This is a genomic window from Paraburkholderia ribeironis (genome assembly GCF_900019265.1).
In the GTDB taxonomy this organism is placed as follows: Bacteria; Pseudomonadota; Gammaproteobacteria; order Burkholderiales; family Burkholderiaceae; genus Paraburkholderia; species Paraburkholderia ribeironis.
Map to the genome: position 1 here is coordinate 1 of NZ_CYGX02000072.1, position 57,671 is coordinate 57,671.

The 57,671-nt window shown below is 64.6% G+C and carries 47 protein-coding genes and 6 pseudogenes (1 of these 53 running past the window's edge); 32 read left to right on the top strand and 21 right to left on the bottom strand.

Annotated elements, in window-relative coordinates; translation table 11 throughout:
• From BN2475_RS35105 to BN2475_RS27845, 3 genes are all read left to right on the top strand, one after another.
• Positions 1-216, top strand: a 216-nt coding sequence (locus BN2475_RS35105) for a hypothetical protein (protein WP_218023730.1), incomplete at its 5' end; no start/stop codon positions are given.
• 19 nt (positions 217-235) lie between these two features.
• The gene (locus BN2475_RS27840; protein WP_094782669.1) at positions 236-964 is read left to right on the top strand and encodes a hypothetical protein; all 729 of its coding nucleotides are present in this window, start codon (positions 236-238) and stop codon (positions 962-964) included.
• 391 nt (positions 965-1,355) lie between these two features.
• Positions 1,356-2,813, top strand: a complete 1,458-nt coding sequence (locus BN2475_RS27845; protein WP_094782670.1) for an amino acid permease — start codon at positions 1,356-1,358, stop codon at positions 2,811-2,813.
• A gap of 176 nt (positions 2,814-2,989) precedes the next feature.
• Here BN2475_RS27845 and BN2475_RS27850 read toward each other — a convergent pair whose 3' ends face one another.
• Positions 2,990-3,970 carry a LysR family transcriptional regulator gene (locus tag BN2475_RS27850; RefSeq protein ID WP_245841639.1) on the bottom strand — a complete coding sequence of 327 codons (981 nt, stop codon included), beginning with the start codon at positions 3,968-3,970 and terminating at the stop codon, positions 2,990-2,992.
• A gap of 101 nt (positions 3,971-4,071) precedes the next feature.
• On the opposite strand from BN2475_RS27850, the gene BN2475_RS27855 reads away from it, so the two are divergent.
• The 8 genes from BN2475_RS27855 (at position 4,072) to BN2475_RS27895 (ending at position 14,740) form a co-directional block, all read left to right on the top strand.
• Positions 4,072-5,091: an asparaginase gene (locus tag BN2475_RS27855; RefSeq protein ID WP_094782671.1), complete on the top strand. Its 1,020-nt coding sequence runs from the start codon at positions 4,072-4,074 to the stop codon at positions 5,089-5,091.
• Positions 5,082-5,852 carry an amino acid ABC transporter ATP-binding protein gene (locus tag BN2475_RS27860; RefSeq protein ID WP_281254283.1) on the top strand — a complete coding sequence of 257 codons (771 nt, stop codon included), beginning with the start codon at positions 5,082-5,084 and terminating at the stop codon, positions 5,850-5,852. The genes BN2475_RS27855 and BN2475_RS27860 overlap by 10 nt, the downstream gene beginning before the upstream one ends.
• Positions 5,853-5,910: 58 nt before the next feature.
• On the top strand, positions 5,911-6,690 hold the full coding sequence (locus BN2475_RS27865) for a glutamate ABC transporter substrate-binding protein (RefSeq protein ID WP_094782672.1): 780 nt from the start codon (positions 5,911-5,913) through the stop codon (positions 6,688-6,690).
• A gap of 72 nt (positions 6,691-6,762) precedes the next feature.
• The gene (locus tag BN2475_RS27870; protein ID WP_094782673.1) at positions 6,763-7,407 is read left to right on the top strand and encodes an amino acid ABC transporter permease; all 645 of its coding nucleotides are present in this window, start codon (positions 6,763-6,765) and stop codon (positions 7,405-7,407) included.
• Complete coding sequence (locus BN2475_RS27875; protein ID WP_094782674.1) at positions 7,404-8,300, top strand: amino acid ABC transporter permease; 897 nt, start codon at positions 7,404-7,406, stop codon at positions 8,298-8,300. The genes BN2475_RS27870 and BN2475_RS27875 overlap by 4 nt, the downstream gene beginning before the upstream one ends.
• A gap of 596 nt (positions 8,301-8,896) precedes the next feature.
• On the top strand, positions 8,897-10,090 hold the full coding sequence (locus BN2475_RS27885; protein ID WP_094782728.1) for an efflux RND transporter periplasmic adaptor subunit: 1,194 nt from the start codon (positions 8,897-8,899) through the stop codon (positions 10,088-10,090).
• An 11-nt stretch (positions 10,091-10,101) separates the two neighbouring features.
• On the top strand, positions 10,102-13,299 hold the full coding sequence (locus BN2475_RS27890) for a multidrug efflux RND transporter permease subunit (protein WP_094782676.1): 3,198 nt from the start codon (positions 10,102-10,104) through the stop codon (positions 13,297-13,299).
• Positions 13,292-14,740 carry an efflux transporter outer membrane subunit gene (locus BN2475_RS27895; RefSeq protein WP_094782677.1) on the top strand — a complete coding sequence of 483 codons (1,449 nt, stop codon included), beginning with the start codon at positions 13,292-13,294 and terminating at the stop codon, positions 14,738-14,740. Before BN2475_RS27890 ends, BN2475_RS27895 begins: the two co-directional genes overlap by 8 nt.
• Before the next feature lie 54 nt (positions 14,741-14,794).
• On the opposite strand, the gene BN2475_RS27900 is transcribed toward BN2475_RS27895, so the two are convergent.
• Entirely contained in the window at positions 14,795-16,195 is a 1,401-nt protein-coding gene (locus BN2475_RS27900; RefSeq protein ID WP_094782678.1) for a trypsin-like peptidase domain-containing protein, read from the bottom strand.
• A 334-nt stretch (positions 16,196-16,529) separates the two neighbouring features.
• On the opposite strand from BN2475_RS27900, the gene BN2475_RS27905 reads away from it, so the two are divergent.
• The 9 genes from BN2475_RS27905 to BN2475_RS27945 all read left to right on the top strand — a co-directional run bounded on the left by BN2475_RS27905 (position 16,530) and on the right by BN2475_RS27945 (position 26,171).
• Entirely contained in the window at positions 16,530-17,501 is a 972-nt protein-coding gene (locus tag BN2475_RS27905) for a LysR family transcriptional regulator (protein WP_094782679.1), read from the top strand.
• Between the two features lie 188 nt (positions 17,502-17,689).
• A complete protein-coding gene (locus BN2475_RS27910) occupies positions 17,690-18,208 on the top strand; it encodes an SRPBCC family protein (protein ID WP_162844501.1) in 519 nt (172 codons plus the stop codon).
• Between the two features lie 118 nt (positions 18,209-18,326).
• Positions 18,327-18,839 (top strand): sigma-70 family RNA polymerase sigma factor, encoded by a 513-nt coding sequence (locus BN2475_RS27915; protein WP_094782680.1) that lies wholly within the window; start codon positions 18,327-18,329, stop codon positions 18,837-18,839.
• 12 nt (positions 18,840-18,851) lie between these two features.
• Positions 18,852-19,850, top strand: coding sequence for a FecR domain-containing protein (locus tag BN2475_RS27920; RefSeq protein ID WP_094782730.1), 999 nt, complete (start codon positions 18,852-18,854; stop codon positions 19,848-19,850).
• A gap of 129 nt (positions 19,851-19,979) precedes the next feature.
• Positions 19,980-22,493 (top strand): TonB-dependent siderophore receptor, encoded by a 2,514-nt coding sequence (locus BN2475_RS27925; RefSeq protein WP_094782681.1) that lies wholly within the window; start codon positions 19,980-19,982, stop codon positions 22,491-22,493.
• A gap of 123 nt (positions 22,494-22,616) precedes the next feature.
• On the top strand, positions 22,617-22,967 hold the full coding sequence (locus tag BN2475_RS27930; protein WP_094782682.1) for a hypothetical protein: 351 nt from the start codon (positions 22,617-22,619) through the stop codon (positions 22,965-22,967).
• Between the two features lie 170 nt (positions 22,968-23,137).
• Positions 23,138-24,181: a rod shape-determining protein gene (locus tag BN2475_RS27935; RefSeq protein ID WP_094782683.1), complete on the top strand. Its 1,044-nt coding sequence runs from the start codon at positions 23,138-23,140 to the stop codon at positions 24,179-24,181.
• A 136-nt stretch (positions 24,182-24,317) separates the two neighbouring features.
• Positions 24,318-25,574 (top strand): acyl-CoA dehydrogenase family protein, encoded by a 1,257-nt coding sequence (locus BN2475_RS27940; protein WP_094782684.1) that lies wholly within the window; start codon positions 24,318-24,320, stop codon positions 25,572-25,574.
• Between the two features lie 78 nt (positions 25,575-25,652).
• Positions 25,653-26,171: an SLATT domain-containing protein gene (locus BN2475_RS27945; RefSeq protein WP_094782685.1), complete on the top strand. Its 519-nt coding sequence runs from the start codon at positions 25,653-25,655 to the stop codon at positions 26,169-26,171.
• Between the two features lie 61 nt (positions 26,172-26,232).
• Here BN2475_RS27945 and BN2475_RS27950 read toward each other — a convergent pair whose 3' ends face one another.
• Positions 26,233-26,928 (bottom strand): YceH family protein, encoded by a 696-nt coding sequence (locus BN2475_RS27950; protein ID WP_094782686.1) that lies wholly within the window; start codon positions 26,926-26,928, stop codon positions 26,233-26,235.
• 272 nt (positions 26,929-27,200) lie between these two features.
• On the opposite strand from BN2475_RS27950, the gene BN2475_RS35860 reads away from it, so the two are divergent.
• The gene (locus BN2475_RS35860; protein ID WP_425435575.1) at positions 27,201-27,506 is read left to right on the top strand and encodes a BON domain-containing protein; all 306 of its coding nucleotides are present in this window, start codon (positions 27,201-27,203) and stop codon (positions 27,504-27,506) included.
• A gap of 59 nt (positions 27,507-27,565) precedes the next feature.
• Here BN2475_RS35860 and BN2475_RS27960 read toward each other — a convergent pair whose 3' ends face one another.
• Positions 27,566-29,959: a phosphoketolase family protein gene (locus BN2475_RS27960; protein WP_094782688.1), complete on the bottom strand. Its 2,394-nt coding sequence runs from the start codon at positions 29,957-29,959 to the stop codon at positions 27,566-27,568.
• A 420-nt stretch (positions 29,960-30,379) separates the two neighbouring features.
• On the opposite strand from BN2475_RS27960, the gene BN2475_RS36280 reads away from it, so the two are divergent.
• Positions 30,380-30,505 (top strand): hypothetical protein, encoded by a 126-nt coding sequence (locus tag BN2475_RS36280; protein WP_281254284.1) that lies wholly within the window; start codon positions 30,380-30,382, stop codon positions 30,503-30,505.
• A 129-nt stretch (positions 30,506-30,634) separates the two neighbouring features.
• On the top strand, positions 30,635-31,162 hold the full coding sequence (locus tag BN2475_RS27965) for an ankyrin repeat domain-containing protein (protein ID WP_245841641.1): 528 nt from the start codon (positions 30,635-30,637) through the stop codon (positions 31,160-31,162).
• Positions 31,163-31,189: 27 nt separating this feature from the next.
• Here the strand turns inward: BN2475_RS27965 and BN2475_RS27970 are convergent, their stop codons facing one another.
• The 4 genes from BN2475_RS27970 to BN2475_RS27985 form a co-directional block, all read right to left on the bottom strand.
• Complete coding sequence (locus tag BN2475_RS27970; protein ID WP_094782690.1) at positions 31,190-31,882, bottom strand: HAD family hydrolase; 693 nt, start codon at positions 31,880-31,882, stop codon at positions 31,190-31,192.
• A 56-nt stretch (positions 31,883-31,938) separates the two neighbouring features.
• Positions 31,939-32,988 (bottom strand): phosphogluconate dehydrogenase (NAD(+)-dependent, decarboxylating), encoded by a 1,050-nt coding sequence (gnd, locus tag BN2475_RS27975; protein ID WP_094782691.1) that lies wholly within the window; start codon positions 32,986-32,988, stop codon positions 31,939-31,941.
• Positions 32,989-33,344: 356 nt separating this feature from the next.
• Complete coding sequence (locus BN2475_RS27980) at positions 33,345-34,691, bottom strand: sugar efflux transporter (protein ID WP_094782692.1); 1,347 nt, start codon at positions 34,689-34,691, stop codon at positions 33,345-33,347.
• Positions 34,692-34,852: 161 nt separating this feature from the next.
• On the bottom strand, positions 34,853-35,149 hold the full coding sequence (locus BN2475_RS27985) for a DUF2628 domain-containing protein (RefSeq protein WP_094782731.1): 297 nt from the start codon (positions 35,147-35,149) through the stop codon (positions 34,853-34,855).
• Positions 35,150-35,446: 297 nt separating this feature from the next.
• On the opposite strand from BN2475_RS27985, the gene BN2475_RS27990 reads away from it, so the two are divergent.
• The 3 genes from BN2475_RS27990 to BN2475_RS28000 all read left to right on the top strand — a co-directional run bounded on the left by BN2475_RS27990 (position 35,447) and on the right by BN2475_RS28000 (position 37,483).
• On the top strand, positions 35,447-35,767 hold the full coding sequence (locus BN2475_RS27990; protein WP_094782693.1) for a thioredoxin family protein: 321 nt from the start codon (positions 35,447-35,449) through the stop codon (positions 35,765-35,767).
• Between the two features lie 155 nt (positions 35,768-35,922).
• Complete coding sequence (locus tag BN2475_RS27995) at positions 35,923-36,342, top strand: secondary thiamine-phosphate synthase enzyme YjbQ (RefSeq protein ID WP_094782694.1); 420 nt, start codon at positions 35,923-35,925, stop codon at positions 36,340-36,342.
• Positions 36,343-36,463: 121 nt separating this feature from the next.
• Positions 36,464-37,483, top strand: coding sequence for a class I fructose-bisphosphate aldolase (locus BN2475_RS28000; protein ID WP_094782695.1), 1,020 nt, complete (start codon positions 36,464-36,466; stop codon positions 37,481-37,483).
• Positions 37,484-37,543: 60 nt separating this feature from the next.
• Here BN2475_RS28000 and BN2475_RS28005 read toward each other — a convergent pair.
• A pseudogene (locus tag BN2475_RS28005) lies at positions 37,544-39,681 on the bottom strand (hybrid sensor histidine kinase/response regulator).
• A gap of 320 nt (positions 39,682-40,001) precedes the next feature.
• Here BN2475_RS28005 and BN2475_RS28010 point away from each other — a divergent pair.
• Positions 40,002-41,579 carry an FAD-dependent oxidoreductase gene (locus BN2475_RS28010; RefSeq protein WP_094782696.1) on the top strand — a complete coding sequence of 526 codons (1,578 nt, stop codon included), beginning with the start codon at positions 40,002-40,004 and terminating at the stop codon, positions 41,577-41,579.
• A 107-nt stretch (positions 41,580-41,686) separates the two neighbouring features.
• Here the strand turns inward: BN2475_RS28010 and BN2475_RS28015 are convergent, their stop codons facing one another.
• The 5 genes and pseudogenes from BN2475_RS28015 to BN2475_RS28035 all read right to left on the bottom strand — a co-directional run.
• Positions 41,687-43,705, bottom strand: a complete 2,019-nt coding sequence (locus tag BN2475_RS28015) for an AI-2E family transporter (protein WP_094782697.1) — start codon at positions 43,703-43,705, stop codon at positions 41,687-41,689.
• Positions 43,706-43,759: 54 nt separating this feature from the next.
• Positions 43,760-43,963: a DUF2934 domain-containing protein gene (locus BN2475_RS28020; RefSeq protein WP_094782698.1), complete on the bottom strand. Its 204-nt coding sequence runs from the start codon at positions 43,961-43,963 to the stop codon at positions 43,760-43,762.
• A 155-nt stretch (positions 43,964-44,118) separates the two neighbouring features.
• Positions 44,119-46,335 (bottom strand): glycogen debranching protein GlgX, encoded by a 2,217-nt coding sequence (gene glgX, locus BN2475_RS28025; RefSeq protein ID WP_094782699.1) that lies wholly within the window; start codon positions 46,333-46,335, stop codon positions 44,119-44,121.
• A 193-nt stretch (positions 46,336-46,528) separates the two neighbouring features.
• On the bottom strand, positions 46,529-47,002 hold the full coding sequence (locus BN2475_RS28030) for a response regulator (RefSeq protein ID WP_094782700.1): 474 nt from the start codon (positions 47,000-47,002) through the stop codon (positions 46,529-46,531).
• A 345-nt stretch (positions 47,003-47,347) separates the two neighbouring features.
• Positions 47,348-47,827, bottom strand: a pseudogene (locus tag BN2475_RS28035) (ATP dependent DNA ligase); the annotation flags it as partial.
• A gap of 213 nt (positions 47,828-48,040) precedes the next feature.
• On the opposite strand from BN2475_RS28035, the gene BN2475_RS28040 reads away from it, so the two are divergent.
• Complete coding sequence (locus tag BN2475_RS28040) at positions 48,041-48,943, top strand: YihY/virulence factor BrkB family protein (protein ID WP_094782701.1); 903 nt, start codon at positions 48,041-48,043, stop codon at positions 48,941-48,943.
• 192 nt (positions 48,944-49,135) lie between these two features.
• Positions 49,136-50,227, top strand: a complete 1,092-nt coding sequence (gene zapE / locus BN2475_RS28045) for a cell division protein ZapE (RefSeq protein WP_094782702.1) — start codon at positions 49,136-49,138, stop codon at positions 50,225-50,227.
• Between the two features lie 181 nt (positions 50,228-50,408).
• Here the strand turns inward: zapE and tkt are convergent, their stop codons facing one another.
• The 3 genes from tkt to BN2475_RS28060 form a co-directional block, all read right to left on the bottom strand.
• Positions 50,409-52,493 carry a transketolase gene (tkt, locus tag BN2475_RS28050; protein WP_094782703.1) on the bottom strand — a complete coding sequence of 695 codons (2,085 nt, stop codon included), beginning with the start codon at positions 52,491-52,493 and terminating at the stop codon, positions 50,409-50,411.
• Positions 52,494-52,831: 338 nt separating this feature from the next.
• Entirely contained in the window at positions 52,832-53,377 is a 546-nt protein-coding gene (locus BN2475_RS28055) for a cupin domain-containing protein (RefSeq protein WP_094782732.1), read from the bottom strand.
• Positions 53,378-53,534: 157 nt separating this feature from the next.
• Positions 53,535-53,798 (bottom strand): hypothetical protein, encoded by a 264-nt coding sequence (locus BN2475_RS28060; protein ID WP_245841645.1) that lies wholly within the window; start codon positions 53,796-53,798, stop codon positions 53,535-53,537.
• 167 nt (positions 53,799-53,965) lie between these two features.
• Here BN2475_RS28060 and BN2475_RS36395 point away from each other — a divergent pair.
• Positions 53,966-54,208 (top strand): annotated as a pseudogene (locus BN2475_RS36395) (hypothetical protein); the annotation flags it as partial.
• 82 nt (positions 54,209-54,290) lie between these two features.
• On the opposite strand, the gene BN2475_RS28070 reads toward BN2475_RS36395, so the two are convergent.
• A complete protein-coding gene (locus BN2475_RS28070; protein ID WP_094782734.1) occupies positions 54,291-54,536 on the bottom strand; it encodes a DUF6723 family protein in 246 nt (81 codons plus the stop codon).
• Between the two features lie 224 nt (positions 54,537-54,760).
• Here BN2475_RS28070 and BN2475_RS28075 point away from each other — a divergent pair, with 224 nt between their 5' ends.
• A complete protein-coding gene (locus BN2475_RS28075; protein ID WP_094782704.1) occupies positions 54,761-55,003 on the top strand; it encodes a hypothetical protein in 243 nt (80 codons plus the stop codon).
• A 118-nt stretch (positions 55,004-55,121) separates the two neighbouring features.
• Here BN2475_RS28075 and BN2475_RS28080 read toward each other — a convergent pair.
• Positions 55,122-55,727 (bottom strand): annotated as a pseudogene (locus BN2475_RS28080) (porin); the annotation flags it as partial.
• 29 nt (positions 55,728-55,756) lie between these two features.
• Here BN2475_RS28080 and BN2475_RS28085 point away from each other — a divergent pair.
• Positions 55,757-56,059, top strand: a pseudogene (locus BN2475_RS28085) (cobaltochelatase CobT-related protein); the annotation flags it as partial.
• Positions 56,060-56,181: 122 nt separating this feature from the next.
• On the opposite strand, the pseudogene BN2475_RS28090 reads toward BN2475_RS28085, so the two are convergent.
• Positions 56,182-57,028, bottom strand: a pseudogene (locus BN2475_RS28090) (class II glutamine amidotransferase).
• Between the two features lie 60 nt (positions 57,029-57,088).
• A protein-coding gene (locus BN2475_RS28095; RefSeq protein ID WP_094782705.1) for a MarC family protein crosses the window boundary here: on the bottom strand, positions 57,089-57,671 show its 3' portion. Its footprint extends 95 nt past the window's final position; the window shows 583 of its 678 coding nt (coding positions 96-678); the start codon falls outside the window, past its right edge — the gene reads right to left on this strand; the stop codon is at positions 57,089-57,091.

Here is a 57,671-nt window from a genome sequence, read left to right on the forward strand (position 1 = left end):
TTTCAGAATGGCTTTGACAGTGGTTGTAGCGAATATCCGGGACGTATCAGCGAACCCGTACCCATCCGCAAAGCCGCGCCCGGCGAACCTTTGACCGATTTCACCGACAAGTCGAAGTTGCGCAAATCGATGTCGCATCCACGTCATACGTTTGTGTTCGCTGGCGCACATTGGAGGCTCCACGGAAAGAATATTTTGTTATCGTCCTATCTATAACTATCGAGAGATTCCGTTCATGCAATCGCTGTCAAATGCGTCAGGACATATCGGGGCGAAGCGGATTCGAATCGAAAAAGGCGTCGCGCTGAAGGCCTTTCATGATGTGATTCCGATCCAGACGATTGTCGAGATCAACAAGGTCATCGATCGTGTGTTTGGCGACGCGCCGCAGCGCTCCCAGTCATGTGCCGCCGCCGCAGAACTGTTACGTCGCGATCCGGTATTCCGGGAGCTCGAACGGACCATCTGCGCGAATGCGCGTGCGATGGCGGCGATAGCCGGTCTGACGGATTTGCCCCGCGAACCGTTTCACGTGTTGCGCTATTCGAGCAACGCAACGCTCGCGGAGAGCCATTGCCGTCATTACGATTCGCACTTGCTGACGCTGCTGATTCCGCTGCAACTGGCGTCGGACGGTGTCTGCAACGGTGACCTCGTCATGTATCGACGGCCGCGTCTGTCGGTATCCACGCCAGGCAATGTGGTATGCAAGTTGCGCCACGGCATACAGCGCAAACTGCCGTTCAGCTGGCGCAAATGGCTGACGCTGCACGATCTGCGTCGCGGCAACTGCGCACGCATACCCGTGCAGGTTGGCAGCGTCTATGTGTTCAACGGCTTCGCCCTCCAGCACGCCAACCTCGATGTGCAGGGCGGCCAGCGTCGCACGCTGTTGATTCATTACTACGATCCCGGCTACTCGCTCGGTTTGAGCGAGATACTGCGGCGCGTGCGCATCCCGTGACGTGTTGCCGTTGCACGGCGGCGAACCATTGCTATCCGATTGACATGGCCACGAACCGCCGCTATCTGCGAGCGCCGGTCACGGCCGGCGCACGGCCAATCATTGAGTGACGCCGATGCGCAGCGCGCTCGCCCGGATCGGCACTGAGACTGCCGCGCAGCGCAAGCTTGCGACGCCTGTTCGCGAGACCGTCGGCACTCCCTCGTCCGCCCTCGCGGCCAAAGCAGACGTTTCACTTTAGGCTTGATCCGGAATACACTGATTTCAGGATTTCCTTCGCGCTCAGCTGCTGCCAGTTTTCAATACCAACAGATGCTTTTGTCGTGCTCCAGCGAGCCGAAGCAGGCTGGGTCGGTTCGTGCTCAAACACCATTGAACGGGACGACTCATCATGGCCGATACCAGCTACATGGCAAGGAAATCCATCGCAGACATCGTCGGCAGCGCGGACGTCGAAGGCCATGCGCTGTCGAAGACGCTCGGCGCCGCCAGCATCACGGCGATGGGCATCGGCGCGATCATCGGCGCCGGCATCTTCGTGCTGACGGGCACCGCCGCGGCACAGTTCGCCGGCCCTGGCATCATGTTGTCGTTCGTGCTCGGCGGTATCGCGTGCGCGTTCGTCGGCCTGTGCTATTCGGAACTCGCCGCCATGCTGCCCGTTTGCGGCAGCAGCTACACCTACACCTATGCGACGTTGGGCGAAATCTTCGCGTGGATCATCGGCTGGGACCTGATCCTCGAATACGCGATGGGCGCGGCGACCGTCGCGGTCGGGTGGTCCGGCTATATCGTGAGCCTGCTGCGTGACGTGGGCATCAATATCCCGCCGGTACTGGCCACCGCGCCGGGCACCGTCATCAAGCTCGCCGACGGCACCACCGCGACCGGCGTCGTCAATCTGCCGGCGGTGGTGATCATCGCGATTCTCACCACCATGCTGGTGCTCGGCACCAAGGAGTCCGCGCGGCTGAACAACGTGATGGTGGCGGTCAAGCTGGTCGTGGTGGTCGCCTTCATCGCGATCGGCATGTTCTTTATCAATCCGGCGAACTGGCATCCGTTCATTCCGGCGAACACCGGCAAGTTCGGCAGCTATGGCATGAGCGGCATTCTGCGTGGCTCGGCCGTGGTGTTCTTCGCGTTCATCGGTTTCGATGCGGTATCCACTGCCGCGCAGGAAGCGAAACGACCGCAGCGCGACATGCCGATCGGCATCCTTGGATCGCTGATCATCTGCACCCTGCTCTACATCCTGGTCGCGGGCGTGCTCACCGGGCTCGTACCTTACGGAGACCTGAATGTTCCCGATCCGATCGCCAAGGGCGTCGACGCTATCGGCTTTACGTGGTTCTCGATCCTGATCAAGATCGGCGCGCTGACTGGACTGACCACGGTGATTCTGGTGTTGCTGTACGGACAGAGCCGCATCTTCTTCACGATGTCGCAGGACGGCTTGTTGCCGCCGCTCTTCGCGCGGGTTCATCCGCGCCTGCATACGCCGCATCTGAGTCAGATGCTGATCGGCACGGTCGTTGCGATCGTCGCGGCGCTGACGCCGATCGGCGTGCTCGGGGAGATGGTCAGCATCGGCACACTGTTTGCGTTCATCCTCGTGTGCGGCGCGGTGATGTATCTGCGGCGCAGCGACGCCTCCGCGATGCGGCCGTTCCGGGTGCCGGGCGTGCCGGTCGTGCCGGTGCTGGGAATCCTGTTCTGTCTGCTGCTGATGGTGGGTCTGCCGCTCGTCACGTGGATGCGGCTTGTCGTGTGGCTGGTGATCGGGATGACCATCTACCTGTCGTACGGCCGCAATCATTCGATGCTGCGCTTTCCCGAGCGGCGTTGAGCGGATTGAGCCGCCTATGGCGCGGCACTGAGCGCGAGGACATGGATCGAGACACGCAGTCGACTACCCTGCCCTTCGCCCAGCCAGTCGCGCGAGCGCGGATTGCCATGCGCTCCCGGGCTCCCCCCGCTGCCCCGACGCCCATGCGCCTCCCGCGAGGCCACCGTCCCGCGCGCTCAGGCTCTTTCCGCGGGAGACGGCACCAGCTCGCGATCCGGCAATTCGCCAATGCCCTTTAACCGCTCGGCCATGAACTCGCGCAGCACGCGCACCTTGGTCGAGAAGCGCCGGTTCGGCAGATAGGCCATGTAAATCTGCCGGCCGGTCAGCGCGTTCTCCAACCGGTAGCCCGGCAACGCGACCTCCAGCTCGCCGCTCACGAGCAGATCGCGAATCAGCCAGATCTCGAACTCGGCAATCCCGAGTCCCGCCCGCGTCGCCTCCAGCAGCAGCTCCGAGTGGTCCGACTGCAGGTTGCCCGACGGCAGCACCGACTGCACCGTCGCGCCATCCGTCAGATGCCAACGGGGATCGCCCTCCGGATGCAGATAGCGCAGACAGTTGTGCTGCGCCAGATCGGCGGGCGCTTGCGGCCGTCCGCGTCGCGCGAAGTACGCGGGGGCGGCGCACAGGATGCTGTCGTTGCGCGAGATCGGCTGCACGATCAGGTTGTCGAGATAGTTCTCGCCTTCGTGGATGTCCAGATCGAAGCCGCCCATCACCATATCGTTGTGGTTGTCGGTTAGGCGAAGATCGAGCTGAACGCCCGGATACCGCTCGAGGAAAGGCGCGACGAGCGGCGCCAGATAGCGGCGTCCGAACGCGACCGGCGCGGTCAGCTTCAACGGGCCGCTCGGTGCGCTATCGAGTTCAGCGACCACGCGCAGTGTGTCGTCGAGATCCGCAATCATCGACACCGCCCGCGCGTGGTACAGATTGCCCGCTTCGGTCAACGCGACATGATGGGTCGAGCGATGCAGCAGCGACACACCCAGCATGTCTTCGAGCGCACTGATCTTGCGCGCGATCGTGGATGTCGCGACCTTCAGCTCGCGCGCCGCTGCAGAGAAACTGCCCAGTTCGACGATCCGCAGCAGCGCGCGCATCGCGCCCAGGTGATCGAGACCAACTTCGTTTGCTTTTTTTGAAGGCATCATTGCGTTGCGTCCAGTGCAAAACCATTTTCCAAATTACGTCTAATTGCTTTTTATTGCAATAATTAAACTCCCTTCTACCTGATCGACCCCGAAAGCATGCAATGACCCTCCCCTCGCACGTCCCGCTCGTCGTCGCCACCCGTAACGCGCATGTGGAGTGCATCCACTGGGGATCGGTGGCGGTGGTTGACGCCAGCGGTGCGCTCCTCGCCCACGCGGGCGATCCGCACGCGTGGGTGTTTTCCCGCTCGACGCTCAAACCCTTCCAGGCACTGCCGTTCGTACGCGACGGCGGCCCCGGTCATTTCGGCTTTACCGACGCCGAGCTCGCGCTGACCTGCGCGAGCCACGGTGGCGAGGACATCCACGTCGACGCTGTCACGGCCATGCTCGCCAAGATCGGCATGACGGAATCCGACCTGCGCTGCGGCGTGCACATGCCCGACTACTACAGCGAGCACAATCTGCCGCCGCGCGGCAGCGTGTTCGACCAGCGTCATCACAACTGTTCGGGCAAGCACACCGGCTTTCTCGGCTATTGCTGCATGCACGGCTATGCCCGGGCGAGCTACCTGGAGCGCGAGCACGAACTGCAGCGCGCAATCGGCCGGGAGGTCGCGCGCCTGGCCGGCCTGCCCGAAGAGGAGCTGTGGTATGGCATCGACGGTTGCAGCGCGCCGAACCTCGGCATGCCCTTGTCGCGCCTCGCGATGATGTGGGCCCGGCTGGCCGCCGGCACATCCGGCGCGGGCGCCAGCACCGACGCGGCGCTCGCCCGCATCTTCGCAGCGATGGCCGCGCATCCGCGCATGGTGTCGGGCACGGGCCGTTGCGATCTCGCGCTGGCCGAAGCATCGGGCGGCGACTGGGTGGCGAAGGTCGGCGCCGACGGCGTGCACACCATCGGCGTGCGCAGCACCGGCATCGGCGTGGCGGTGAAAATGGCCGACGGCGACTTCAGCGCGGTGTACGCAACGACCATCGCTGTGCTGCAGCAACTCGGCTTGCCGCTCGCGGTCGAGGGCACGGCGCTCGCCCGCTGGGCCGATCCGGTGCTGCGCAATGTGCGCGGCATCGCGGTCGGGCAACTCAAGGCCACGGTGCAGCTGACATGGGTATGAACGACTGCGCGCAGGTCGGCGCGGCCGCGCCGCTGGTCTCGCTGCGCGGCGTGAACAAGTCGTTCGGCGCGCAGCAGGTGCTGTTCGATGTCGATCTCGACGTCGCGCCGGGCGAGGTCGTCGTCGTGATCGGGCCATCGGGCTCGGGCAAGTCGACGTTGTGCCGCTGCATCAACCGGCTGGAGAGCATCGATTCCGGCGAGATCCGCGTCGCCGGCGAGCGTCTGCCGGAAGAAGGCCGCGCGCTCGCGGCGATGCGCGCGCAGATCGGCATGGTGTTCCAGTCGTTCAACCTTTTTTCGCACCGCACGGTGCTGCAGAACGTCGCGATGGGTCCGCGCAAGGTACTGCGCCAGTCGCGCGCCGAAGCCGAAGCGCACGCGCGCCGGCTGCTCGAGCGCGTCGGTCTCGCGCACAAGGCCGACACGGTCCCCGCCGAACTGTCGGGTGGCCAGCAGCAGCGGGTCGCGCTGGCCCGCGCGCTGGCGATGCAACCGCAGGTGATGCTGTTCGACGAACCGACCTCCGCGCTCGATCCCGAGATGGTCAGCGAAGTGCTGGCCGTGATGCTCGAACTCGCCCGCAGCGGCATGACGATGATCGTCGTCACGCACGAAATGGGGTTTGCGCGCCAGGCGGCGGACCGGATCGTGTTCATGGACGGCGGGCGCATCGTCGAAATCGCCGAGCCGGCATCGTTCTTTCGCGCGCCCCGCTCCGAACGAGCGCGTGATTTTCTCTCCAGGATGCTGGAGCACTGATTTCCATCGACTGATTCGACAGGGCCAAGCTGGCTCGTATAACAGAGGAGATACCACCATGCGTTTCAAATCGATTGCAGTCCTGACGTCATGTGTCGCCGCTGCGCTTATCGCGGTTACTGCGCCGGCCCACGCGGACAGCTTTCCCGCCGATTCAACGATGGCGAAGATCCAGAAAAAGGGCAAGCTGGTGGTGGGCACATCGCTCAACACGCTGATGTTCTCGGTGCGCAATCCGATGACGGGCCAGACCGAGGGCTTCGAAGGCGACCTCGCGCGCCTGCTGGCGAAGAAGCTGACCGGCTCGGCGGACAACGTCGAATGGGTCAAGACGACCACCGAAAACCGCTTGCCATTCGTGCAGAACGGCCGCGTCGACGTCGTGATCGCCACGCTGACCATCAATGACGCGCGCAAGAAAGTGATCGGCTTCGCCGGTCCTTACTACGTCGCCGGCCAGGACATCCTGACCCGCCGCGACGACACGTCGATCCACGGCGTGACGGATCTTGCCGGCAAGACGGCCTGCGTGCTGAACGGCACGACCGTCGAAGACAACGTGAAAAAGCTCGCGCCGCAAGCGAAGTTCGTGACGTTCAACGACACGGCCGCGTGCGTCGAGGGCGTCGCCGACGGCCGGGTCGATGCCTACGTCGACGACGGCGCGACGCTGGCGGGCGAATCGCTGCGCCAGCCGAACAAATTCCGCATCGTCGGCAAGCCGTTCACGCAGGAGCCGTACGGGATGGGTGTCGCGAAGGACGACGCGGTGTTTCGTGACTGGATCAACACGCAGCTCGCGGAGTCGATCAAGGACGGCACCTGGAACAGGCTCTAAGCGAAGAACCTGGAAGGCACGCTCGGCAAGCCGCAGGTGCCGACGATCGAACGCTGAAACCTGATTCGCTGGATGACTTCCCTGCTGCCGTTTGCGTGGCGCTTCATCGAAGCGATGGGCGTCACGATCGAGCTGACCGCGCTGTCGTTCGCGATGGCGTTCGCGCTCGGCGTCGCCCTGATGGTGATGGCCGTGGGGCCGCTCGCGCCGCTGCGCTGGTGTGCGGCGACGTACATCGAAATCATGCGCATGACGCCGTTGCTCGCGCTGCTGCTGCTCTTCGTGTTCGGCTTGCCGAAGCTCGGGTTCATGTATTCGCTGACGGCGTCGTCGGTGCTCGTGCTCGGCTTCTACACCGCGGCGTGGGTGGCCGAGGTGCTCAAGGCCGGCGTCAATGCGGTGCCCGCCGGGCAGGTCGAGGCCGCGCGCAGCATCGGCATGAGCTTCGTGCAGGTGTTGTCGAACGTGGTGATCCCGCAGGCGATGCGCACGGTGATTCCGCCCCTCGGCAACCTGTTCGTCAACCAGATCAAGGCTTCGTCGATCGCGGCGGCGATCGGCGTATTCGACATCACCTATACGGCGCAACGCATCAACTTCGAGACCGCCCAGGCCGTGCCGACGTTCGCGAGCGCGATGCTCGCCTACATGGTCCTGACGATTCCGCTCGGCCTTCTGATGCGGCGGCTCGAACAGAAAATGGCGGTGGCGCGATGAGCCGCCCCAACGCGCTCTACGAAGCGCCGGGCCCGGTTGGGCGGCGGCGGCAGCGCGCTGTCTCGGTGCTGAGCGCGCTTGCCGTCTGCGGCCTGCTCGTGGCGATCGGCATCCGTCTCGAAGCAAGCGGCCAGTTCGAAGCGGACAAGTGGGCGATCTTCCTGCATTGGGGCACCGCGAAGTTTTTGTTCGACGGTCTGGTGTCGACGATCGCGGCGGCTGCCTGTTCAGCGCTGGTTGCGTTTGCGATGGCGTTGCCGCTAGCGCTCTGGCGGCTTTCGAAGCGGCCGTGGGTCAGCAGGCTGGCCGGCGCCTATATCGAGTTTTTCCGCGCGATCCCGTTGCTGCTGCTGATCCTGTTCATGGTGATCGAGCTGCCCTCGCTCGGCTTCGACTGGCCGGCGCTGGGCTTTCTCGTGTTCGCGATGGCGCTGCACCACTCGGCGCTGACCGCCGAAGTCGTGCGCGCTGGCATCCTGTCGCTGCCACGCGGACAGTGTGAGGCCGCGCTCGCGCTCGGCCTGCGCCCTGCGCAGGCCATGCTGTATGTCGTGCTGCCGCAGGCGCTGCGCAGCATGTTGCCGGCGCTGATCAGTTCGGTCCTTGCGATCGTGCAGGACACGTCGCTCGGCTACGTAATTCCGTATGACGAGCTGCTGCATCGCTCGCAGGACGTGTCGAGCTATGCGCCGCAATCGCTGCTGCAGGCGGCATTCATCGTCACGCTGATGTATGGCGTGGTGAGCGCCGCGCTGCTGTATCTGAAGCGCTGGGTGATGCGCCGTCAAGGGCGGGCGCCTGCGAAAAGCACGGCGCGCTCCGGCATGACCATGTCCTCCGACGTTGCGGCCGAGATCGGCGCTTCGATCGTCAGCGCCAGTCCACGGGAGTAGAGACCGGGTCCCGGCCTCGGGCGGCGCGCCCGAGGTTGCTGCGCCATCGCGCACAACGCGAGCGGCGCGTCCATTCCCGGCTGGCGGGCTTTAACATACGCAATCCTTATTATGTCGCCCGCCTTCGGCTCAAATCGCAATCGCTATAAAGCCGCTATAAAGCCACTATAAAAAACTTAATCCTCGCGTGTGCGAACCGGCCGATGTATTGCACTTGCGCCGGCTGAGTCAGGATGAATAGTCGCCGATAAAAGGCATCAATAGCCGGTAATCTTCGTGGGCCGCCATCGGGCCCAAAACAATACGGCGAGAACCGCCGCTAGAGATGCACCACACCGCGGCCACATGTATTAGACTGACTTCGCGTGCGGGCCGCATCATGTCAGCGCCAATTGCAGTGACCCATCGGCGTTTGACAAGCAAATCGAACATTGTAAGATCAACCAGCGTTTTTCGCGGACTCCGAAATGGCGCGTCAGCTTTCCGGATGAAAGCGAATTCCAGATTACTGAAAACCTGTCAAACATAAAAGACTGCCGACCGTAAGACCGTAGCGATCTGAAGCAATAAAGAGTGCCTTGAACAAGGAGTTTCTCTTGCCCAGCTCCGCATCCTGCCTGCGTAGTCGAGTCTTGGCGTGCGTCGCCGCCGGTTTGCCGCTCGTGCTCGGCGCATGCGGCGAGCACAACGACGCGCCAGTGGCAGCCATGCCGCCCGTGCCCGTGCTCGTGGAAACGATTTCCGCGTCGAGCGTTGCCGATGTCGTCGAATTGCCTGGCCGGATCGAGGCAGTCCGCTCGGCGGAGATTCGTGCGCGCGTCGACGGTATCGTCGAACGCACGCTGTATCAGGAAGGCACCGATCTGCCGGCAAACGCCCCGCTCTTCCAGATCGATCCGCGCGACTATCGCGCGCAGCTGCAACAGGCCAAGGCTGCGTTGGCGCGCGCAGTCTCGACCCGCGACAACTCGGCGTCGGTCGTCGCGCGCTTCAAACCGTTGGTCGGCCGCCAGGCGGTCAGCGCGCAGGAATACGACGCCGCGCTCGCGACGCTGCAGCAGGCGCAGGCGAGCGTCGCCGATGCGCAGGCCGCGGTGACCCTCGCGCAGTTGCGGCTCGATCGCTGCATCGTCCGCACGCCGATTGCCGGACGCGTGGGCCGCGCGCTAGTCACCGAAGGCGCGCTCGTGAGCGCCAGCGGGGCCACGCTGCTCGCGCAGGTCAATCAGCTCACGCCGATCAATGCGGTGTTCACGCAGTCGAATACCGCGATGCTCGACGTCGAGCAGCAGATTCAATCTGGCGCGCGTGAGGCGATCGATATGAAACATGTCGAGGTCAAGCTGCTGCTCGCCAACGGCCAGGTCTATGACGAGCGCGGCTTTCTCGACTTCGCCGATCTGGTCGTCGATCCGTCGACGGGCACGCAAACGGTGCGTGCCCGGTTCGACAATCCGTCGCGCACGCTCCTGCCCGGCCAGTTCGTGCGTGGACGCATTATCAAAAGCGGCAACCGGCAGGGCATCCGGATTCCCGAACGGGCGGTGCAACTGGAGAACGGTGTCGCCAGCGTCGCGCTCGTCGCGGACGACGGCACCGTGTTTCGCCGCAACATCGATCTCGGCGAACAAGGCGCAGGACGGTGGACCGTGCGCGATGGGCTGAAGCCCGGCGAGCGCATCATCGTCGACGGATGGCAGAAGGTCCAGCCCGGCCAGCATGTCGATGCCCGGCCCGCGCCAGGCTCTGCACCGGCACCGGCGCCTGCTCCGGCTCCGGCCTCGCGCTGACGGGCGCGCCGATGAACCGTTTCTTCGTTTCCCGTCCCGTCTTCGCCTGGGTCATCGCCCTTTTCACGCTGCTGTTCGGCGCACTCGCGATCGCGCTTTTGCCGATCGAACAGTATCCCGACGTCGCGCCGCCTTCGCTCACCATTCAGGCCAGCTTCAACGGCGCCGACGCGCGCACGCTCGAGCGCACCGTGACCTCGATCATCGAAGACGAGATGAACGGCATCGAGAATTTTCTCTACATGTCGTCGGTCAGCCGCTCCAACGGCACCGCGCAGATCACGGTGGTGCTCAAACCCGGCACCAATCTCGACATCGCGCGCACTCAGGTGCAGGACCGTCTGAGCCGCGTCGAGCCGCGCCTGCCGCTGGAGGTCCGGCAACTCGGCGTGCGCGTGACCAAGGCGTCGACGGGCTTCCTGATGCTGCTCGCGTTGCAGACCAGCGACGGCACCATCAACGCGGTGGCGATGGGCAACTTTGCATCGAACAACATCGTCAACGAGTTGCGCCGCATCGACGGCGTGGGCGACGTGCAATTGTTCGGGTCGTCGTACGCGATGCGGATCTGGCTGGATCAGCGCAAGCTGGCGGGCTTCGGCCTGTCCGCGAGCGAGGTGCTGACAGCGGTGCAGGAACAGAACAGCCAGACCGCTGGCGGCGGACTCGGCGACCAGCCCAATGCGGGCGGTTCCGAGTTCACCGCGCAGATCGTCACGCAAAGCCGCTTCTCGACCCCCGAGCAGTTTCGCGAGATCATCGTGCGCGCCAATCCGGACGGCTCGACGGTGCGGCTTGGCGACGTCGCCCGGGTCGAACTCGGCAACGACAGCTATGGCAACCGGCTCACCGTCAACGGCAAGGAATCGGCCGGCATTGCGATCCAGCTCGCGAGCGGCGCGAACGCGCTCGCGGTGGCCAACAACGTGCGCAAGCGCATGACCGAATTGCAGTCCACGTTCCCGCGCGGCGTCACGTGGACCGTGCCGTTCGATACCACGCCGTTCATCACCACGTCGGTCCAGGGCGTGGTGCGCACGATGATCGAGGCGCTGCTACTCGTCACCGTCGTGGTGTTCCTGTTCCTGCAGGACTGGCGCGCTACGCTGATACCGACGCTGGTGGTGCCGGTTGCGTTGATCGGCACCTGTGCGGGGCTGTATCTGTTCGGGCTGTCGATCAATATTCTGTCGCTGTTCGGCATGGTGGTGGCGATCGGTATCCTCAACGACGATGCGATCGTGGTGGTCGAGAACGTTGCGCGCATCATGCGCGAAGAAGGAATCAGCGCACCGCGCGCCACCGTCAAGGCGATCGGCCAGATCTCCGGCGCGGTGATCGCGAGCACGCTGGTGCTGGTCGCGGTGTTCATCCCGATGGCGTTCTTCCCCGGCTCCACCGGCGGCATTTATCGGCAATTCTCGGTCACGCTGGCTGTGTCGATTCTGCTGTCCACGCTGCTCGCGCTCACGCTCGGCGCAGCACTGTGCGCTGCCCTGCTGAGAAACGAGACGACCGACGGCCCGAAGTCGAAGGGTCCAGCCGCGAAGCTGTTGCAGCGGGTCTTCGACGGCTTCAACCGCATGCTCGGCGCGGGCACCGATCGCTACATCCGCGGCGTCGATGCGATGCTGCGCGCACCGCTGCGCTGGCTGCTGGTTTTCGCCGTGGCCTGCGTGATCACCGCCTATCTTTTCGTGCGCCTGCCGGGCGGCTTCCTGCCGACCGAGGACCAGGGGCATCTGTTCATTACGTATACCGGCGCGCCGGGTTCCACGGAACAACGCACGGAACAGGCGATCCACCAGGTCGAAGCCTTTCTGCGGCAACAACCGCAGGTTCGCAATATTGCGTCCGTCACAGGCTTCAGCTTTTTCGGCCAGGGACAATCGGCTGCGCTGTCCTTCGTCGATCTGACGCCGTGGGGCGAGCGCCGCGGCGAGGAGAACTCCGCGAGCGCGCTGGTGCGCCGCGCCAATGCCGCGTTCCGGCAGATTCCAGAGGCGACGATTTTCGCGCTCGACCCGCCAGCCATTCCATCGCTGGGCAATGCGACGGGCTTCACGATGAAGGTCCAGGATCGTAGCGGGGTCGGCGGCGAAGCGCTGCAACAGGCCGCGCAGCGCATCATGATCGAGGCGTCGCAAAGCCCTGTCATTGCGGGCGTGCGTCCGGAGGGCTTGCCCGAGGCGCCGCAACTGTACTTGGAAATCGACCGCGTCAAGGCGCGTGCGCTAGGCCTGCAGATCGGCCAGGTGAATCAGGCGCTGGCGCTCTCGTTCGGCTCGAACTATGTGAACGACTTCGTGTTCGAGGGCAACGTGCTGCGGGTGTTTCTGCAGGCGGATGCCGCGCAGCGCATGAGAGCGGAAGACGTGAGCGCGCTGCGGCTTCGCAACAGCCAGGGCGAGATGGTGCCGTTCTCGGCGTTCAGCCGCGTTCGCTGGATTTCCGGTCCGCAGCAGCTCGAACGCTATAACGGCTTCCCGTCGGCGACCTTGTCCGGTCAGGCTGCCCCCGGTCGTTCGAGCGGCGCGGCGCTCGCCGAGATGGAACGCATCGCGTCGCGCGTGCTGACCGGCAACCTCACGTACGAATGGACCGGCACCGCCTTCGAAGAGAAACAGGCCGGCGGTCAGATCGGCATGCTGCTTGGGCTGTCGCTGGTGGTCGTGTTCCTGCTGCTCGCCGCGCTGTACGAAAGCTGGGCCATTCCTGTGGCCGTGCTGCTGATCATCCCGTTCGGGGTGATCGGCGCCGTATTGCTGACGATGCTGCGCGGCCTCTCGGCGGACGTCTACTTCAACATCGGGCTTGTGACGATCATCGGACTCGCCGCGAAAAACGCGATCCTGATCGTCGAGTTCGCGATCAAGGAGGAGTCCGAAGGAAGTGACGCCGTCAGCGCCGCAAAAGACGGAGCGCAGCAGCGCCTGCGTCCGATCCTGATGACCAGTGTGACCTTCGTGCTCGGCATGATGCCGCTCGTGCTCGCCGCCGGCGCCGGCGCCGCGAGCCGGCGGGCCGTTGGTACGGGGGTGATGGGCAGCATGCTCACGGCGACCCTGTTCGGGGTGTTTTTCACGCCGCTGTTCTATGTGGCCGCGCGCCGATGGCTGAGCCGCAAGAAGCGCCGCAGCGAGCTCGACGATCCACCGAAGTCCGCGCCAGAAAACGACGCGCGAGGCGGAGGACCGCAAGATGCGTAAGCACCTGCTGATTCCGCTCGTCTGCGCGTGCGCCCTCGCCGCATGCAATTTCGCGCCGACGTACCGACAGCCCGAGCTGCCGGTCGCCGATCACTTCGACATGTCGGCAACCGCTGGTGCGGCCGGCGCGCGTCTGGCCGCCGAGATCGACTGGGAAACGTTTTTCGCCGATCCGCAATTGAAGCTGCTGATCGCCACGGCGTTGCAACGCAACCGCGATCTCGCGGCGTCGGTCGCGCGCATCGAACAGGCGCGCGCTTTCTATCGCATCCAGAACGCGGCACGCCTGCCGCAAGTCAACGCGAACGCGAGCGCCACGCGCACCAAGACCCCGCTCGGCTCGATCGAACCGCAGTTCAACGAGACGGACGTGTCGGTCCAATTCAACCAGTTCAACGTGCAGGCCGTGGTGAGCTCGTTCGAACTGGACTTCTGGGGACGTGTTCGCAACGTGAGCGAAGCCGCGCGCCTGCGCTATCTGGCGAGCGTCGAGGCCCAGCGCGCGTTCCGTTTGTCGCTGATCGGCAACGTCGCGGCGAACTACTATGCGATCCGGTCGGGAGAAGAAGGCATCGCGCTCGCCGAGCGGACGCTGGCGAGTCGCCGGTATGCGCTGGAGGTCGCGAAACTGCGGCTGGACGCCGGCGTGACGTCGAAGGTCGATTACGAGCAGGCCGCCATTCTCGTGACTCAGGCTCAGACCCAGTTGGCGGATCTGCAAAGATCGACCGCGCAGCAGCGCAATCAGCTAGAGGTGCTGGTCGGCGGTCCGCTCCAGGATACGTTGCCGCCTGGGCCGCCGATCGTGGACGCCGCCCAGTTCGGCGTACTCGACCCGGGGCTGCCGTCAGCGTTGCTGGTCAATCGCCCCGACATTCTGCAGGCCGAGCAGGAGCTTCGCGCGGCGGATGCGGATATCGGCGCCGCGCGCGCGGACTTCTTCCCTCGCATCGCGCTGACGGGCAACTTCGGTTATGTGTCGGCGGAACTAGGCAACCTTTTCGTGCCTGGCCAACAGGTGTGGTCGGTGGGCGCGCTGGTCAACATGCCGATTTTCGACGCCGGTCAGCGTCAGGCTCAACTCGCGCAGACGCGTGCGCGGCGCGACGAATTGGTCGCCAATTATCAGCACGCCGTGCAGACGGCATTTCGTGAGGTGTCCGATGCATTGGTCGGACGGCAACGCTACAAGGAACAGATCGCGGCGCAGGAACAGGCCGTCGAAGCGCAGCGGCAGCTCGCGGAAACGGCCGAGCTGCGCTACCTGAACGGCATTTCGATCTATCTGGAGGTGGTGGATGCGCGGCGCAATCTCTTCGCCGCAGAACAGCAGCTGATTCAGCTTCGCGCCACCGCGCTGCAAAACGGTGTCTCGCTTTACGTCGCGTTGGGTGGCGGACCCGACGCGCCGCAAACGGACGGGAACCACCAGCCCAACTAGCGCACCGCGCCAGGACTACGCACGCGGTGCCTGGCGCGATGTCGCGCCAGCAGATCAGCCAAGCGTCACGGAAACCGACGCTTCTTCACCGTCGCGCACCACCGTGACGGAGACGGTGTCGCCGGCCTGCGCAATCAGTTGCCTGAGCTGTTCGACGCCGCGAATCACCTTGCCGTCCACCGCAACGATGATGTCGCCCGCCTGGATGCCTGCCGCCGCGGCCGGACCGCCGGCCTGCTGCACGACCACGCCGCCGGGCAACGAGGTTTCCTGCTGCTCGTCCGCCGTGAGCGGGCGCACCGCAACGCCAAGACGCGGACGCGCTTGTTCCTGCTGCTGCGTGCGCGGCGAAGCGGACGCCACTTCGCCCGATTGCGCACCGACCGTCACCGACAGCTTGCGCTCACCACCGTTACGCACGATGTCGATGCTCGCCGTGGTGCCCGGCGCGAGTTGCGAAACCTGCGCCATCAACTCCGTCGTGTTCGCAATGCGCGTGCCGTTCACGCCGACGATCACATCGCCCTCGCGCAAGCCGGCCGCCCGCGCGGGGCCGTTCGGATCGACCGAGCCGACCAGCGCGCCACGCGGCGCGTCGAGACCGAGCGACTTCGCCTGTTCGGCGCTGAGCGGCTGCACACCCACGCCGATGCGACCACGGCTGACGTGCCCGGTGCGCACCAGCTGGTCCTTCACGTGCATTGCCGCATCGATCGGAATCGCGAACGACAGACCCTGGAAACCGCCCGTGCGCGAATAGATCATCGAGTTGATACCGATCACTTCGCCGTTCAGATTGAACAGCGGACCGCCCGAGTTGCCCGGATTGACCGGCACGTCGGTCTGGATGAACGGGATCGGGCTGTCGTCGGAGAACTGGCGCGCTTTCGCGCTGATGATGCCGGACGTGACCGTGCTGTCGAAGCCATACGGCGAGCCGATCGCGACCACCCATTCGCCGACCTTGCTGTTGGCGGGGTCGCCGATCTTCACGGTCGGCAGGTTCGATGCGTTGATCTTCAGCACCGCGACGTCGGAGGTCTTGTCCTTGCCGATCACCTGCGCGCGGAACTCACGGCCGTCCGTCAGCTTCACGGTCACCCGCTCGGCGCCGTCGACGACGTGATTATTGGTCAACACGTACCCATCCTGGCTGATGATGAAGCCCGATCCGAGCGCTTCCCCACCGCGACTCTGTTCGCCGTTTTCGTCGACGGATGCGGCCTGTTTCGCACCGATGTGCACGACCGCGGGACCGTAGCGCGAAACGATGCTGGAAAAGTCCGGCGCGGACGAGCGCGTGCCGACGATGCCGGAGGATGCGCTCGCGGCAGCGTCGCCTTGAACATTGCTGACCGATGCGTCGGCGTTGCGGTGGCTGATCGCATAAGTGCCGGCGATCGCGAGCACAGCACAAGCGGCAACGCTACCGCGCCAATATTTCTTCGTGGTCATAGTCTGGAACTGTTGCGATGGGTTACGTGGAGGATGCGTAATGTAGTGGCCTCCACTTAAAGGAGGCTTAAAGATGGTGAGCGATCAGAGCGGCCACGCAGACGCGCTCTCGCAAGAAAGCGCAGCACGTACATGAACTCATCGTACCCCGTGAGTGTTGCTGAAAGTGCCCGCTTGCACATCCAGATTGCTCGAGCGAAGCCGCGCCCCTCCCCTCTGCCGTGCCTATTCAGCAATAACTCGAGGATTGACCCCGGTCTATGGCCTTCCGATAATAACCATGGCACTTTCGACGTTATAAATTTAGCCTTCCCTTTCAATATTGGTCATCCAAATGGGCGATATCAGAACGCTGGATCTCAACCTGCTGAAAACGCTGGACGCGTTGCTCGACGAACGCAACGTGACGCGCACGGCCGAGCGGCTATCGCTGACGCAGCCGGCCGTCAGCGGGATGCTGACGCGCTTGCGCGAAAATTTCGATGATCCGCTGTTCGTGCGCACCCAGCGCGGTATCGTGCCGACGTTGCGCGCGCTCGAACTGGCAGCGCCGGTAAAACGCGTGCTCGCCGAAATCGGTGCGCTGCTTCAGCCGCAAGAATTCGAACCGGCGTCGGCGGATTTCACGCTGTCGATCGCCGGAACCGACTACGCGCTGCGCTCGATCATCGTGCCGTTTTTGACGGCGCTCAGGCAGCGCGCACCGGGCATCAGACTCGCAGTGCGGCCGATCGAAGGCACCCAGGTGCAAACGCAGCTCGAGCGCGGCGAACTCGATCTCGCGCTGATGACACCCGAATCCACGCCGCAACAGTTGCATACGCAGCGGCTGTTCGACGAGCATTACATCTGCGCGCTGCGCGACGATCATCCGGATGCGGCACGCGGACGTATGACGCTCGAGCGCTTCTGCTCGCTCGATCACGCGCTGGTCTCGTGGTCGGGCGACCTCTTCACCGGCGTGACCGACGCGGCGCTCGCGCGGCTCGGGCGGCAGCGGCGCGTCGCGTTGTCGGTCGCGAGCTTTCTCGTGCTGCCGGAAATCCTGCGGACGAGCGACCTGCTCGCGGTCGTCCCGCGCCGCCTGATTCGGGAGAGCGAAGGCCTGGCGCTGCTCGCGCCGCCACTCGAGATTCCCGGCTTCACCAAGATGGCGGTGTGGCACGAGCGCACCGATAGGGATCCGGCGCATCGGTGGGTGCGTGAGCTACTGTTCGAGACCTGCGCGGAGCGCGCGGCGGATCACCGCAAGCCGGCGAAACCGGCGCGCAGTCGCAAACACGCAACTGTTAGCGCGAAGGCGTAAGTTGCCCTCCTGCAGCACGGCACCGGCCTGCCGATCCTGATATTTTTTCATGTGATGACAGATATCACAAATAACGATTGGATTTATATGTGATATGCGCCGATGATTCGCTTGTCGACAGCACCGACCGCCCGCGCCGCAGCGGTCATCCCTGTCAACTTCGCTGAATCTGGATGAGGATCTCACTCATGAACGCCATCGTATGGCCCGAGCAATTCACGCCGGGTATCACCGACAACTACGTGTCCAATGAAGTCATCGTCGCCGGTCTGAGCGCAGCCGACGTGTGGCCCTGCCTGAACGACACCACCCTGTGGCCGACCTACTACAGCAACGCCAGGGACATCGAGTTCCGCGACGGCTCCGGCCCGTTGCTGCGCGCCGGCGCGCGCTTTCGCTTCACCACGTTCGGTTTCCCGGTCGAAGCGGAAGTCACCGAGTATGAACCGCCCGCCCACGGCAAGCCTGCGCGCGTCGCATGGCATGGCTGGGTCGAAGGCACGCAAGCAACGCGGCTCGACGTCCATCATGCGTGGTTGTTCGAAGACCTGCCGGGCGAGCGCGTGCGCATTCTCACGCAGGAAACGCAAAACGGCCGGCCCGCGAAGGAGCTCGCGCAGACCAAACCCAACCCGATGCTGAACGCGCATCAGGAATGGATCGACGGGCTGCGCGACACGGCGCTTGCGCGCAGCAAACGCGCTTAGCGCTTAGCCCCTCCCGCTACCCACCCTACCTATCCACCCCCTTTTCGACGTGCTATTATGAGAATAATTCTCATTTACAAAAACACCGGATCGATCCATCCGGTGTCCTCGGCAGGTCATGGCGGCAAACAATCCGACGCTGCATCACGAAATGCGCACGCTCTACAGCGATCATCACGGCTGGCTTCACGCGTGGCTGCGCAAGAAGCTCGGCTGCGCGCATCGCGCCGCTGACCTCGCGCACGACACGTTCGTGCGCCTGCTCGCCCGCGATGAACCGCTCAGCGTCGACGAACCGCGCGCTTTCCTGACGACAGTCGCGCAACGCGTGATGGCCAATCACTGGCGCCGCGAGCAGATCGAGCGCGCCTACCTCGACGCACTGGCGCTCGTGCCCGAGCAGTTTGCGCCGTCGCCGGAAGAACGTGCGTTGCTTCTGGAAGCGCTGTACGAGATCGACAGTCTGCTGGAGAGTCTGCCGATCGCCGTCAAGCGCGCATTTCTGCTCGCGCAACTCGATGGTTTGAGCCACGCCGAAATCGCCGCGCGACTGAAGATCTCGATCTCCACCGTGAAGCGCCATCTGGTGCGCGCTGGCGCGCAGTGTTTCTTCGCGTTGAATGCCGCGTGACGGATGCCGCATATGAACAACGCTGACCCGAGACCCGACGTTGCGCAGCATGTCGCGCTGCGCGCGGTTCAATGGTGGATGGAACTGCAATCCGGCAAGGACACACGCGCACAGCAGTTTGCACTGGCGCGCTGGCGCGCCGAGCATCCCGATCATGAACTCGCGTGGCGGCATATCTGCAACGTCAGCGGGCGCTTTCGCCGCCTCGCCGACGCCACCGGCGACGCGCAGGGCGCGGCCGCCGCACGCTCCGCTCTGACGCGCGCCGGTTCGGCGCGACGGCGCGCTAGCGTCAAAGCGCTGGCGACCCTGCTGTTCGCCGGCGGTGCAAGCTGGATGGCGAGCGAACACGTGCCGTGGCGCACGTGGAATGCCGACCTGCGCACCGCGCTCGGCGAACGCCGCAGCGTCACGCTCGCGGATGGCTCGCGCGTGACGCTGAACACCGGCAGCGCAATCGATATCCGCTTTAGCGACGGTGAACGCCGCGTGCGTCTGATCGAAGGCGAAATCATGATTGCGACCGCGCATCGCGACGGCGAGCGCCGGCCCTTCATCGTGCAAACCGCGCAAGGCAGCTTGCGGCCGTTGGGTACGCGCTTCACAGTCAGACAGCAAAGCGGGCTATGCCGTCTCGACGTCTTCGAAGGCGCCGTGCAGATCAGGCCGCTCGACTCGCCCGCGCTCGAATCGGTCGTGCGTGCCGGACAACGCGCCCGTTTCACGCGCGACCAAATCAGCGAGCTGGAGACGATCAGCGAGCACGACGCGGCATGGACAGACGGTCTGATCGTCGCCAGCGGCATGCCGCTCGGCGATTTCATCGACGAACTCGCGCGCTATCGCGCGGGGCATCTGAGTTGCGATCCCGCGGTGGCCGGGTTGCGTCTGTCGGGCACTTACCCACTCGCCGATACGGACCGCGTACTCGATACGGTGGCGAGAACCTTGCCGGTCGAGATCGTGTTCATCACCCGCTATTGGGCCACCGTGCGCGCGGCGCGCTCGTAAAAAACCGGTCTGCGTTTCTGAACTGCACCCCACGTCGAAAAAAAATCACCCGTTGTGAGCTGTTTTCGAATCTCGCGTGACAAGGGAGATGAAAGCAACACGTCATCTATCTTCCTGCGAGCTTTGAACATGGGACAGTATCGAAAGACCGGCGCCGGCCGCGGCGTTTTGCGCGGCCGGCCGGCGGGACACTTCGCGCGGCATATCGCAACGGCCGCGCTGATCTCGACGGGGCTGCCGTTCAACACGGCGCTCGCCGCTGAACCCTCGGCCGCTACCCGCACCGCCGCCGAAGCCCCGGCGCGCAAGCGTTACGACATTGCGGCCGGTCCGCTCGAAGGCGTGCTCAACAGCTTCGGCCGCGAAGCCGGGCTGCTGCTGTCGTTCCCGCCGGCGCTGACGGCCGGGCGCAGCAGCGCGGGCCTGCACGGCGAGTACGACGTGCAACAGGCGCTCGACCATCTTCTGCTGGGAAGCGGACTCGCCGCGCAGCAGCAGTCCAACGGCGGCTACACGCTCGTTGAACAGACGACGCCCATTGCCGACAACAAGACCGACGACAACACCAGCGGCACCACGCTGCCCGTCGTCGCCGTGACCTCGCGCATCGTCAAAGCCGGCAGCTATCGCCCGCCCGCAGAAGCAGTCGTGATGCGCTCGGACACGCCGATACTCGACATCGCGCAAGCCGTCAACATAGTGCCGGCGCAGGTGCTGCGCGACCAGCGTCCGCGCAATCTGGACGATGCGCTCGCGAACGTGAGCGGCATCGTCCAGGGCAATACGCTGGCCGGCACGCAAGACACGCTGCTCAAGCGCGGTTTCGGCGGCAATCGCGACGGCTCGATCATGCACAACGGCATGCCGCTCGTGCAGGGCCGCGGCCTGAACGCGGCCGCCGACAGCGTCGAGGTGCTCAAGGGCCCCACCTCGCTGCTGTACGGGATCATGGACCCGGGCGGCGTCGTCAACGTGGTGAGCAAGCAGCCTTTGCTCACGCCTTATCACGCGATCTCCGTGCTCGGCTCGACGTATGGGCACGGCCGCAACGGCGCGGGCGCGACGCTCGACACGACCGGCCCGATCGGCCCGATCGGCGATTCGGGCCTCGCGTACCGGCTGGTGGTCGATCGGACCGACGAGCAGTACTGGCGCAATTTCGGCGAGCATCGTGAGACGCTGGTCGCGCCGTCGCTCGCCTGGTATGGGCGCGACACGCAGGTGGTCGCGTCGTACGAGTACCGCAATTTCCTCTATCCGTTCGACCGTGGCACCGCGCTCGATCCGAAGACCAATGAGCCGCTCGCGATTCCGAGCCGCCGGCGTCTGGACGAACCCTTCAACGAGATGGACGGCGAATCGCATCTCGCGCAGTTGAGCGTCGATCATCAGATCAACCCCGACTGGAAGGCTCACTTCGGCTACAGCTACAACCGCGAAACCTACGACGCGAACCAGTTGCGCGTGCAGGGCATCAACAGCACGACGGGCGCCGTGTCGCGCAGCAACGACGCGACCCACGGCGCGCTGGGCACGGACAGCTACGCGATCGCGTATGTGGACGGCCATTTCGACGTGGCCGGTTTGCGCAACGATCTGCAAGTCGGCGTCGACAGTGAATACCGCCGCATCTATCGCCGGGACCTGCTGCGCCAGGCCACCAGGTATCCGTTCAACTTTTTCAATCCGGTCTATGGCCTGGAGAGTCCGTCGAGCACGGTGTCCGCGAGCGACAGCGATCAGACCGACACGCTGCACGAGCGCTCGCTGTTCTTCCAGGACAGCCTGCATCTGACTGACAAGTGGATACTGATCGGCGGCGCGCGCTTTCTGAGCTACAACCAGATCGCGGGCAAAGGCCGCCCGTTTGTTGCCAATACCGACATCAACGGCAGCAAATGGCTGCCGCGCGCAGGTGTCGTGTACAAGTGGACCGAAACGGTGTCGCTGTACGGCAGCTACACGCAGTCGCTCAAGCCGACCTCGACCATCGCGCCGCTATCGAGCGGCGTGGTGATCGATTCGTCGGTGCAGCCTGAGCAGGCCACTTCGTGGGAACTCGGCGCGAAGATGGCGATGCCGGGCGGCCTGAGCGCCACGCTCGCGCTCTTCAACATCGACAAGAAGAACGTGCTGGTGCAGCAGTACAACGACACCACCAGGCAGACCGACTGGCGCACCGCCGGCCGGGCGCGTTCGCGCGGCGTGGAGCTCGACGTGGCGGGCCAGATCGGCCAGCGCTGGAGCGTGATCGCGAGCTATGCATATATCGACGCAAAGACCACCGAAGACCCGCTCTACGCCGGCAACCGGCTGTGGAATGCGCCGCAGAACACGGCGTCGTTCGCGGCAGTGTATGACTTCGGCGCGATTCTCGGCGGCGACCAGTTGCGCGTCGGCGCCGGCGTGCATCACGTCGGCGCGCGGCCGGGTGATTCGGCGAACAGCTTCACGCTGCCGTCGTACACGGTCGCCGATGCGTTCGCCACCTATGACACGAAACTCGGCAACCGTCATCTGTCTTTCCAGCTCAACGTGAAGAACCTGTTCAACAAGACTTACTACCCGTCGAGCGTGAACAAGTATTTCGTCTCGGTGGGCGATGCGCGTCAGGTGTCGCTGCTATCCACGCTCGAGTTCTGAGCGCCGCGCAGTTCGCACGAGACACGCGCATTCGACCGAATCGATCAATCTGCCAGCGCGCAGTTCGCACGAGCCACGCGCATTCGACTGAATCCACCAATCCGCAAGAAAACAGGAATCGCCATGAAGCCAACGCATCGCCGCACTGGCAATGACCTCGCCCCCACGCCCACGCGCCGGACCTTTCTCGCCCCGGCGGCAAGCGCCGGCGCGTGGCTGGCGCTCGCGCCGGCCGCCGCACGAGCGGCGTTGAACGCACCGCATGGCGACGCGAAAAAAGGCAGCAAAGAAGTCGTGCTGGTCGTGCAGACGAACGGCCCGCACCTCGCGATCGATCAGATGATCGCCGCGCATCTCGGCGCACGTGGCTATCGCGTGCGGATGCTGGGCGAGGCGTCGCCGCCGGATGCGGCAAGCGACGCCGAGCGGATCGACAAACGCGGTTCGACAAACGCGAACTGCTTGACCGCTTAGTCGTCGCGCACGAGTGCGCATGCGCCGGGAACGCAACGACCGGTATCGCCACCGGACCCGAAACTGTTATTCTTCCCTCTCTTCCGATCATCATCCGGTCGCCTGCCGCCATCGCGGCGGCACTCCCAGGCGGCGCTCGCGCGCCCCATCTACGAGAGGCAGGAATTTGCATGTTCGGCTTTCTGCGTGGCTATTTTTCAAACGACCTGGCTATCGACCTCGGCACGTCGAACACGCTGATTTACATGCGTGGCAAGGGCATCGTGCTCGACGAACCATCGGTGGTCTCGATTCGCCAGGAAGGCGGTCCGAACGGCAAGAAAATCATTCTGGCCGTCGGTAAGGAAGCAAAACAGATGCTCGGCAAAGTGCCGGGCAACATCGAAGCGATTCGCCCGATGAAAGACGGCGTGATCGCCGACTTCAACATCACCCAGCAGATGATCAAGCGCTTCATCCAGATGGCGCACGAGTCGCGTATGTTCGCGCCGTCGCCGCGCATCGTCATCTGCGTGCCGTGCGGTTCGACCCAGGTGGAGCGGCGCGCGATCAAGGAGGCCGCGCATAGCGCGGGCGCCTCGCAGGTCTATCTGATCGAGGAGCCGATGGCTGCCGCGACCGGCGCGGGACTGCCGGTGTCGGAGGCAACCGGTTCGATGGTGGTCGACATCGGCGGCGGCACCACGGAAGTCGGCGTGATCTCGCTTGGCGGCATCGTCTACAAGGGTTCGGTGCGCGTGGGCGGCGACAAGTTCGACGACGCCATCGTCAACTACATCCGCCGCAACTACGGGATGCTGATCGGTGAACAGACCGCTGAAGCGATCAAGAAGGAAATCGGCTCCGCGTTTCCAGGCTCCGAAGTCAAGGAGATGGAAGTCAAAGGCCGCAACATGTCGGAAGGTATTCCGCGCAGCTTCACGGTGTCCAGCAACGAAATCCTCGAAGCGCTGACCGATCCGCTCAATCAGATCGTCTCGTCGGTGAAGATCGCGCTCGAACAGACGCCGCCGGAACTGGGCGCCGACATCGCCGAGCGCGGCATCACGCTGGCGGGCGGCGGTGCGCTGCTGCGCGATCTCGACCGGTTGCTGGCCGAAGAAACCGGCCTGCCGGTGTTGGTCGCCGAAGCGCCGTTGACCTGCGTGGTGCGTGGCTCGGGCATGGCGCTCGAGCGCATCGAAAAGTTCGGCGGGGCGTTTTCGTACGATTGAGCGAACCGCGTCGCGTGCAACCAGGCCCATTGCACTTGCGGTGCTAAGAATCGGCGAAATACTTGGTTGTTCACCGTCGCGCTCGTCCCGTACCGTTCTCCGATTGCGCCTTCGCGCGCCTCACTTCGGAGAACCCATGTCAGCACCCGAATCGCAGCACAACCCGGCGGGTCCGATCGCCGACGCCGCCCAACTGTTCGGCGACGACCCGCTGACCCGCCGCTTCGCGCCAATCTTCGCGCGTATCGCCGAAGGCGCGGTGCAACGCGAGCGACATCGCGAACTCGCGTATGCGCCGGTGGAGTGGCTGCGCGAAGCGGGCTATACGCGGCTGCGTGTACCGCAACAGTATGGCGGCGAAGGCGTCTCGCTGACGCAATTCTTCGTGCTGGTCACGCGGCTTGGCGAAGCGGATTCGAATCTGCCGCAAATCCTGCGCGTACACGGCGGCTTTATCGAATCGCTGCTGGAAAACAGCGATGAACCGCTGCGCGAGCGCTGGCTCACGCGCGTCGCCCGAGGTCAGATCGTCGGCGGCGCAATCTCCGAGCGCACCGGCGTGACCAGCAACAGCGTGCGTCTCACGCAGACCGATGACGGCTGGTACCTCGACGGCGAGAAGTACTATACGACCGGCACGCTCTACGCCGACTGGGTCGACGTCACCGCGCACGATGGCCAGAGCGACGTACGCGTGCTCGTCAAGGCCGACACGCCGGGGCTCGCCCGCATCGACGATTGGGACGGCTTCGGCCAGCGCCTGACCGGTAGCGGCACCGCGCGTTTCGAGCGCGTGCAGGTGCCGCCCGACCATCTGTACCGCCGCTATCACGCATGCGAGCCGCGCCGCAATACCCTGCTGACCTTGTACTACCAGGCGTTGCACGTCGCGAACCTCGCGGGTATCAGTCGTGCGGCGCTGCGCGACGCGGTGGCTTTCACACGCGCCAAAACGAGAACCTTCGGTGTCCCAGGCGAATCGAGTCCGCGCGACAATCCGCTGGTGCACCGCGTCGTGGGCCGCCTCGCCAGTCTCGCCTATTCGGCGCAGAGCATCAGCGCATCGCTCGCCCGGGCGATCGATGAAGTGAGCGTCGCGCGCCGCGAAGGCCGGACCGACGAGCAGACCTACATCCGCCTCGACATCCAGACGTTTCAGGCGCAGCAGATCGTGATCGAGCAGACCTTGCAGGCGGCCACGCTGCTATTCGAAGTGGGCGGCGCGTCGGCCACCAGCGAGACGCGCCGCTTCGACCGCTACTGGCGCAATGCGCGGGTGCTCGCGTCGCACAATCCGGCGATCATTCGCGAGGCCGCGATCGGCGACTTCTATCTGAACGGCAAAGCGCATAACGAACGGTTCGGGATCGCGCGGGAGGAGTTGGCGGCCTGAATCATGTGGCACAGTATCGTCAGACGCATGCGAGCGGCTTGACCCAGGCTGCGCCACCCAACCGCCCTGACGAACAACATGACGACTCTGCCTGCCTACGAGCCTCCGGTCGACGAAAGCGAGCTGCTGCTGAAGTGGATCCGGCGCGCGCGCGAATCCCAGATGAGCCACTACGACATGGCCGACCTGCTGGCGGCGCGCGATCGCCGCATCGGCTGGCTGGTGACCGCATTGACCGCGTTCGTGGGCACGGCGGTGTTCGCGTCGCTGGTGTCGGCGGCAGTCACGGTTGAAATGCGAATCTTCGTCGGGCTCATGAGCGTGACGGCCGCGGTCTCGGCCGCGCTGCAAAGGTTCGTGCGCTATGCGGAGCGCGCGGAGAAGCATCGCGCGGCCGGCGCGCGGTATGGCGCCGTGCGCCGCAGGCTCGAAGCGGTATTTGCCGGCGACGCCGACGCACGCGACGGCCACTACCTGACCGCGATTCGCGTCGAACTCGACCGGCTCGCCGAGGATTCGCCAAACGTGCCGCCGCGCATCTTTTTCCGCACGCAACGCACGCTATCGATGGCCACGCGGCGCAGCCGCGATGCGTGAGCAAGCGTGAGCAAGCGCGTGGTGTGAGCGCCCGTGACGCGATCGCGCTCCGCTGCGCTTGTCAAAGATCGTCCACGCCGATTCCCAACTCCGCCGCGATCCGCCGCACCACCGCCTGAAGCCGGCTCACCTCGTCGGCCAGCCGCTTCTGCTCGGCCTTCACCGCCTCGAACGCGGACAACGGCACGGCGTCGTCGTCGGCGCCGCTGGCCGGGGCCAGCTCGCTCGCACTCACCTCGCCGCACAGCAGATGCATCCAGCGATGCTCGCGCTCGCCCGGCGTGCGGGCCAGCTTCACGACCCGCGGCGGATCGTTGGCGGTCAGTTCCTCCAGGAATGCCTCGACCGACGAAATGTCGGCGAAGCCATGCAGACGCGCGCTGTTCAGGCGCAACTCGGCTGCGGTCTGCGGGCCGCGCAACAGCAGCGTGGTCAGCAATGCCGCCGACTGGCTCGGCAAGCCGAGCACGCGATTCAGGTTGTGCTCGAAGCGCGGCACGCGGCTGCTGCTGCCTTCCATCACGAGACTGAGCCGCTTCAGGCCATCGATGGCGGTCAGCACCTCGGCCTCGGTCGCGTTCATCACCGGCGCGCGGCCGGTTTTCTGATTGCAGCCCAGCGTCAATGCGTTCAGCGACAGCGGATAACTGTCCGGCACGGTGTGCTGCTTTTCGACGAGCACGCCGAGCACGCGCCCTTCGAGCAACGTCAAGGCGCGAATCGCGGGGCGGGAGGAAGCGTCGGGAGTGGAGTTCATGGATGATCTTGCGGCATGCGTCGCCGGGTCTCGTGGATGATGCGCGTCGCCGTTGCTTGGCGGGCGGCGCTTTCTGAGGAGCGGTCACTATGATAAACGGCCGGGACCGTCGCGGTGTACGAAACTCTGGATTGGCGATGCGAGCAATGCCCGATTGGGCACGCAGCGTGCCATCAGCGCAAGTGCTGGGCCGGTGCGCCTGTCGAAACCGGAGGCAAGTTCGCGCGCATCTGCTAGTGTTCTCTGATCAGCGCCTCTTGTGTGGAGAACCCGTGGTGTCCACCCGCTCCGCGAAGCCCAAGCCAGCCGGCTCCGGCGCAAAAGCCCGCCCGCCAACCGACGCCGACACCGACGCCACGCGCCTGAGCGACGCGCAGATCGCCGTCGAAGCGACCCGCCGCCTCGCATGGGACGCCGCGGTTCCCGAACACACGGTCACGGTGAAGGTCTCGCGCGGCCGCATCACGCTGGAAGGCGTGGTCGAACGCGAGCAGCAGCGCGCCGCCGCGCTCGAAGATGTCGGGCGTCTGTTCGGCGTGCGGGGCGTCGTCGATCACATCGTCGTCAAGGCGAAGTAACGTAACCTCAGCGTCACCCCAGCGTCACCCCAGCATCAATCGGCACGGGCGTGCCTCGCTCAGCCTTTCCATGTCCAGTTGCGGATTTCCTCCTTATCGATGCCCTCGGCATGCGCATAAGCCAGATGTTCGATGATCTGCCCGCGCAGCCACTCCTTCGTATGATCGCCGACGCCGCGCAACGCCGGCACGCGGTCGATCACATCGATCGCCAGCGAGAACCGGTCCACCTGGTTGATGATCGCCAGTTCGAGCGGCGTGTTGATGTTGCCTTTCTCGTGATAGCCGTGCACGTGCAGGTTTTCGTGGTTCGCGCGGTTGTAGGTCAGCTTGTGCACGAGCGACGCATACGAATGGAAGTTGAAGATCACCGGCTTGCTGGTGGTGAACAGCGAATCGAAATCGCGGTCGGCGAGCCCGTGCGGATGCGCGTGCTCGGGCATCAGGCGGAACAGATCGACCACGTTGACGAAGCGGATCTTCAGCGCGGCGAAGCGCTCCTTCAGAATCTGCACCGCGGCGAGCGCTTCCATCGTCGCGATGTCGCCCGCGCACGCGATCACCACGTCCGGCTCGACGCCCTGGTCGGTCGACGCCCAATCCCAGATGCCGATGCCCTTGGTGCAATGCGTGACGGCCGCATCCATGTCGAGATACTGCAGATGCGGCTGCTTGTCGGAGACGATCACGTTGACGTAGTCGCGTGAACGCAGACAATGATCGGCCACGCTCAGCAGGCAGTTCGCGTCTGGCGGCAGATAGATGCGCACCACGTTCGGGCTCTTGTTGGTGACCACATCGAGAAACCCCGGGTCCTGATGCGTGAAGCCGTTGTGATCCTGCCGCCAGACGAGCGACGTGATCAGCAGGTTGAGCGACGGCACCGGCTGCCGCCAGCCCAGCTCGCACTTGGCTTTCTCGAGCCACTTGGCGTGCTGGTTGAACATCGAGTCGATCACGTGAACGAACGCTTCGTAGGTCGCGAACAGGCCGTGGCGGCCGGTCAGCACGTAGCCTTCGAACCAGCCTTCGAGCGTATGTTCACTGAGCATTTCCATCACGCGGCCGTCGGGCGACAGTTCGCCGCCGTCCGCGTCGCCAGGCTCCGTGCCGGCAAGCCAGGTCTTGGGCGACGCCTGATAGACCGCGTTGAGCTTGTTGCTGGCGGTTTCGTCGGGGCCGAACACACGGAAGTTGCTCATGTTCCTGCGCATCACGTCGCGCAGGAACGTGCCTAGCACGCCAGTCGGCGACGTGTACGACGCGGCCGGTTTCTTCACGGTCACCGCATAGTCGCGAAACGGCGGCATGTCGAGCGTCTTGCACAGCAGGCCGCCGTTCGCATGCGGATTGGCGCTGATGCGGCGCGTACCCTCGGGCGCGAGTGCGCGCAGCTCTTGAACGAGCCGCCCCGCTTCGTCGAAAAGCGTTTCGGGCCCGTAACTGCGCAGCCAGCCTTCGACCAGCTTCAGGCTCTTGCCACTGGTGGCCGGATCGAGCACCGGCACCTGATGCGCGCGCCACGAGCCTTCCACTTTGTGACCGTCGACCTCCTTCGGTCCGGTCCAGCCCTTCGGCGAACGCAGCACGATCATCGGCCAGCGCGGCCGCGCCGCGTCGTGGTTGGCGCGCGCATGCTGCTGGATCGTGCGGATTTCGCCGATGCACTGTTCGAGCGTCCCGGCCATTTGCTGATGCATCGTGTCGGGGTCGTCGCCTTCGACGAAATATGGCTTGTGGCCGTAGCCGGTCAGCAACGCATCGAGTTCGTCACGGGGAATCCGTGCGAGGACGGTCGGGTTGGCGATCTTGTAGCCGTTCAGATGCAGCACCGGCAGCACCGCGCCGTCGCGGATCGGGTTGAGGAATTTGTTCGAGTGCCACGAGGTGGCAAGCGGACCGGTTTCCGCTTCGCCGTCGCCGATCATCACCGTGACGATCAGATCGGGATTGTCGAACGCCGCGCCGTAGCCGTGCGACAGGCTGTAGCCGAGTTCGCCGCCTTCGTGAATCGAGCCTGGCGTTTCCGGCGTGCAATGCGAGCCGATGCCGCCCGGAAACGAGAACTGCCGGAAAAAGCGCCGCATGCCGGCCTCGTCCTCGCTGCGGTCGGGATAGATTTCCGAGTAGTGGCCTTCCAGATAGCAATGTGCGAGGCTGGCCGGCGCGCCATGACCCGGGCCGGAAAGATAGATCATGTCCAGATCGAGCTTGCGGATCAGCCGGTTCAGATGCACCAGCAGGAAGCTCTGCCCCGGGTCCGAGCCCCAGTGCCCCAGCAGGCGGTTCTTGATGTGTTCGGGTTTGAGCGGCTCGCGCAGCAACGGATTGTCGCGCAGATAGATCATGCCGACCGACAGATAATTGCACGCCCGCCAGTAGCGATCCATTTTGCGTAGCGTTTCGGGGTCCAGGGTATCTGGCGGGATGGGACGTGAAATTGCTTCGGCCATGGCGTCACTCCTCGAAAAGGACTGTCTGGCAGGTTAGCGGGTGCTGCGGGGGAGGTTCGTGATGCGGCGGCGGGCAATGGCGTCGGCGCCGTCGTGTCAGCTTGCTGTCATGTGCATGTCATGACGGATATGACGCGACCAGGGCCTATTGCATGAGTCGTTACCGCATCGCGGTCGCGATCGTCGGGGGTGTGACAGACGGCGTGCGTCATGGTTCGGCGTAGTCGTCGAAAGCTTGACGGCGGTCGCGATTTGGTCGCGATTTGGTCGCGGTTTGGTCGAAATTTCAGCGCCATCTTGCGCCAGAGCGCCAGTGCATTTCAACCGGATGTACTAAGCTGTCCACATCAGGCTGCCCGAACCGGATGCGCAGCGGCAACGCGCATTGCGCTTTTCTCCCCTCTGACATTAACGGTCATCATGTCGACAATCAGTCCTGTCAAAAAGCTCGTGATCGGCCTTCTCTCGCTCCTGCTGCTCGCCGTGGGCATCGCCGTGCTGGTCGGTGTATTCGGGTTGCTGGTCAAGCTGTTTGGCCCGGTGTAGCGCGGCCGGCCACACGTGGCCAGCGCGACCCGGCTATGCTGAGCGATGTCCCGGCGCTGTGGTAGCGCCTCGTTCGATTGGTTCGATTGGTTCGATTGGTTCGATTGTTTTGATTCCCAGGAGACTCCATTGACCGCCCCCGCCCCGCCTTCCCAGCCACCGGTCGATCCCGAACTGCTCGCGTTCGCCCAGCAAGTTTTCGATCTCGCGCGGCGCGGCGATGCCTCGATGCTCGCCGCGGTGATCGAAAAAGGCGTGCCGCCCAATCTGCGCAACGACAAGGGCGACAGTCTGGTGATGCTGGCGAGTTACCACGGTCATGTGGATGCGGTGCGCACGCTGCTCGAACGCGGTGCCGATCCGAACCTGCGCAACGACAACGGGCAGACGCCGATTGCGGGCGCGGCCTTCAAGGGCTTCGACAAGGTGATCAAAACCTTGCTCGCGCATGGCGCGGACGTCGAAGGCGCGTCGCCGGACGGCCGCACCGCATTGATGGTGGCCGCGATGTTCAACCGCACCGCGATCGTCGACTTGCTGCTTGCGCACGGCGCGAACCCGCAAGCCCGCGATGTGAACGGCGTGAGCGCGGCCGACGCCGCCGCGCGCATGGGCGCGAGCGATGCTGAGGCGCGGCTGAAGGAACCCGGTTCGTGACGCGTAGACGTGCTCTGTCAGGCACCTCTAACGCGCGGCGCCCAGCAGCGCATCCACATCGCAATCCGCGAGCTCGCCAATCCTTTCGATGCTCACGTCCGCGGGCGGATTGCTGGCGATCTCCTTCGGGTCGAAAGCATAGTGTCCCTGGCGTGGAAAGACCGTCGTCAGCTGCGCGCCCCAGGCTTTCTTCATCGCGGTGAGAATGCGCAGCTTGTCGTCGACCATCACGTAGTGGCGCGCCGGATAACAATCCATCACCTGATCGAGCATCAGCTCCTTGTGGATGTAGATCAGCACCCGCCCGCCGACCTCGTCCCATAGGCCCGAACGCGCGATCTTGCGCGGCTGGAACACCACGTCGCCGTCGGACAGGATCACGGTGGGCCCGCGCCGCGCGAGATGCCGCAGCGCATCGAGCGCGCCCGGATAGAGCCGGTTCGCAAACGGATATTCGATCAGAAACGACGCCATCAGCAGAAGCCGCGTGTCGCGCGGATGTTCGAGCCGGTAGCGCTGCAGTGCGCCGAGGTAGTCGGCGTAGCCCAGCTCCGCGCGCAGGTTCTCGAAGATCTCCCAGTAGCGCGCGCTGTTATCCGCGCCGAACTCCCGCATCATGTGCGCGCGCAGATCCTCCAGCACGTGATCGTTGTCGAGCAAGGTGTTGTCGCAGTCGAACAGGAACACGACGTCGTGCGGCGTGGCGGTGGTGGCTTGCATCGCGGCTCCCTCCTGCGGCGTTGGTGTTGGTGTCGGCGGTGGCGTTCACCGTTGCATCAGGTTTTCGGTCCATGGCCCGGCTCAGCGGCCTTTTCGACGTGGCCGCCGAAATCATGCCGCATCGCCGACAATACGCGGTTCGCGAAGTCCGCTTCGCCACGCGAACTGAAGCGCGCGAACAGGGCCGCGCTGAGCACCGGCGTGGGCACGCCTTCGTCGATCGCGGCCGCCACGGTCCAACGCCCTTCGCCCGAATCCGAGACGCGTCCCGTGTAGTTCTTCAGGTCGGCGTCGCTGACGAGCGATCCTGCGATCAGGTCGAGCAGCCACGACCCGATCACGCTGCCGCGCCGCCACACCTCGGTGACGTCGGCGAGATTCAGGTCGTACTGGTACAACTCGGGACGGCGCAGCGGCGACGTCTCGGCATCGACTTCACGCGCGTGTTTGCCGGCGTCGGCATGGCGCAGAATGTTCAGGCCTTCCGCATACGCGGCCATCATGCCGTACTCGATGCCGTTATGGACCATCTTCACGAAGTGTCCCGCGCCCTGCGGTCCGCAATGCAGGAAACCCTGCTCCGCGGTGCTCGTGCTCGCGCTTGCGCTCGCGGCGCGGCCCGGCGTGGCGGGCGCCGCACCGGCGCCCGGCGCGAGCGTCGCGAAAATGGGCTCGAGTCGCTTCACGACCTCGACCTCGCCGCCGATCATCAGGCAATAGCCGCGTTCGCGTCCCGCCACGCCCCCGCTCGTGCCGACATCGACATAGTGAAGCTGACGCGCGCCGAGTTCGTTGCCGCGGCGGATGTCGTCGTGATAGTAGGAGTTGCCGCCGTCGATCACGATGTCGCCCGGCTCCAGCAGCGGCACGAGTTGTTCGAGCGTCGCGTCGACCACCGCGGCCGGCACCATCAGCCACACGGCGCGCGGCTTCGCGAGTTGCGCGACCAGGTCCTGCAGCGAAGTCGCGCCCGCCACGCCGTCCGGTTTCAGCTTCTCCACCGCCGCCGGCTGCATGTCGTAAGCGATGCATTGCTGACCGCCCTTGGTCAGGCGTCGCACCATGTCGGCGCCCATGCGTCCCAATCCAATCATGCCTAGTTGCATATCTCGCTCCCGAAGGTGCTTCGTTGCATGGTTCGATGCGGGTCAGTCGGATCGCGGCGCGGTGTTTTTGCTGGGTGCTTCAATGGTCGTGCCGGGGCGTCGCGCGGCTATGCCATTCACTGTAGTCGCATCGATGCACGAACGCCGGACACACTGCCGCCGCGTTGGATCGATCATGCGTGCGGATAAGCTGGTTTGACCGCACACGTCAAAAGACGATACGCCTCTTTGCGCAGGCGTGGCGTAACGTTGTTGCTGGCATCCAGGTTGGCTGGGCGGCGCGGCTCGCGCCGCGTGTCTCGCGTCTTCGTGTCTTATGTCTTACATCGTGCGCCTCACCCCTCGCGCAGCACCCCTCAATCGCCGCGCTCAGGCACGCGTGTTCGCCATTTCGCCTCGAGCTTCGCGGACTGCACACTCGCAAAGCGCCTCACCGCACGCCACATCAGCGGGTAGCGATAGCCCGGCACGGCGAACAGCACCAGCGCGCAAAGCGCCAGCAAGCCGCAGATCAGGAACGTGCCGCGAAAGCTGAACGCCTGCACCAGCAAGCCCGACAACACGCCCGACAGAATCGAGCCGACCCGCGCGGCATTGAAGAACAGCGCGGTGGCACGGCCCGGCGAATGCGGCATCAGATCCTGCACATAGGTCATGCCAAGACACGACGTGACGGCGACGACGAACGCATTGAGAATCTGCATCGGGATCAGCACGTTGACGGTGCCCGCCAGCGACATCCCCACGAAGTAGGCCGCATGCACCGCCGCGCACGCGGCCAGCCAGTTCGGCTTGTGCAGCACCGACGACTTCGCGCCGAGCGCGAGCATCATCGGAATCTCCATCAATGCGCCGAGGCCGAGCATCACCGACACGTCCAGGTGCGAGCCTTTCAGCCCATGCACGATGTAAAGCGGCAGCACGATCATGGTCGCGTTCGCGGCGAGGCCGATCAGCGTGAGCGCCGCGACCGCGCGGCTGATGTCGTTGGCCGACGCGACTTCCGGCAGGTCCTCGTGCGCGTCCTCGCCTGGCGCGGTCAACGGCGGCACGGTGATCGACGCCGAGGGCTCCGACGCCGTGTCCTCGACCGTGTGATCGCCCAGATGACCCTGCGGCTCGCGCATGCGCCAGACAATGATCGCGCAGGTCGCAAAGCTCGCCGCCGCGAACAGGAACAGCCCGTAGAAGCTGGCGGCGGCGAGCACCAGCGCGCCCACCGACGGTCCGAACACCCACGCCGCCGACAGAATGGTCCGCAATGTCGCGCTGGCGAACACGCGTTCGGCCGGGTCCGGCACCGGCAGCGCCGCGCGGCTGAACGAGAAGACCATCGAGATGGCCGAGCCGCCCGCGCCGATGAAGACGATGCCGATCACCAGCAAGAGCCGGTAGTCACGCACGACGCATAAGCACAGATAGCCGAGCGTGGCGGCCACCAGCGCCGCCAGCAGCAGCGGCCGATGCCGGCCGCTGGCATCGCTCCAGCGGCCGGCGAGCGTGCTGGCGAGCACCCCGCTCGCGGCGATCAACGTCATGAAGATGCCCAGGCGCAACGGCGTCATGCCGGCGCGCTCGACGCCGAACAGCGACAGATACGGAGCGGTGAAGGACATCGCCACACCCAGCATGAGGGTGGCGGCGGCTAACGGCTTGAAGCCAGGGATATGAAGCAGGTCGAAAAAACGTGAGGTTTTCAACACGGGCGCGGTGGGTCTGGAGGAGCGAGCCTGAAAGCGCGCTGCGCGCCGGAGGCTCGGGGCCGGAACGACCGGAGCATTATCGGCCTCGCTTGCAGATGCGTAAACCCGCGCCGCGCCGTCCCAATTTCAGGTGGCGCAACCGCAGCACACTCACCACACAGTCACAGCGCAACGTAGCCACGCTTTTCGAGCGTCCAACGATGCCATTGATTGCCATAGGCGCCACAGACCACGGCGAACAGGATCGACAGCAGCAGTCCGATCAGATCTGCCGTTGCGCCCCATAGCCCGATGCCGAACAGCATCAGATTGATCGCCAGCATGACGAACGCGGCAAACCACATGCGCTTCGACAATGCCCAGATGAAACCAAGCAGACATGCGCCCCAACTGAAGCCGGTCGCGACCGCGACGGTTTGGTCGTGGCCGGGGTGTTGCAGATAGATCCTTGCGCCCATTTTGTTTTCCATATTCGATACATGCGACACACACGCGACACACCCGATGACCCGCCGGCTCGCTGGCAGCACAGGGACGAAGTTCGACCCGCCGCAGCGTCGAGCATGCCAGATGCGCGCAATGCAGCGCAACGCAGCGCAGCGCCCCGCGCGTTCGCCGGCTCGCCAGCGCCCTTGCCCGGGCCGCCTTCGATGACGACCCGCGGCATAGCTGTTACTCTTGATCAATCCTCACGCAGGAAACGCCGCGCCAGCGGAATTGCCTGCCCGCACTGTCATAACAACATCGGAGTACGCATGGCAACCCAGACCGCCTATTCTTCAAAAGCCCCGTCGCGAGCCGAAGTCGACGCACTGCCAGGCGTTACCGTCGTCGAATTCGGCACCGACTGGTGCGGCTATTGCCAGGGCGCGCAAGCGTCGATTGCGAAGGCGCTCGAGCCGCATGCCGGCGTCCGCCATCTGAAAATCGAAGACGGTCCCGGCCGGCCACTCGGCCGTTCGTTCAAGGTCAAACTCTGGCCGACGCTGGTGCTGATGCGCGACGGCGCGGAAGTGGCGCGCGTGGTCCGACCAACGAGCGCGGCGCAAATCACGGACGCGCTGACGGCGGTCTGATCGCGTAGTGCGCCGGGGCGCCGGAGCGCCGCACTGCATATCCAACCGCTGCGCGTGCTTCGAATCCGCACGCCGCGCCGCCGGCTCACAGCATACGCGCAGCCGCACCCGGCCACTGCACGCCACCGCCACGCCAGCTACATCGAGCACCGATCATGCGACAAGCCATCCATCATCTGAGCATCCAGGCGCCTCGCCGCGGGCTCGTCGAGTTTACCGACGAAGCGCGCCGCTTCGTCGCCGGCCAGCGCATCGGCACCGGCCTCTTGACGCTGTTTTGCCGCCACACGTCCGCGTCGCTGCTGATCCAGGAGAACGCCGATGCTTCGGTGCGCCGCGATCTGGAGCGCTACTTCGAGCGCCTCGCGCCCGAAGACGCCGAGCGTTACGAGCACGACACCGAAGGCCCCGACGACATGCCTGCCCATCTGCGCACCGCGCTCACGCAGGTGCAGTTGTCGGTGCCGGTCGAGCATGGGCAGATGGTGCTCGGCACATGGCAAGGGTTGTATCTGTTCGAACATCGCCGTCACACGCAGCAGCGCGACATCGTGCTGCATCTGCTCGGCGAATGAAACGCAGCCTCGGGGGCCGCGCGGCCCCATTGCAACAGCGAGCCGTTGTTTTCCGCGCGTGCGTTTGTCAGGACCTGTCACGGCATTTCATCCGCAAACCGGAGCAAAGGGAGCACATCTCATGGACACCCGTAGCGAGCTGCAAGCCACCGTCAAGGCCATGGTTCAACCCGGCAAAGGGCTTCTCGCCGCCGACGAAAGCGGCCCGACCATCGCCAAACGCTTCAGGACGATCGGCCTCGAATCGACCGAGGAAAACCGCCGCGCGTATCGCGATCTTCTGCTCAGCACGCCAGGGCTCGGCGAGTTCGTGAGCGGCGTGATCCTCTACCACGAAACGCTCGGCCAGCAGGCCGACGACGGCACGCCGTTCCCGCAACTCGCCGCGCGCAACGGCATCGTGCCGGGCATCAAGGTGGACCTCGGCAAAGTGCCGCTCGCGCTTGCGCCCGGCGATGAAATCACCGAAGGACTGGACGGCCTCGCGAAGCGCTTCGTCGATTACAAGCGGCAAGGCGCGCGCTTCGCCAAGTGGCGCGCGGTGTACAACATCACCGCCAGTTTGCCGAGCCGCCTCGCGGTCGAAGCGAATGCCGATTCGCTCGCGCGCTACGCGGCGATCAGCCAGGAAGCGGGCATCGTGCCGATCGTCGAGCCGGAAGTGCTGATGGACGGCGAGCACACCATCGAGCGCTGCGCGCAAGTGACCGAGGCGGTATTGCACGAAGTGTTCGACGCGTTGCACCGGCATCGCGTGGTGCTCGAACACATCCTGCTGAAGCCGAGCATGGTGCTTGCGGGCTCCACCCACGCGCAGCAGTCGTCGAGCGCCGAGATCGCCGCGCAAACCGTGCGGGTGCTCAAGCGCACGGTGCCGTCGGCGGTGCCGGGCATCGTGTTTCTGTCCGGCGGCCAGACGCCCGAAGAAGCCACCGCGAATCTCGACGCGATGAACCGCCTTGAAACGCTGCCATGGAATCTGAGCTTCTCGTACGGGCGCGCATTGCAGGAACCGCCGTTGCAGACGTGGCGCGGGCAGCCGGGCAACGTTGCGGCGGCCCAGCAGGCGCTGCTCAAGCGAGCGCGTCTGAACGGCGCGGCCGCGCTCGGCAAGTACGACGCGGCGCAGGAAAAGAGCTAGCGGTCTCATCGACGAGCACGCGCACGACGCGCCACGCGCCACTGCCACGCACGCTGAGCGTCAGGGCTCGCACGCCACCAGCGCGTGCAACTCGTCGATACTGAATGGCTTGGAAAGAATTGCTATGCCGAGACGGCGCGCTCGTTCGAGTTCGTCGGCGTAGCCGGTCATCAGCGCGATGCGCTGTGCCGGCCACGCGCTGCGGACTTTTTCCGCGAGGTCGATACCGTTCAGCTTGCCCGGCATCTGGATGTCGGACAGCACGAGTTCGAAACGCGCGCCGCCGTTCAGCACATCGAGCGCCTGATCGGCGGTTGGCTCATGCCGCACGGCGCAGCCGAAGGTTTCGAGCACGGCCGTCACGCCAGCCGCCACGTCCTCGTTGTCTTCCACCAGCAGCACGAGGCCGGCCGGTTCCTGCGCCGGCACCTCGCGCGTGTCGAGGTTCGCGGCCGTTGCCTCGCGCTCGCGATAACGCGGCAGAAAGAGCCGCACCGTCGTGCCGCTGCCCGGCACGCTGTCGATCTTCGCGGTGCCGCCCGCCTGCTCGCACACCGCCAGCACTTGCGTGAGCCCGAGCCGCGCAGTTTGGTGGTGAAGAGCGGCTCGAACGCGCGCAGCACGACGGCTTCCGGCATGCCCTCGCCGTCGTCGGAACAGATGATCTGCACGTATTCGCCATCAGGCAGCGACGTATCGCTGCCGACGAGGCGGTTGTTCTGGCAGCGAATCACGAAGCGGCCGCCGCGCGGCATCGCATCGCGCGCGTTGACGGCCAGATTCATGATCGCGAATTCGAGCTCGGTCGGATCGGCCAGCAGCTGCCACAAGTCGTGAGGCAGGCGCAGCGCGAGTTCGACAGTGTCGCCGAGCGCCGCATCGATCAGCGGCGCGACAGCGGGCAGCCAGCGCTTGAGGTCGACCGGCTCCTGTTTGAGCGGCTGCTTGCGCGCGACGCTCAAGAGACGCCGCGTCAGCGATTCGGCGGCGGCGGTGGCGTGCTCCACCGCGAGCACTTCTTTTTCCAGATTGTTGTAGTGCTTGAGCCGCGCAAGCTCCGTATTGGCGGAGACCACCATCAGCAGATTGTTGAAGTCGTGCGCGACGTTGGCGACCAGATTGCCGAGCGCCCCCATGCGCTGCAATTGGCGGCTCGCTGCTTCCGCCGATAGCCGCATCGCCACTTCACCCTGCCAGCGCTCCCACGCGCGGCGCTCGCCTTCCAGGTGACGCAGCGAGTAGAGCACCAGCAGCCAGATCGAGATGCAGGGCACGGCCATGAATGCGGCGACCATCGCGAAGTGCGCGCGCCAGGCGGCCGCGATCGACGACGTCGCGTACGCGCTCATCACATACAGCGGATAATCGCCGACCCGGCGAAACGCGAGCAGCCGATCGACGCCGTCCACCGTCGAACGCAACTCGATATGGCCGAACAACTGCTGGTCGCGCAACGCGGCGGTAAACGGGCTGCGCTCGGCCGGCGTCGCGCCCGGTGGCCACGCCGGATAACGCACCAGCAGGTTGCCGTCCTGGCGATACAGGCCCAATGCGAGCGACGGGTCGCCATGGGTCAGCTCGCGATAGAAGCGCGCGAAATATTCGTTGCGCAGCGCCACGGTGACTACGCCGAGGAACTCGCCATCCGCGCCCGAACGGCCGATCGCGGTGGTGAACACATCGGTCTTCGACAGCGGCCCGAACATCGGCAGCGAGAAATACGGCAGCGGGCGCATCGCCTTCGCGGTGGTGAAATCCTCGCGCCGGCTGATCGATATGCGCGGCGCGGGATACGCGAGGCTCGACACCAGCAGGTCACCCTGCGCGCCGAGCAGATAAACGGACGACACCTGTGGAAAGTCGCCGCCGATTTCCTGCAGACGCTCGTGCAACTCCGCTTCGCGCGCACGAATCTGCGCGTCGTCGGCATTGCCGAGCAGCTCGACGATGCGCGCCGCCATCTGCCGGTTCAGGTCCAGTACCTTGACGGCCTGCTCTTCGGTCACGCGTGCGAGCCGGTCGATCACGTCGTTCGAATCGGCGATGCGGCGCTGGTAGTCGAAATAGCCATAGCTCGCGAGACAGACCAGCGGAAACACGATCGACACGGCAAGCACGATCAGCAGCATGCGCCGCGTCACCGCGAAATTGCGCGACGGCATCGGCACCTCGACTGCGGCACGCTCCACTCGCTGCACGGCCACTATCTCCGCGAAATTTGGAAGTACTGAGGGAAAACGTCGCACATTCCGTGCCGCGCACGGATGGTCGAGCGCTATCTCCCTTGCGGGAATTTACCGCACTTCCCGCGTTCTCCCTAGCGCGCCGACTCCGCGATATGCGACGATGCAGCAATGGAAAGCGGCGGCGGCTCAGGCACACGGATTGCTGCTGCACAGGCACCCGGCACCTTGCAACGCGCGCTGCGGCGCGGCGTGGCGCCAAAGGCGCAGTCGCCATATTCAGCCCACCGTATAGTGCTTGCGTTGCCTGCCTGACAATCTGCGAGGAACCGATCATGGCCACGACTGCCCGCCGCGTCGCCCAGCTATCGCAATTGCGCGCGGATCGCGCCGAACGCGTGATCGTCGACGACGAGGCCATCCTGCTGGTGCGCGACGGCGACACGGTTCGCGCGTACGCCGCCGACTGCCCGCACGCGGGCGGGCCGCTGGAACAGGGCGCGCTTTGCCATGGCCGGATCGTCTGCCCATGGCACAAGGGAACTTTCGATGTCGCGACCGGCCGCGTGCTCGAACCGCCCGCGCTGTTCGCGCTCGATCGGTATCCGGTCGCCGTCAGCGGCGACGATGTGATGGTGACGCCGCAGAAACTGGCGCAACCGGTGTGCCGCGCCACCGCACGCGATCCGCACTACGTGGTGATCGGCGCGGGCGCGGCAGGCGCCGCCGCCTGCACGGCGTTGCGCGAGTGCGGCTTCGGCGGTCGCATCACGTTGGTCGGCGACGAGCCGCATGCGCCTTACGATCGCACTGTCCTTACCAAGTACGTGCCGTCGTTCGAGATGGCGCTCGCGGAAGTGCCACCCCTGCTGCCGCCGCACTGGCTGGAACAGCACGACATCGAGCGGACCGTCGCGAAGGTCGTGCGGCTCGACGTGCCCGCTCGCACGATCCATTTCGAAACCGGCGACACGCTCAGCTACCACACCGCACTGCTCGCCACCGGCAGCGTGCCGAAGGTCCCCCCGATTCCCGGTTGCGAACTCGGCGGTGTGCACGTACTGCGCAATCTCGACGACGCCGCCACGCTGATCGACGCACTGGGTGATGACGCGCAGCACGCTCAGGTGGCGATTCTCGGCAGCAGCTTTATCGGTCTCGAGACAGCTTCGGCGCTGCGCAAGTGCGGTGCGCAAGTGACCGTGATCTCGCCCGAGCGAGTGCCGTTCGCGAAACAGTTCGGCGAGCGCGCGGGCGAGATGTTGCGCGCATTGCATGAACGCAATGGCGTGGTCTTCCATCTGGACGCGAAGGTTGCGTCGCTCGAAGGCGAGGAAGGCAATGTGCATCAGGTGATGCTCGAAAGCGGCGAACACATTGCCGCCGACGTGGTGCTGCTGGGCACGGGCGTTACACCGGCGACCGGTTTTATCGAAGGCCTGCCGTTGCAGAAAGACGGCGGCGTGATCGTCAATGCGGGCATGCAGGCCGCGCCGGGTCTGTATGCAGCCGGTGACATCGCGGCGTTTTCGTTGCACGAGAATCACGAACCGGTGCGCATCGAGCACTGGCGCGTCGCGCAGCAACAGGCGCGCATCGCGGCACAGAACATGTGCGGCGCGCGGCACCGCTATGTCGCCGTGCCGTACTTCTGGACCTATCACTTCGATAAGAACTTCGAATATCTCGGCCATGCGAGCGAGTGGGACGAGATCGTGATCGACGGCGATCTCGAGCGCCAGCAGTTCGTCGCGCTGTATCTGCAGGAGGCCAAGGTCGTCGCCGTGCTCGCGTGTGAACACGAAGCACACACCGCGCGTTTGATCGACGCGATGGGGCACGCGATGGATCGTGGATTGTCGCGCGATGAGGCGCTGCGGATAATCGGACACGAAGGGTCCACTGCACATTAGCCGAGAGGAGCGGAGGATCGAAAGCAGGTTGGCAGATCGCCCAACAGGTCGAGGACAGCGTTCGCTGTCGGCACGGCAATCCGCCTGTTAATCCGTTATCCTTAGCATTACCCATCAGCCACGGACAACTCTTCCTGGGCTGCATTCGCAGTTTCGATGCGCCGGCACGCCGCCAGCATGTCCTGTAGCGACGTGACGTAAGCCGCTCCGTCCATTGCGTCTTGCAGATCGGCGCTCCAGCTCTGCCTGTCTTCTGGCGCCCACAACCCGACGACGATCGACACGTTCGGCAAGCGCGCACGAACGCGCTTGATCAGATAGCGCAGATGCGAAGGAACGCCGTCGATCTGCAAGTAGAAAATGCAGACGATCCCGACATCGGCTGCATTCAGACTGTCGATCGATGCGCGCGACACGGCTTCGTGCGGCAATACCCTCGACGCAAAACCATGCTTGCCCAGTAGTTGCGAGAGGATCGTCATCGCCAGGGGATCGAGCGGTCCGCGTCCGGGAATGCACAACACCCGGCTATTGCCCGCATGCAATGCGCGCGCCGGTTGGGCCGGCACGACGTGGTCCTCAGTCTTGACCAACGGCGCCGTGTGGGCGCCTGCATGCGTCGTCGCGCCGCCTGGCTGCCGGTCGCCGGTTGGCGCGACCGGCCCCATCTCTTCCCAGTCTTCTGGCGCCGCGAGCGCGGCGGGCTCGCGGTCCTCGTAGCCGTCGAGGCCATCGACCAGATCGTTGGTGGTCGCCTCGATTCGCGCAAGCTGCGGCGCGGTCACGCGGCCGCCCATCACATCGTTCGCAGCGAGTTGCAAGCCCTTGATCGCCACCTCGTCGTAGTAGGCCGACAACGATCGATCGCGCAGCAAGGCTTCGGCCTGCTGAATGGCTTCGTCGGGGTCCCCGGTCAGCGCCCGCTGGTAGAAGTTTTCGATCGGCGTCAGCACCGGTTGATCGCCGAGCAGCACATCGAGGAGCTCGAGACGCCGCACATGCCGGCCGAGCACCAGCAGGCACAAGGTCAGCGGCGTCGATAGAATCAGCCCGATCGGCCCCCAGATCCAGCTCCAGAAAATCGCGGCGACCACCACCGAAAACGGCGACAGTCCGGTGCTACGTCCATATAGCAACGGCTCGACCACCTGGGCCACCAGCAACTCCACCGTGACGAACAACGCCAGCGTCCCGATTGCCATCGTCCAGCCCGGACTCACGGCGGCGGCGAGCGCGGTGGCGAGCGCGGCCGAGATCCAGATGCCGACGTACGGCACGAGCCGCAGCAGCGCCGCGAGAATGCCCCACAGAATCGGACTCGGCACGCCGATCACAAACAGCCCCACGCCGATCACCGTGCCGACACCGGTGTTCAGGCCGAGTTGCGAAACGAAGTAGCGACTCAGACGCCGCGCGGCTTCGTCCATCACGGTGGTGGTGCGGTGCAGGTCGCGCGAGCCGAACAGACGAATCGCCCGATTACGCAGATCGTCGCGTTGCAGCAGGATCACGACCATCACGACGAACACGATGAACGCCGTTTCCAGCGGACTGATGGCCGGCGACAGCACGCGCCTTGCGAGTTCGAATGGCGTGGGCATCGGTTCGCGCACCTCGACCGGCAACGCGGCCGGTGTGTGAGCGCTGGCGGCGGACGCGCCGCGCGGCGGCTCGGGTGCCGGCGGCTCGATGGTGGCGCGCTGCAGCGCCTGGCCCGCGGCACCGGCGATCCGGTTGAGCCGGCCGATCGTCGCGCTGTGCACGGTTTCCATCTTGTGTTCGATGGTCACCTGATAGCGTGGCATGCCGGCCGCGAGGCCAGTCAGTTGCGTGGCGATTACTGCCGCCAGCATCACGATGACCGACACCGAAATGAGCACGGCGGCCAGCACGGACGCAACGTGGCCGAGCTTCAACCGGCGCAGCGCATCGACCAGCGGCGCGACCAGAAAGCTCAGCAGAATCGCCAGCGTGATCGGAATCAGCACGGCGCTCGCGAAATACAGACACGCGATCACAGTGACGGCGACGCCGAGCGCGACGAGGCCATCGACGCCGAGCGTTGCGGCCGGAGGGTGAACACGCGCGACGGGGCTCGCCGCGTGCGGGTCGGGTGAGTCCTTCATTCGTTCTCTGCCGGCCGTTCAATGACAGCGGCGTTGCAGGCGCATATCACGCGCTTACTTGAGGGATTCCCCATCGACCGGCCCGCTTTCGACCGGTGGCGCCTCCTTCTCTATCTCGGCGCGCGCCTGCTCCCAATACTCGTCAGGCGAGCCCTTTGGTTCCGGGGCCTGTTGCCACAGGTAGTACGCACGCGTGCGAATCTGCTCATCCTGAGCGACTGGTGCCCCTGCTTGTTCCCGTGTTTGTTCCTGTTCCATTCGATCACCCCTGGCTAAACCTTGCGAAGACCCATACCGGCTGGAGCTCGCCCGCCGCAATGGCAAGTCGCGCCCATCAGTCGCAATCAAATCGAGCAAGGCTTGTACCTGATCGGGTGCGCGGCGCTTGCGCACCGCGCAGTTCGCGTCGAGCGTCAGGAGCCAGCCGGCGGCTCGCTTTCGTCGGAGGTCAACTGCACTTCGAGGCGGTCGAAGACACGCTGCGTCGCCCGGCTCGGCGCTTCGAGTGCGAACAGCAGGAGGGAGCGCCCGGTCACCTGATACGCGTCACCGGCGTTGAATTGGGGCAAGTCGGGCCGCACCGGCATATTGCTGTCGAGCAGGCACATCCACGTGTCGCCTTCGGGAATATCGGGTAGCGTGAAATTGACGACGTCGTGGTGCGCATTCATCACGAGCAGCAATGTTGCATCGGATGCGAGACGCCGGATGCCGCTCGCCTGAGCGCGGCCGTCGATCACCAGCCCGAAGCAGCGCATCAACGGGTCGTCCCATTGCTCGCCCGTGATATCCGTGCCGTCGGGCGAGAGCCAGCGTGTGTCCGTGACGTCCAGCGCCTCGTTGTATTCGCCGGTGAGAAAACGGCCGCGTCGCAGCACCGGCAGGCGGTGGCGCAGCGTGGTCAGATTCCTGACGAAGTCGGTAAGCGCGCGCCCGTCGTCGTCGATTGCGTCCCAATCGACCCAGCTTATCTCGTTATCCTGACAATAGGCGTTGTTGTTGCCCTGCTGAGTGCGGCCGAATTCATCGCCGGCGAGAATCATCGGCGTGCCTTGCGACAGCAGCAGCGTGGCCAGCAGATTGCGTTTCTGGCGTTCGCGCTGCTGACGAATCCCGGCGTCGTCGGTCGGCCCTTCCTCGCCCATGTTCCAGGACTTGTTGTCGGCGTGGCCGTCGTTGTTATCCTCGCCATTGGCCTCGTTGTGCTTGTCGTTGTACGACACCAGATCATTGAGCGTGAAACCATCGTGCGCGGCGATGAAGTTCACGCTCGCCCACGGACGTCGTCCGCGATGATTGAACTGGTCGCCCGACGCGGTCAGCCGGGTAGCGAGATCGGCGGCCATGCCTTCGTCGCCCTTCCAGTACCCGCGCGCCGCGTCGCGAAAGCGGTCGTTCCATTCGGCCCAGCCAGGCGGAAAGCCACCCACCTGGTAACCGCCGGGACCGCAATCCCACGGCTCGGCAATCAGCCGCACGCTCGAGAGCACCGGGTCTTGCCGGCAGCTATCGAGGAACCCGCCGCCTTCGTCGAAGCCGTGATCCTCACGGCCGAGAATCGTCGCGAGGTCGAAGCGGAAGCCGTCGACCTTCATTTCGGTCACCCAGTAGCGCAGGCTGTCGGTGACCATTTGCAGCACCCGCGGATGCGACAGGTTCAGCGTGTTGCCGGTGCCGGTGTCGTTGATGTAATAGCGCGGCTCGTCGGGCATCAGGCGGTAGTACGACGCGTTGTCGATACCCTTGAACGAGATCGTCGGGCCGCGCTCGTTGCCTTCGGCTGTGTGGTTGTAGACCACATCGAGAATCACTTCGAGATCGCTCTGATGAAAGCGGTCCACCATCTCCTTGAACTCGGCCACCGAGTCGGTGGACGATGCGAAGTAGCGCGGATCGGCCGCGAAGAAACCGATCGTGTTGTAACCCCAGTAGTTGGTGAGAGCTTTGTCGAGCAGATGGCTGTCGTTGACGAACGTCTGCACCGGCAGCAATTCGACCGACGTCACGCCGAGGCTGCGGATATAGTCGACCACGACCTGCTGCCCGAGCCCGGCGATAGTGCCGCGCAGAGGCTCCGGCACATCGGGATGACGTTTGGTGAAGCCGCGTACATGCGTTTCATAAAAAATCACCCGCTCCCACGGCAGTGCGTTGCGCTCGGGATGGCTCCACGAGAAGTTGGCATCGACCACCTTGCACTTCGGCACGAAGCGCGCGCTGTCGCGCTCGTCGAACGACAGATCGCCCTCTTCCGAATCGAGCGTATAGCCGAAAATTTCCGGCGCCCATTTCAGCTCACCGATATGCGCTTTCGCGTACGGGTCGAGCAGCAGCTTGTTCGGATTGAAGCGATGGCCGTTTTCCGGCTCGTACGGGCCATGCACGCGATAGCCATACACGTCGCCCGGTTTGAGATTCGGCACGAACACGTGCCAGACCTCGTCGGTGTATTCCGGCAGTTCGATGCGTTCGATTTCGTTCTGGCCGGTTTCATCGAACAGACACAGTTCGACCTTGGTGGCGTGCGCCGAGAACAGTGCGAAGTTGACACCGCTTCCGTTCCATGTCGCGCCGAGCGGGAAAGGCGTGCCTTCCGAGATGCGCGTCGTGTAGCTGGCCGGCGATGTCATAGTGGTTCCTGTGGAAGCAAGAGGCGCTTGCGCGCGTGCTTTAGTGTACGCAGTGGATCGGTCAGCGTACGGAATTCCGTGCGGGCTATGCGGCTGAGGGCCTCCGTCAGCCTCAGCGAGAATATACCGAAGGGTTTAACTGGATGCGGAAAAAGACCGCCACAGACCGGCACCTGAGCGGATCTGGTTCGCGTCACGTCTCGTGCAGCCTTTCCGGTGGCCCGGCAACAGGCAGCGCCGCCGCCGCTTCGAGCACGCGCAGCAGACCCTCCGGCGTCAATGGTTTCGCGCAGTGCGCGTCGAAGCCGACGGCGCGCGCACGGGCGCGATCATCACGGGAAGCGAAAGCAGTGCAGGCGATCAACAGCATATGCGAGGTCGACGGATGAGAGCGCAGACGGCGGGCCAACTCTAACCCATCGAGCACCGGCATCTTGATGTCCAGCACCACGGCGAACGGCTGCCACTCGCGCGCCATGTCGCAAACGGCAAGCGGGTCGTCCAGCGCGCGGCACTCGAAACCATCGGCTGTCAGCAACATCTGCAATGCGTCCGCTGCTTCCCGATAATCGTCCACCACCAGCACACGACGATGCGACGCCATCGCATACTGGATCGGCCGCCACACCACGACATCGTCGTTGTCGTCCGTTCTGTCGTCGACCATCACCCTCTTCTCCTTCGCGCTTTTTGTGCGCCACCGATGGCGCGCCGCGAACCTTGCGCAAGTTCCGCTCCCGCTGATAGTGCGAGCGCCAGCGAGGTTCACACGCGGCGCATCGATACGACACACTTGTGTCGTGCACGCCGCCCACGCCGCTTGCATCGCGCGACGTTTCGTCTTCACGGTAATTTGTTCAGCTACGTGAAGCGTTACCTTCAACAAACAATATAAGGAACGCGCGTTTGCCGCGCGCATCGGCAGCGTCGATATAGACGCTGGTATATAGAGAATAAGCGACGACGCCCGCCGAAAAAATGGCCGGCACGTTAGGTGTTTGCGCTCAGCGGGTTATCCCGCACGATCGTCGATGACGCCATTGAGCATCGCCAACGTATCGGCATCGTCGATCCGTTTGTCGGTTCGACAACGCAGCATGCGCGAAGAGCGCACCGCCATGCCCGCCCGATTTGTGACGCGGGCTCGCCTGAATTCCCTCGAAGCCGATTTCGAACACTAGCGTCGGCGTCACGCTACACAGCGGGCCGAACTTCTCGACGGTGGTCTTGCGCACGATCGCATCGACCTCGCGCATCTCTTCATCAGTGAGTCCAGAATAGGCCGTCGCAAATGGCACGAGTGTGCACACGCCGTTCGCCTCGTCCCACACTGCGAACGTGAAGTCGGTTAGAGACTGGCGCGGCGGCCATGACCGCGTTGCGCGTAAACCAGTACGACATCCACCGTATAAGGATCGATCTTCTCGATCTTCTATTTCCACCACGTGCCCGATGCCTTGGTGCGGCCGACTCCGTACATCGACGCGCGCTCCGGCTCTCACGCGAGAATTTCGCCGTCGATCACCTACTCGCCGAACGGCGTGCCCGGCTCGATGCGGGCATTCCTGGAATTCGCGCGACGAACCCATGCGCAGAAATCGTCAGCTGCCAGTATGGCCGGCTTATTGCTTACGGTATATAAAGCAAAGAGGCGTGTCGATACCGGCTGCCACCCGGCAGACGCCGACTCGCGCCGCGAGGCCCCATGCAAATCATCCTCGACCCGCACGCGCTGTATATCGCGAAACATCCCGGTCAATTCGTGTTGCAGACGCTGAAAGCGTTCCGCGCGAACCAGGGTCTGCTGCTCGCGGGCGCGGTTGCGTATTACGCGCTGCTGTCGATCGTGCCGCTGCTGATCCTGATCGTCATCGTGTTGTCGCGGGTGGTGCCGCAACACGTGCTGCTGGCTGCGCTCGGGCATCTGCTGCGCTGGCTGGTGCCGGGCCAGTCGAATGCGCTGGTGCAGGAGCTGGCCAATTTCCTCGATCATCGCGCGGTGATCGGCTGGGTGCTGTTGCTGACGATGATCTTCTTCAGTTCGCTCGCCTTTACCGTGCTCGAAAATGCGATGTCGCTGATTTTCGTGCATCGCGTGGTGGTGCGGCGGCGGCACTTCCTGATCTCGGCCCTGCTGCCGTATTGCTACATCCTGTGTCTCGGCATCGGGCTGCTGATCGTCACCTTCGTGTCGAACTGGCTGGAAGCGATGGGGGCCGAGCGCGTCGAACTGTTAGGTATGCATATTCCGTTGCAAGGGCCGTCGCGCGTAGTGTTGTATCTGCTGGGACTCGCAGGCGAGATTTTCGTGCTGACGTCGATCTATCTCGTGATGCCGGTCGGCCGCCCGTCGCTCAAGCATGCACTGATCGGCGGCGTGGTCGCGGCCGTGCTGTGGGAAATCACGCGACATGCGCTGGTCTGGTATTTCTCCACGCTGTCTCAGGTCAGTGTGGTGTATGGGTCGCTGACCATGGCGATCGTGATCCTGCTCAGCTTCGAATGGCTGGCGACGCTGCTGTTATTCGGCGCGCAGGTGATTTCGCAATACGAACGATTCGGTCCGGCATCCCTTCACGCGCCGCAGCCGACGATCAAAACCAGTTGAACCGGCCGCGGCTTTGACGGCGCACGTGGCTGTTAAAATGGCGCGATAGTCGATAGTCGTCGGCCCTCCCGAGCACCTAGCCTGGCCCTCCCGAGCCCTCAGCCACCCGTCACCTGATGCCGAACCATTCCGCCTCAATCTCCGCCGCAGGCCCTATCCCCATCCCCGCATCACGCATCGGCAGCGTGGTCCATGCTTGACGAAGCCCGCATCATACGCACGCTGGCCGCGCACGGCATTACGCCCGATGCCCGTCAGCGCGCCGCGATCGCGGCGCTCGTCAGCCTCGCCGGCGCGAATCGAACCCGACACGCGCGATCCGGCGCCGCGTTCAAGCGCCAAGGCGTCTATTGCCACGGGCTGCCCGGGCGCGGCAAGAGTCTCGTGGTCGATACGGCGTTCAAGCTGGCCGACTGCCGCAAGCGGCGGCTGCACTTCCACGAATTTCTGCGCGAGATGAACCAGCGGCTCGTCAACGCACCGCGCAGCGACGACCGGCTCGGCTCGGTGTCGCGGCAATGGCTCGATGGTATCGAGCTGCTGTGCTTCGACGAATTCCACATGCACGATATCGCCGACGCGTTCCTGATGGGCCGCTTTCTCGATATCGCAATCGGCCTCGGTACGCGCGTCGTGCTCACATCCAACTACGCGCCGGACTCGCTGTTGCCGGACCCGGAGTTTCACGAGCGCTTCCTGCCGACCATCGAACAGATCAAACGCTGCTTCACTGTGATTCATTTCGATGGCGGGCGTGACTACCGTTTCGGCGGCGAGCAAGCCGAGCGGCCGCGTTTCTTTGCGCCGCTCGATCAGGCGAGCCGCGATGCGCTGGGGCACATATTCACGCGCCATGGCGGCGGCCAGCGGGTTGCGCCGGTCACGCTGAGCGCGGCAGGCCGGCCGCTCACGGCCCGCGCGGCGAGCGCGGCGCTACTGTGGGCGGACTTCGAGAGTCTGTGCGTCGCGAGCCGCTCGCACCTCGATTACCTGGATCTCGCCGAACAATGGCATGGACTGATTCTCGACAATCTGCGCACCACGTGGCTCACGCAGCCGCCTACGCTGCAGCGCCTCGTCTGGCTGATCGATATCTTCTACGACCGCAAGCGCGCGTTGTTCATCGCGTCGGATCGGCCGATCGAGACAGCCCTCAATGGTCTCAAAGGCGTGCACGATCTATCGCGCACGCTGAGCCGGCTAGCGGAAATGCAATCGCGAGCTTATCGCAGCACGCTTGAGGACACCGGGCACGGCGCAGCAGGTGGCGTCAGCGAATCCTGATTGCCTGCATTGGTCGCATTGGTCGCATTGGTCGCATTGGTCGTTTCAACCGTAGTCCGAAGCAATTCTGAACACGCAACGGCATGCAAAAAGGCCGGCGGTTTCCAAATCGCCGGCCTTTCCATCACGCACGGTGCTTCACACGCACCTTCACACGCAACCTCAAACGCAACTTCGCACGCTACGCGGAACCAGCCTTTGACTGAACCCGCGCGATCTGCTGCTTCGCCGCTTCGTACACGCGCTCCGGCGTGAAGCCGAACTTCTTCTTCAGATCCGCAAGCGGCGCCGACGCGCCGAACGTATGCATCACCACCTGCGCGCCGAGCCGGCCGACATAGCGGTCCCAGCCGAGCGACGCAGCCTGTTCGACGGCCACGCGCGCTTCCACATCGGGGGGCAGCACCGAGTCCCGATACGCGTCGTCCTGACGCTCGAAAATATCCCACGACGGCATCGACACCACGCGCGCCGCGATGCCCTCGCCTTTGAGCTTCTCGTAGACGTCGGTGCAGATCGACAGTTCGCTGCCCGTCGCCATCAGGATCACCTGCGGCTTCTGCCCATCGGGTGCATCGGCGAGCACGTAGGCGCCCTTCTTCACGCCGCTCGCGGCGGCATAGCGACTGCGGTCGAGCGTCGGCAGCGCCTGGCGCGTCACGACGATGCACGCGGGCCGCCGCGGCTGCGTCAGCGCCACGCGCCATGCTTCGGCCACTTCGTTCGCATCGCCAGGACGCAGCAGGGTCAACCCGGGCACGCCGCGCAGCGACGCCAGTTGCTCGATCGGCTGATGGGTCGGACCATCTTCGCCGACGCCGATCGAATCGTGCGAGAACACGTAAATGGCCGGCACCTCCATGATCGCCGACAGACGGATCGGCGGCTTCATGTAGTCGCTGAAAATCAGGAAGGTCGAGCCGTACGCCCGCAGGTTCGACAATACGAGCCCGTTCACCACCGCGCCCATCCCATGTTCGCGAATGCCGAAATGCAGATTGCGGCCGCCATAGTGATCGGCTTCGAAGCTGCCCGCGCCTTCGAACTTCAGATTGGTCTTGGTGGACGGCGAGAGGTCGGCCGCGCCGCCGATCATCCACGGAACGCGCGCAGCAATCACATTGAGCACCTTGCCAGACGATTCGCGCGTTGCGATGCCCTTCGGGTCCGCGTCGAAACTCGGAATGTCGCTGTCCCAACCGGCCGGCAATTCATGCGCCAGGATCTGCGCGAATTCGCGCGCAAGCTCCGGATATTGCTTGCGGTACGCGTCGTACTTCGTCTGCCACGCAGTACGCGCCGCCTTGCCGCGCGCACCGATGCCCGCAGCGAACCGTTCATGCACGCCATCCGGCACGTAGAAGAATTTGTCCTCGGGCCAGCCGTAGAATTTCTTGGCGAGCGCGACTTCCTCGACACCGAGCGCTTCGCCGTGCGCGGACGCGGTGTCCTGCTTGTGCGGCGCGCCCCAGCCGATGATGCTATGAACCACGATCAGCGTCGGCCGGTCGGTGACGCTTTTCGCTTCGACGAGCGCCGCTTCGAATGCGGCGGTGTCGTTCGCGTCGTCCACGTTCAGCGTGTGCCAGTTGTAGCCGCGAAAGCGGCTTGCCACGGCGTCGCTATAGGCGAGGTCGGTATGGCCTTCGATCGTCACGCGGTTGCTGTCGTAAATCCAGATCAGGTTCGACAGCTTCAGATGGCCGGCCAGCGACGCCGCTTCGTGCGAGACGCCTTCCATCAAGTCGCCGTCGCCGCACAGCGCGTAGACACGGTAATCGAACAGCGGCGCATCCGGCTGATTGAAGCGGCTTTCATACCAGCGTGCCGCCATCGCCATGCCGACGCTGTTGCCTAGACCCTGGCCGAGCGGGCCAGTGGTAGTTTCGACGCCGCTGGTCAAGCGGTACTCGGGGTGGCCGGGCGTGTTGCTGTCGATCTGGCGGAAATGCTCGATGTCGTCGAGCGACACGGCGGGTGCGCCGGTCGGCTTGCCGTCGTGGTCCACTGCCTTGACGTTGGCCAGGTGCAGCAGCGAATACAGCAGCATCGACGCATGCCCCACCGATAGCACGAAGCGGTCGCGGTTCGGCCACAGCGGCTCATCCGGGTCATAGCGCAAATGGTGTTGCCACAGATGATAGGCAACGGGTGCGAGGGCCATTGGCGTGCCGGGGTGGCCGGAATTGGCCTTTTGCACAGCGTCCATCGACAGCGTGCGAATCGTGTTGATGCACAGCTGGTCGAGGGCGGGATCGTTTTGCATGAGACACTCCTTGTTCGGCGGATGGGAAGACAGCCGAAGCGCTCCGTTCGAGCGGGCCGGCGCACCGTGAGGACATGAAACAACGCATGAGGAACGCAGCGAAGCTCATCGATAATGCGCCGATGCGCGCAAGTCTGCACGACACTCGACGTACGACACGCGCAGCGTCGCTGCCAACATGATCGGCGGCGGATCTTTCAGCGGGCTTGCGGGGCGGCGGACTTTTGACGGCGGGTTGTGGGTTGCATGTTGCCAATGCGCGTTGACGTTGAGCGCATCAGATGGCGTGGCTGCGCAAGGCTCGCAGCGCGCGCCAACACTCGTCTTTTTCCGCCACGTCAAGCAGCATGCAGCCAGTATTCGACGAGCGGGCCGTGCTTGCCGTCGATCGGGTCCAGCGCGGGAAACGGCAATCGCTCCATCGCCGCCTGCTCTTCGGGGTGCAACGCTTCGCGGCGAATGTCCCACTGCTGCCCCTCCGGATAGCCGGCCACCACCTGAAAATGCCGCTCGAACGATTGCAGGCAATGGCCGGTGCCGGCCGGCAGCAATAGCGCGTCGCCGGCCGCGATCGTCACCACACGGCCCCCCGGCCCACCGACGATGACCTGCGCGGAGCCATCAATCACGCCGAGCACCTCATGCGCGGTCGCATGAAAATGGTGGTAATCGAAAATGCTGTTGCGCCATTGCGACGGCCACGCGTTGTGCTCGAACAGGATTTCGAAAGCGGCAGCCAGGTTGCCGCTTTTCGGTGACAGCGCGCGCCGGTAAATCACGACCGGCAATGTGCGGTTATTCGGCACCCAGTCGTGCGGATCGAGCATGAATGCCTCGTACTCGGTTTTCGCCGCATCGAATGCATGTTTTGAATCGTTGAACATGGTCGGCTCCTGGTGCTTCCCGTTTCCTTGCTGATGCGCGCGTCCCACGGCGCCGCCCGTGGTAGCGCTGGCGCTCTCGTCGCCGAGGCGGCGAGCGATGAGACTGTGCAGTTCATTGCCCAGTGCCGCGCAGCACAGCACAGGCGCCAGCGCTGAGTCAGCGCTTGCGCTGCGATTCACGTCCGCCGCCGCCCGGCGGCTCGGACTGCGCGCCTGTGCCGAGCGGCACTTCGGCAGTCTGCGCGGGCCGCTCGCTGGATCGCGGCGGGTTGGTTTGCCGATCCACGCCGGTTTGCTCGACCGGCTCGATGCCGAGCGGGCTCGGCTCCACATAGTGCGTTCCGCTCGGCTTGTTGCGCGCCTTCGTTTCCGGCGACACCGCCGGCGCGTTGCGGTTTCCCGTGGGTTGGCTGTCGTGCATGACCCTCTCCTTCACTTGAAGCACTCGGTCATTGCAGCAACATCCGGTCCTCCTCCGGGCCACACCCGCGCGGGAGCGCCGATCGCGCGACGACCCTGACCCTGCCAGGCACGGCGATTGCAACTTCGCGGCTGGAGGTCTGCACCATCTTTTGTAAAAAGGAGAACCTGACGACCACGACGATTCGCGTTTCCGATACCGAATTACAGGTCGAGCGCACCCTGTACACGTTCGCACACAAAAGCGACGCCGAAGCATTCGAACGCTGTCTGGCCGACAGTTCGATCGGCGGTTGCTATCGTTTGCACGCGTCGCTATCCGCCTGCCCTACGGTCCAAGACGGCCAAGACGGCCCTCCCGACGATCCGGGCCGTGGCAGTACGATTTCACCGTCGCTCGGCGGGATGCCTCGATCGCGAATCGTGGCACGCATTGCTTGCCCCTCGCCAATGAAACGCGGTAGACGGCGCGCGCACCGCCTGCCGCTCCACCTCAGCTTTCCGGCATGGCGCGATCGGCAGCGACGATCTTGCGGCCATACTCGATCGCGGCGCGGCGCGCTTCGTCCGCGCTCGCGTAAGGACCGATCTGAGGTGCGCCATCGAATGGAAACAGCACCTTCCTGTCTGCCTTTCTAACGACCTTCAGGCCACCTATGTAACGGCCGTCGCCTGTGCCGTGATAGCTCGCGTAAATCTCGAAGTCATCGTCGGCAACGTCGGCCTTATGTCGCGCCATTTGTGTTTCCTCGTTCCTGCACTTGCCGTGCTCCATGTTCGCGGTGAGTCGCGGTGATTCGCGCTGCAACGCTGATGCGTCGCGCGCTTGCCCGAGCCGAGCAATAGTCGTTCCACGCAAAGCCGGGCCGGCGTAGCGCGTCGATTGGGGGCCGAGGCACGGCAATTGCAGGTAAGTAAGAAAACGTGAGGGAGACAGCGATGAACTTATCGAGCACCTCGGCAATGAACTTATCGAGTACCTCGACGGCCGCCTGCGACGCCCGTTGCATCGCACGCCGCCACATGCATACGCCGATGCCACCCGAGGTCGACCCCGACGCACCGCTGCCAGACAGCGATCCGGTTCGCACGCCACCGGACGACCCGGCCAGCGATCCGTCCCGCCCGCCCGACGGCGATCCTCCCGCCAAGCCGCCGCCCGTGAGTGGCGCGGGCCGCGAGCTTGCCCAGTTCGGCCCGCATTGAAAACAAAGCGGCTCGACGAATAGCGCTATGACGCGTGCGGTTGAGGATCACTGCAAGCGGTCGAGTCGATTCTCGTGCAGAAGCACGTCACGCTGAATGGCAGCCGGGTCCCGTCGCATCAGAACTGATGCAGCATGCCGACGTAAGCACCGGTTTGCGATTCGCCGACCAACGGACTCGTGTTGCTCGACGAATCGCGCGGCGACGCTTCAAGCGAGAAATTGGAATTGCTGCTATTGCGCACGTAGCCCATCGTGCCGTACAGAAACGTGCGCTTCGACAGGTTGTAAGTAGTGCCGAGCACGTACATCATCGCGTGGCCGGAAGGGTCGTGCGCGACGTCGCCTTCGCCGGCGCCGACCCGGATGTAGTAGCCGCCCGCGGTCACCGCCCAGCGTGACTGCGGGCTGTACGTCGCGCCGAGCCAGTAATGGTCGGCCGTATCGGCCACCCCGGCCGGCGAGTCCGGCGCCGAGTAATGCGTATAGGCGCCCTGAATCTTCAGCGCATCGAAACGCACATTAGCGCCGACAAAATATTCGCGCGACGCCTGGAAGATATTGCTGAAGCGGCCGTTGTTGTCGCGCAGTTCGTCGTAGATGCCGCGCACGTCGAATAGCGGCGAGTGATAGGTCAGCATGATGCCGTTCGAGCGGCCGAACTCGCCGGGCGCGCCTTTGTTGAACGCACCCGGTTGATTGCCGAACGCATATTGCGCCTGCACTGCTCGTTTTTCAATCCGACGAACGCGCGCCCGATGGCGAAGCGCTCGCGTGGGCCGCCACGCGGCTCGCCGATCATCAAGCCGCACGGCGCATCCTGATGGTGTTTTCCGACGGCTATCCGTCGACCAGCGACGGCGATCCGCAGGTCTTGCGCCACGATCTGCGCGAACGCGTCGCGGCAATCGGCCAGCGCGGCATCGAACTGGTGGGGATCGGCGTGCTGACCGATGCGGTCGAAGACTTCTATCCGCGCAATGTCGTGGTGAGCCGCCTCGCCGAATTGCCGTCGACAGTGTTCTCCGTACTGGGTTCGATGCTGCTCACGCGCTAGCGCCATTGCCGTGCGCGTCTTCGTCCGCCTGGTCGTCCACCGGTTCGTCGGTCCACCCAAAGCGCGTTCGACGCAATCTTCAGATCACGCACGCTGTCGCGCAAGCGCGGCCCGCGCGCCGCTCAGGCCAGTTGCGGCCGGAACGGATGCTGGCCGATCTCACCGCCGCGTGCGACCACGGCCGTGCTCTCCGGAATTTCCTCCCACCAGCCCGGCAAATCCGCGAGCGGCTCGGACAGCACCAGAAACGCATCCTCGCCGACCGCCGTGATGCGCGAGTCGTCGGGATACAGCTCGTGCAGATGACGAAACGAGGTACTGTGAAACAGCGAGCGCGACTGCCCTTCGCTTGAATAGCGGACCGCGACGATCTGCTCGCCGTCGGTCGCGCACACGGTCATGTTCAGCGGCGCGTCCACGCCATGCTGGCGGCCGGTGGCTTCGACGAAAGCCACCATCCGTTCGAGCGCGGTGACGGGCGCCAGCGCGAGACCGAAAGTGAGCGCGAGAAAAAACAGCACCTCGGAATCGGTCGATCCTTCGATGGACGCAAACAGATCGGGATCGATCGCCAGCATCAGATCGCGGCGCACCGCCGGGTAGTTGCGCACCAGCCCGTTGTGCGCGAACAGCCAGCGGCCGTAACGGAACGGATGACAGTTGGTTTCCTGCGACGGCGTGTCGGTCGCCGAGCGCACGTGCGCGACGAACAGCGGCGAATGAATCGCCCGCGCGGCTTCGCGTAGATTGCGGTCGCTCCACGCGGGCTGGATGCAGCGGTAGCGATACGGAGTAGCGATACGGAATGTCGGTCGGATGTCCGTACCAGCCGATCCCGAACCCGTCGCCATTGGTGGTGGTGTGACCGAGCCGCGAATGCAGGCTCTGATCGATCAGCGAATGTCGGGCATTGAATAGCACCGTTTCGAGCTGAAGCGGATTACCGGTATAAGCGAGCCAGCGGCACATGATTTGCTCTCCTGTCGGTGATGCATGACCACCCTGCACTGCGTGCGGCCGCCTGCGGGTCTATCTGGCGACGGGCGGCATCGTCGCAATTGGAATCAGGAATTCGGAGAAACCGGTCAGCATGATCTGCACGCCGATGCACAGCAGCAGAAACGACGACACACGCATCGCGACCTTGGTCCCTTCGACGCCGAGGTACTTCGCAAAGACGACGGCGCGGCTGTAGATCAGATAGACCGTGACGGCCACCGTGAACGAGATCACCACCGACGCAATGCTCGACACCACGAACTCCGACAGCTTGTGCGTGCGGTTCGCGCTCAGCGCGATGGCGGTGGCGATCGAGCCCGGCCCGGTGGTCAGCGGAATGGTGAACGGGAAGAACGCCTTGGCCATCGCGTTGTCCGCGTCGACGCGCTTGACGGCTGGCTGCTCGCCCGGCGCGGTGTCGGGCGCATTGAGCATCTGCCAGCCGGCGACCGCGACCGCGAGCCCGCCGCCGATGCGCAGCGCCTCCAGCGAGATGCCGAAGAAATGCAGGATCGGCGTGCCGATGAAGAACGCCACCAGCAGCACGCACACGACATTCACGGCGATTTTCCTCGCGAGCGCGGTGCGCTCTTCGGTGGTCAACGACGCAGTC

Bases quoted from the DNA above. Each gene is read 5' to 3' on its own strand.
- BN2475_RS27840 (WP_094782669.1), top strand. From the start codon at position 236: ATGCAATCGCTGTCAAATGCGTCAGGACATATCGGGGCGAAGCGGATT.
- BN2475_RS27845 (WP_094782670.1), top strand. From the start codon at position 1,356: ATGGCCGATACCAGCTACATGGCAAGGAAATCCATCGCAGACATCGTC.
- BN2475_RS27850 (WP_245841639.1), bottom strand. From the start codon at position 3,970: ATGATGCCTTCAAAAAAAGCAAACGAAGTTGGTCTCGATCACCTGGGC.
- BN2475_RS27855 (WP_094782671.1), top strand. From the start codon at position 4,072: ATGACCCTCCCCTCGCACGTCCCGCTCGTCGTCGCCACCCGTAACGCG.
- BN2475_RS27860 (WP_281254283.1), top strand. From the start codon at position 5,082: ATGGGTATGAACGACTGCGCGCAGGTCGGCGCGGCCGCGCCGCTGGTC.
- BN2475_RS27865 (WP_094782672.1), top strand. From the start codon at position 5,911: ATGCGTTTCAAATCGATTGCAGTCCTGACGTCATGTGTCGCCGCTGCG.
- BN2475_RS27870 (WP_094782673.1), top strand. From the start codon at position 6,763: ATGACTTCCCTGCTGCCGTTTGCGTGGCGCTTCATCGAAGCGATGGGC.
- BN2475_RS27875 (WP_094782674.1), top strand. From the start codon at position 7,404: ATGAGCCGCCCCAACGCGCTCTACGAAGCGCCGGGCCCGGTTGGGCGG.
- BN2475_RS27890 (WP_094782676.1), top strand. From the start codon at position 10,102: ATGAACCGTTTCTTCGTTTCCCGTCCCGTCTTCGCCTGGGTCATCGCC.
- BN2475_RS27895 (WP_094782677.1), top strand. From the start codon at position 13,292: ATGCGTAAGCACCTGCTGATTCCGCTCGTCTGCGCGTGCGCCCTCGCC.
- BN2475_RS27900 (WP_094782678.1), bottom strand. From the start codon at position 16,195: ATGACCACGAAGAAATATTGGCGCGGTAGCGTTGCCGCTTGTGCTGTG.
- BN2475_RS27905 (WP_094782679.1), top strand. From the start codon at position 16,530: ATGGGCGATATCAGAACGCTGGATCTCAACCTGCTGAAAACGCTGGAC.
- BN2475_RS27910 (WP_162844501.1), top strand. From the start codon at position 17,690: ATGAACGCCATCGTATGGCCCGAGCAATTCACGCCGGGTATCACCGAC.
- BN2475_RS27915 (WP_094782680.1), top strand. From the start codon at position 18,327: ATGGCGGCAAACAATCCGACGCTGCATCACGAAATGCGCACGCTCTAC.
- BN2475_RS27920 (WP_094782730.1), top strand. From the start codon at position 18,852: ATGAACAACGCTGACCCGAGACCCGACGTTGCGCAGCATGTCGCGCTG.
- BN2475_RS27925 (WP_094782681.1), top strand. From the start codon at position 19,980: ATGGGACAGTATCGAAAGACCGGCGCCGGCCGCGGCGTTTTGCGCGGC.
- BN2475_RS27930 (WP_094782682.1), top strand. From the start codon at position 22,617: ATGAAGCCAACGCATCGCCGCACTGGCAATGACCTCGCCCCCACGCCC.
- BN2475_RS27935 (WP_094782683.1), top strand. From the start codon at position 23,138: ATGTTCGGCTTTCTGCGTGGCTATTTTTCAAACGACCTGGCTATCGAC.
- BN2475_RS27940 (WP_094782684.1), top strand. From the start codon at position 24,318: ATGTCAGCACCCGAATCGCAGCACAACCCGGCGGGTCCGATCGCCGAC.
- BN2475_RS27945 (WP_094782685.1), top strand. From the start codon at position 25,653: ATGACGACTCTGCCTGCCTACGAGCCTCCGGTCGACGAAAGCGAGCTG.
- BN2475_RS27950 (WP_094782686.1), bottom strand. From the start codon at position 26,928: ATGAACTCCACTCCCGACGCTTCCTCCCGCCCCGCGATTCGCGCCTTG.
- BN2475_RS27960 (WP_094782688.1), bottom strand. From the start codon at position 29,959: ATGGCCGAAGCAATTTCACGTCCCATCCCGCCAGATACCCTGGACCCC.
- BN2475_RS36280 (WP_281254284.1), top strand. From the start codon at position 30,380: ATGTCGACAATCAGTCCTGTCAAAAAGCTCGTGATCGGCCTTCTCTCG.
- BN2475_RS27970 (WP_094782690.1), bottom strand. From the start codon at position 31,882: ATGCAAGCCACCACCGCCACGCCGCACGACGTCGTGTTCCTGTTCGAC.
- gnd (WP_094782691.1), bottom strand. From the start codon at position 32,988: ATGCAACTAGGCATGATTGGATTGGGACGCATGGGCGCCGACATGGTG.
- BN2475_RS27985 (WP_094782731.1), bottom strand. From the start codon at position 35,149: ATGGGCGCAAGGATCTATCTGCAACACCCCGGCCACGACCAAACCGTC.
- BN2475_RS27990 (WP_094782693.1), top strand. From the start codon at position 35,447: ATGGCAACCCAGACCGCCTATTCTTCAAAAGCCCCGTCGCGAGCCGAA.
- BN2475_RS27995 (WP_094782694.1), top strand. From the start codon at position 35,923: ATGCGACAAGCCATCCATCATCTGAGCATCCAGGCGCCTCGCCGCGGG.
- BN2475_RS28000 (WP_094782695.1), top strand. From the start codon at position 36,464: ATGGACACCCGTAGCGAGCTGCAAGCCACCGTCAAGGCCATGGTTCAA.
- BN2475_RS28010 (WP_094782696.1), top strand. From the start codon at position 40,002: ATGGCCACGACTGCCCGCCGCGTCGCCCAGCTATCGCAATTGCGCGCG.
- BN2475_RS28015 (WP_094782697.1), bottom strand. From the start codon at position 43,705: ATGAAGGACTCACCCGACCCGCACGCGGCGAGCCCCGTCGCGCGTGTT.
- BN2475_RS28020 (WP_094782698.1), bottom strand. From the start codon at position 43,963: ATGGAACAGGAACAAACACGGGAACAAGCAGGGGCACCAGTCGCTCAG.
- glgX (WP_094782699.1), bottom strand. From the start codon at position 46,335: ATGACATCGCCGGCCAGCTACACGACGCGCATCTCGGAAGGCACGCCT.
- BN2475_RS28030 (WP_094782700.1), bottom strand. From the start codon at position 47,002: ATGGTCGACGACAGAACGGACGACAACGACGATGTCGTGGTGTGGCGG.
- BN2475_RS28040 (WP_094782701.1), top strand. From the start codon at position 48,041: ATGCAAATCATCCTCGACCCGCACGCGCTGTATATCGCGAAACATCCC.
- zapE (WP_094782702.1), top strand. From the start codon at position 49,136: ATGCTTGACGAAGCCCGCATCATACGCACGCTGGCCGCGCACGGCATT.
- tkt (WP_094782703.1), bottom strand. From the start codon at position 52,493: ATGCAAAACGATCCCGCCCTCGACCAGCTGTGCATCAACACGATTCGC.
- BN2475_RS28055 (WP_094782732.1), bottom strand. From the start codon at position 53,377: ATGTTCAACGATTCAAAACATGCATTCGATGCGGCGAAAACCGAGTAC.
- BN2475_RS28060 (WP_245841645.1), bottom strand. From the start codon at position 53,798: ATGCACGACAGCCAACCCACGGGAAACCGCAACGCGCCGGCGGTGTCG.
- BN2475_RS28070 (WP_094782734.1), bottom strand. From the start codon at position 54,536: ATGGCGCGACATAAGGCCGACGTTGCCGACGATGACTTCGAGATTTAC.
- BN2475_RS28075 (WP_094782704.1), top strand. From the start codon at position 54,761: ATGAACTTATCGAGTACCTCGACGGCCGCCTGCGACGCCCGTTGCATC.